Origin of the sequence: Staphylococcus sp. MB377 (assembly GCF_001922505.1) — a bacterium.
Lineage (GTDB): Bacteria > Bacillota > Bacilli > Staphylococcales > Staphylococcaceae > Staphylococcus > Staphylococcus haemolyticus.
In genome coordinates this window covers 1-57,671 of sequence record NZ_MAON01000002.1, presented here as the reverse complement: position 1 = coordinate 57,671, position 57,671 = coordinate 1, and the positions used below count along the sequence as shown (strand labels likewise).

At 32.0% G+C, this 57,671-nt stretch carries 50 protein-coding genes, 2 pseudogenes and 1 riboswitch (1 of these 53 running past the window's edge); of the genes and pseudogenes, 19 read left to right on the top strand and 33 right to left on the bottom strand.

What is annotated here, in order from left to right; translation table 11 throughout:
* The 3 genes from BB045_RS00635 to brnQ3 all read left to right on the top strand — a co-directional run.
* Positions 1-92, top strand: partial view of an ATP-binding protein gene (locus BB045_RS00635; RefSeq protein ID WP_037551425.1) — the final stretch only. The gene continues 700 nt to the left of window position 1, outside the view; only the last 92 of its 792 coding nucleotides appear in the window; its start codon lies off the left edge, out of view; its stop codon occupies positions 90-92.
* Positions 93-104: 12 nt separating this feature from the next.
* The gene (locus BB045_RS00630; protein ID WP_075140386.1) at positions 105-1,994 is read left to right on the top strand and encodes a vWA domain-containing protein; all 1,890 of its coding nucleotides are present in this window, start codon (positions 105-107) and stop codon (positions 1,992-1,994) included.
* Positions 1,995-2,122: 128 nt separating this feature from the next.
* Positions 2,123-3,466 (top strand): branched-chain amino acid-like transporter carrier protein BrnQ3, encoded by a 1,344-nt coding sequence (brnQ3, locus tag BB045_RS00625; protein WP_070581379.1) that lies wholly within the window; start codon positions 2,123-2,125, stop codon positions 3,464-3,466.
* Between the two features lie 76 nt (positions 3,467-3,542).
* Here the strand turns inward: brnQ3 and BB045_RS00620 are convergent, their stop codons facing one another.
* Genes BB045_RS00620 through BB045_RS00610 form a run of 3 tightly spaced genes read right to left on the bottom strand, consistent with a single transcriptional unit; the run spans position 3,543 to position 5,656 of the window.
* Positions 3,543-4,712 carry a toxic anion resistance protein gene (locus tag BB045_RS00620; RefSeq protein WP_075140385.1) on the bottom strand — a complete coding sequence of 390 codons (1,170 nt, stop codon included), beginning with the start codon at positions 4,710-4,712 and terminating at the stop codon, positions 3,543-3,545.
* A 26-nt stretch (positions 4,713-4,738) separates the two neighbouring features.
* Entirely contained in the window at positions 4,739-5,365 is a 627-nt protein-coding gene (locus BB045_RS00615) for a 5-bromo-4-chloroindolyl phosphate hydrolysis family protein (protein ID WP_070581381.1), read from the bottom strand.
* Positions 5,366-5,386: 21 nt separating this feature from the next.
* The gene (locus BB045_RS00610; RefSeq protein WP_037551418.1) at positions 5,387-5,656 is read right to left on the bottom strand and encodes an acylphosphatase; all 270 of its coding nucleotides are present in this window, start codon (positions 5,654-5,656) and stop codon (positions 5,387-5,389) included.
* Between the two features lie 163 nt (positions 5,657-5,819).
* Between BB045_RS00610 and msaA the strand changes: the two genes are divergently transcribed.
* From msaA to BB045_RS00595, 3 genes and pseudogenes are all read left to right on the top strand, one after another.
* Positions 5,820-6,128 carry a regulatory protein MsaA gene (msaA, locus tag BB045_RS00605; RefSeq protein WP_037551417.1) on the top strand — a complete coding sequence of 103 codons (309 nt, stop codon included), beginning with the start codon at positions 5,820-5,822 and terminating at the stop codon, positions 6,126-6,128.
* Positions 6,129-6,332: 204 nt separating this feature from the next.
* Positions 6,333-6,533, top strand: coding sequence for a cold shock protein CspA (gene cspA, locus BB045_RS00600; RefSeq protein WP_002433901.1), 201 nt, complete (start codon positions 6,333-6,335; stop codon positions 6,531-6,533).
* 249 nt (positions 6,534-6,782) lie between these two features.
* Positions 6,783-7,271, top strand: a pseudogene (locus BB045_RS00595) (IS30 family transposase); the annotation flags it as partial.
* Between the two features lie 304 nt (positions 7,272-7,575).
* Here the strand turns inward: BB045_RS00595 and lysA are convergent.
* The 9 genes from lysA to BB045_RS00550 form a co-directional block, all read right to left on the bottom strand.
* Entirely contained in the window at positions 7,576-8,841 is a 1,266-nt protein-coding gene (gene lysA / locus BB045_RS00590; RefSeq protein WP_070581382.1) for a diaminopimelate decarboxylase, read from the bottom strand.
* 2 nt (positions 8,842-8,843) lie between these two features.
* On the bottom strand, positions 8,844-9,920 hold the full coding sequence (locus BB045_RS00585; RefSeq protein WP_070581383.1) for an alanine racemase: 1,077 nt from the start codon (positions 9,918-9,920) through the stop codon (positions 8,844-8,846).
* A 6-nt stretch (positions 9,921-9,926) separates the two neighbouring features.
* Positions 9,927-11,078, bottom strand: a complete 1,152-nt coding sequence (locus tag BB045_RS00580; RefSeq protein ID WP_070581384.1) for a M20 metallopeptidase family protein — start codon at positions 11,076-11,078, stop codon at positions 9,927-9,929.
* A 318-nt stretch (positions 11,079-11,396) separates the two neighbouring features.
* A complete protein-coding gene (dapD, locus tag BB045_RS00575; RefSeq protein ID WP_075140384.1) occupies positions 11,397-12,116 on the bottom strand; it encodes a 2,3,4,5-tetrahydropyridine-2,6-dicarboxylate N-acetyltransferase in 720 nt (239 codons plus the stop codon).
* 39 nt (positions 12,117-12,155) lie between these two features.
* Positions 12,156-12,881 (bottom strand): 4-hydroxy-tetrahydrodipicolinate reductase, encoded by a 726-nt coding sequence (gene dapB / locus BB045_RS00570; RefSeq protein WP_070581385.1) that lies wholly within the window; start codon positions 12,879-12,881, stop codon positions 12,156-12,158.
* The gene (gene dapA / locus BB045_RS00565; protein WP_070581386.1) at positions 12,881-13,765 is read right to left on the bottom strand and encodes a 4-hydroxy-tetrahydrodipicolinate synthase; all 885 of its coding nucleotides are present in this window, start codon (positions 13,763-13,765) and stop codon (positions 12,881-12,883) included. Before dapA ends, dapB begins: the two co-directional genes overlap by 1 nt.
* Before the next feature lies 1 nt (position 13,766).
* Positions 13,767-14,756 (bottom strand): aspartate-semialdehyde dehydrogenase, encoded by a 990-nt coding sequence (locus tag BB045_RS00560; protein ID WP_011275809.1) that lies wholly within the window; start codon positions 14,754-14,756, stop codon positions 13,767-13,769.
* Positions 14,757-14,821: 65 nt separating this feature from the next.
* Complete coding sequence (locus tag BB045_RS00555) at positions 14,822-16,024, bottom strand: aspartate kinase (RefSeq protein ID WP_070440018.1); 1,203 nt, start codon at positions 16,022-16,024, stop codon at positions 14,822-14,824.
* Between the two features lie 81 nt (positions 16,025-16,105).
* Positions 16,106-16,282: riboswitch (Lysine riboswitch) on the bottom strand.
* A gap of 195 nt (positions 16,283-16,477) precedes the next feature.
* Positions 16,478-18,082, bottom strand: a complete 1,605-nt coding sequence (locus BB045_RS00550; protein ID WP_070440020.1) for an ABC-F family ATP-binding cassette domain-containing protein — start codon at positions 18,080-18,082, stop codon at positions 16,478-16,480.
* Between the two features lie 153 nt (positions 18,083-18,235).
* Here BB045_RS00550 and cvfB point away from each other — a divergent pair, with 153 nt between their 5' ends.
* From cvfB to phoU, 6 genes are all read left to right on the top strand, one after another.
* Positions 18,236-19,135: an RNA-binding virulence regulatory protein CvfB gene (cvfB, locus tag BB045_RS00545; protein WP_070440022.1), complete on the top strand. Its 900-nt coding sequence runs from the start codon at positions 18,236-18,238 to the stop codon at positions 19,133-19,135.
* 347 nt (positions 19,136-19,482) lie between these two features.
* Positions 19,483-20,433 (top strand): PstS family phosphate ABC transporter substrate-binding protein, encoded by a 951-nt coding sequence (locus BB045_RS00540; protein WP_037551398.1) that lies wholly within the window; start codon positions 19,483-19,485, stop codon positions 20,431-20,433.
* Positions 20,434-20,618: 185 nt separating this feature from the next.
* On the top strand, positions 20,619-21,545 hold the full coding sequence (pstC, locus tag BB045_RS00535; protein ID WP_011275815.1) for a phosphate ABC transporter permease subunit PstC: 927 nt from the start codon (positions 20,619-20,621) through the stop codon (positions 21,543-21,545).
* Between the two features lies 1 nt (position 21,546).
* Complete coding sequence (pstA, locus tag BB045_RS00530) at positions 21,547-22,467, top strand: phosphate ABC transporter permease PstA (protein WP_070581388.1); 921 nt, start codon at positions 21,547-21,549, stop codon at positions 22,465-22,467.
* 110 nt (positions 22,468-22,577) lie between these two features.
* Complete coding sequence (gene pstB, locus BB045_RS00525) at positions 22,578-23,453, top strand: phosphate ABC transporter ATP-binding protein PstB (RefSeq protein WP_070581389.1); 876 nt, start codon at positions 22,578-22,580, stop codon at positions 23,451-23,453.
* 12 nt (positions 23,454-23,465) lie between these two features.
* Complete coding sequence (gene phoU / locus BB045_RS00520; RefSeq protein ID WP_037551427.1) at positions 23,466-24,107, top strand: phosphate signaling complex protein PhoU; 642 nt, start codon at positions 23,466-23,468, stop codon at positions 24,105-24,107.
* 106 nt (positions 24,108-24,213) lie between these two features.
* Here the strand turns inward: phoU and pepF are convergent, their stop codons facing one another.
* The gene (gene pepF / locus BB045_RS00515; protein WP_075140383.1) at positions 24,214-26,028 is read right to left on the bottom strand and encodes an oligoendopeptidase F; all 1,815 of its coding nucleotides are present in this window, start codon (positions 26,026-26,028) and stop codon (positions 24,214-24,216) included.
* A gap of 170 nt (positions 26,029-26,198) precedes the next feature.
* On the opposite strand from pepF, the gene BB045_RS00510 reads away from it, so the two are divergent.
* On the top strand, positions 26,199-26,540 hold the full coding sequence (locus tag BB045_RS00510) for a hypothetical protein (protein WP_070581391.1): 342 nt from the start codon (positions 26,199-26,201) through the stop codon (positions 26,538-26,540).
* Between the two features lie 89 nt (positions 26,541-26,629).
* Here BB045_RS00510 and BB045_RS00505 read toward each other — a convergent pair.
* The 12 genes and pseudogenes from BB045_RS00505 to BB045_RS00450 all read right to left on the bottom strand — a co-directional run bounded on the left by BB045_RS00505 (position 26,630) and on the right by BB045_RS00450 (position 40,002).
* Positions 26,630-27,648: pseudogene (locus BB045_RS00505) on the bottom strand (siderophore ABC transporter substrate-binding protein).
* Positions 27,649-27,736: 88 nt separating this feature from the next.
* Positions 27,737-28,483, bottom strand: a complete 747-nt coding sequence (locus tag BB045_RS00500; protein ID WP_305954504.1) for an HAD-IIB family hydrolase — start codon at positions 28,481-28,483, stop codon at positions 27,737-27,739.
* Positions 28,484-29,325: 842 nt separating this feature from the next.
* Entirely contained in the window at positions 29,326-30,585 is a 1,260-nt protein-coding gene (locus BB045_RS00495) for an aminoacyltransferase (protein WP_070440030.1), read from the bottom strand.
* Between the two features lie 27 nt (positions 30,586-30,612).
* Complete coding sequence (locus BB045_RS00490) at positions 30,613-31,866, bottom strand: aminoacyltransferase (protein WP_070440031.1); 1,254 nt, start codon at positions 31,864-31,866, stop codon at positions 30,613-30,615.
* 272 nt (positions 31,867-32,138) lie between these two features.
* Complete coding sequence (gene trpA, locus BB045_RS00485; RefSeq protein ID WP_075140382.1) at positions 32,139-32,870, bottom strand: tryptophan synthase subunit alpha; 732 nt, start codon at positions 32,868-32,870, stop codon at positions 32,139-32,141.
* Positions 32,863-34,074, bottom strand: a complete 1,212-nt coding sequence (gene trpB / locus BB045_RS00480) for a tryptophan synthase subunit beta (RefSeq protein ID WP_070440035.1) — start codon at positions 34,072-34,074, stop codon at positions 32,863-32,865. Before trpB ends, trpA begins: the two co-directional genes overlap by 8 nt.
* Before the next feature lies 1 nt (position 34,075).
* A complete protein-coding gene (locus tag BB045_RS00475) occupies positions 34,076-34,702 on the bottom strand; it encodes a phosphoribosylanthranilate isomerase (RefSeq protein ID WP_075140381.1) in 627 nt (208 codons plus the stop codon).
* Entirely contained in the window at positions 34,699-35,481 is a 783-nt protein-coding gene (gene trpC / locus BB045_RS00470; protein WP_075140380.1) for an indole-3-glycerol phosphate synthase TrpC, read from the bottom strand. Before trpC ends, BB045_RS00475 begins: the two co-directional genes overlap by 4 nt.
* The gene (trpD, locus tag BB045_RS00465; RefSeq protein ID WP_070485392.1) at positions 35,465-36,481 is read right to left on the bottom strand and encodes an anthranilate phosphoribosyltransferase; all 1,017 of its coding nucleotides are present in this window, start codon (positions 36,479-36,481) and stop codon (positions 35,465-35,467) included. The genes trpC and trpD overlap by 17 nt, the downstream gene beginning before the upstream one ends.
* On the bottom strand, positions 36,456-37,055 hold the full coding sequence (locus BB045_RS00460) for an anthranilate synthase component II (protein ID WP_075140379.1): 600 nt from the start codon (positions 37,053-37,055) through the stop codon (positions 36,456-36,458). Before BB045_RS00460 ends, trpD begins: the two co-directional genes overlap by 26 nt.
* Positions 37,052-38,461, bottom strand: a complete 1,410-nt coding sequence (locus tag BB045_RS00455) for an anthranilate synthase component I (RefSeq protein WP_075140378.1) — start codon at positions 38,459-38,461, stop codon at positions 37,052-37,054. Before BB045_RS00455 ends, BB045_RS00460 begins: the two co-directional genes overlap by 4 nt.
* Positions 38,462-38,964: 503 nt before the next feature.
* On the bottom strand, positions 38,965-40,002 hold the full coding sequence (locus tag BB045_RS00450) for a M42 family metallopeptidase (RefSeq protein WP_070485391.1): 1,038 nt from the start codon (positions 40,000-40,002) through the stop codon (positions 38,965-38,967).
* A gap of 152 nt (positions 40,003-40,154) precedes the next feature.
* On the opposite strand from BB045_RS00450, the gene BB045_RS00445 reads away from it, so the two are divergent.
* Positions 40,155-41,246 carry a prephenate dehydrogenase gene (locus BB045_RS00445; protein WP_070485389.1) on the top strand — a complete coding sequence of 364 codons (1,092 nt, stop codon included), beginning with the start codon at positions 40,155-40,157 and terminating at the stop codon, positions 41,244-41,246.
* A gap of 73 nt (positions 41,247-41,319) precedes the next feature.
* Here BB045_RS00445 and BB045_RS00440 read toward each other — a convergent pair whose 3' ends face one another.
* On the bottom strand, positions 41,320-42,582 hold the full coding sequence (locus BB045_RS00440) for a Y-family DNA polymerase (RefSeq protein ID WP_075140377.1): 1,263 nt from the start codon (positions 42,580-42,582) through the stop codon (positions 41,320-41,322).
* Positions 42,583-42,734: 152 nt separating this feature from the next.
* Here BB045_RS00440 and BB045_RS00435 point away from each other — a divergent pair, with 152 nt between their 5' ends.
* Positions 42,735-42,923 carry a 2-hydroxymuconate tautomerase gene (locus tag BB045_RS00435; protein ID WP_011275837.1) on the top strand — a complete coding sequence of 63 codons (189 nt, stop codon included), beginning with the start codon at positions 42,735-42,737 and terminating at the stop codon, positions 42,921-42,923.
* 88 nt (positions 42,924-43,011) lie between these two features.
* Here BB045_RS00435 and BB045_RS00430 read toward each other — a convergent pair whose 3' ends face one another.
* Complete coding sequence (locus BB045_RS00430; RefSeq protein ID WP_070440051.1) at positions 43,012-43,989, bottom strand: LCP family protein; 978 nt, start codon at positions 43,987-43,989, stop codon at positions 43,012-43,014.
* Positions 43,990-44,135: 146 nt separating this feature from the next.
* Here BB045_RS00430 and msrA point away from each other — a divergent pair, with 146 nt between their 5' ends.
* Positions 44,136-44,642, top strand: a complete 507-nt coding sequence (gene msrA, locus BB045_RS00425; RefSeq protein ID WP_070440053.1) for a peptide-methionine (S)-S-oxide reductase MsrA — start codon at positions 44,136-44,138, stop codon at positions 44,640-44,642.
* A 72-nt stretch (positions 44,643-44,714) separates the two neighbouring features.
* Here the strand turns inward: msrA and mprF are convergent, their stop codons facing one another.
* The 6 genes from mprF to parE all read right to left on the bottom strand — a co-directional run bounded on the left by mprF (position 44,715) and on the right by parE (position 55,872).
* Positions 44,715-47,237, bottom strand: coding sequence for a bifunctional lysylphosphatidylglycerol flippase/synthetase MprF (gene mprF, locus BB045_RS00420; RefSeq protein ID WP_070440055.1), 2,523 nt, complete (start codon positions 47,235-47,237; stop codon positions 44,715-44,717).
* A gap of 241 nt (positions 47,238-47,478) precedes the next feature.
* Positions 47,479-48,708 carry an AI-2E family transporter gene (locus BB045_RS00415; RefSeq protein ID WP_075140376.1) on the bottom strand — a complete coding sequence of 410 codons (1,230 nt, stop codon included), beginning with the start codon at positions 48,706-48,708 and terminating at the stop codon, positions 47,479-47,481.
* Between the two features lie 77 nt (positions 48,709-48,785).
* The gene (gene glcT, locus BB045_RS00410) at positions 48,786-49,640 is read right to left on the bottom strand and encodes a glucose PTS transporter transcription antiterminator GlcT (RefSeq protein WP_070440059.1); all 855 of its coding nucleotides are present in this window, start codon (positions 49,638-49,640) and stop codon (positions 48,786-48,788) included.
* A gap of 161 nt (positions 49,641-49,801) precedes the next feature.
* Positions 49,802-51,259, bottom strand: a complete 1,458-nt coding sequence (gene alsT / locus BB045_RS00405) for a glutamine transporter AlsT (protein WP_037558069.1) — start codon at positions 51,257-51,259, stop codon at positions 49,802-49,804.
* A gap of 216 nt (positions 51,260-51,475) precedes the next feature.
* Positions 51,476-53,875 (bottom strand): DNA topoisomerase IV subunit A, encoded by a 2,400-nt coding sequence (parC, locus tag BB045_RS00400; protein WP_070440062.1) that lies wholly within the window; start codon positions 53,873-53,875, stop codon positions 51,476-51,478.
* Positions 53,872-55,872, bottom strand: a complete 2,001-nt coding sequence (parE, locus tag BB045_RS00395) for a DNA topoisomerase IV subunit B (protein ID WP_037558066.1) — start codon at positions 55,870-55,872, stop codon at positions 53,872-53,874. The genes parC and parE overlap by 4 nt, the downstream gene beginning before the upstream one ends.
* Positions 55,873-56,073: 201 nt before the next feature.
* Here parE and plsY point away from each other — a divergent pair, with 201 nt between their 5' ends.
* From plsY to BB045_RS00380, 3 genes are all read left to right on the top strand, one after another.
* Complete coding sequence (plsY, locus tag BB045_RS00390; protein WP_011275846.1) at positions 56,074-56,682, top strand: glycerol-3-phosphate 1-O-acyltransferase PlsY; 609 nt, start codon at positions 56,074-56,076, stop codon at positions 56,680-56,682.
* Positions 56,683-56,851: 169 nt separating this feature from the next.
* Positions 56,852-57,151 carry a HesB/YadR/YfhF family protein gene (locus BB045_RS00385; RefSeq protein ID WP_011275847.1) on the top strand — a complete coding sequence of 100 codons (300 nt, stop codon included), beginning with the start codon at positions 56,852-56,854 and terminating at the stop codon, positions 57,149-57,151.
* A gap of 222 nt (positions 57,152-57,373) precedes the next feature.
* The coding region (locus BB045_RS00380; RefSeq protein ID WP_142236910.1) for a transposase family protein at positions 57,374-57,671 on the top strand (298 nt) is incomplete at its 3' end.

The following is a 57,671-nucleotide window of genomic DNA, read 5'->3' as shown; positions in this document are numbered from 1 at the left end:
TTGAGCGTGCTATTCAACGCACAATTATCGATAAATTAGAAGATGAGCGTGAACAACAAGCAATAAAAAATGCGATTGAATTAAACTTTTAGAGAGGGATTATTATGAGCGATCGTTTTATCAAATTTAATGATGAGCAATTAGATGCTAAGCAAGTTATGATGCTACAGGACTTAGCGCGCTTACTTCTTAAAAATGAGCAAACACAAGTTAAAATTCAAAAATTCCCTTACTATGATCCAATTAATAACATATTGATCACAAGTTGGTTCTGGTCGCACCGTCCCGAGCATATAGAGAAAGCCGGACTTAAAACTGACGTGATGCTCGCAGCTTATGGGTATCAAATGATGGATGAATCTATTGTGAATGAAGTATTACATGATAATGAGTTTGAACACCCTAAGTTTTATCAGCAAATTTTTAGATTACTAGAAGATATGCGCGTGTTTAATCATATTCGTAATGAACGCCCAAGTACTTCTAAATTAATAGATTTACGTTTACAAACGAGATTGTCTTATACTGAATCTCAAATTAAATTCTATAAAACTAAAACTGTGTATACTGATTTACTATTTTTATATTTAGAAAAAGCATTTCTTAGTCAGAATTTCTTTGATATTCCAATGATGCATTCACAATTAGACGATATTTTGAATTCTATGTTTCAATATCTGCCTAACTTTTTCCAAAATGAAACATCAGAAGATAATATGTACTTAGCTCAACGTATCATGTTCCAAATTGATGATATGTTAACCAAAGATATGTTAAATGAATATTATCATCTCCCTCGTCGTGTATATGAGGCAATCCATGAAATGACGTTTGATGAGTTAAAACGTACAGATGCGAGTAATGTAGATGGAAAAGACAATACCTCTGAGGATACTGACTCTGAGACTGCTGAAGCTGAAACGAATGCCCAAGATAGTAAATCAGAAGGCGGTGCTTACCTTGAAATGGAACTTCATGAGGGCGAGAATAGTGAGGTAATAAGTGATAATGATACTGCTCGTGAAGGTGATTCTACAGACGATATGACAGACATGATGACCAAAAAGGGTCGCGGTTCTGACAATACATTAAATAATGATGAAGGTGGCTCTATAGGAGAGAATGCATCATTCGCACTTAAAGGGATTAATGAAAATGTAGAAGTTAAATGGAATGTTCCCGATATCGAACCGGATTACTTATTAGAGTATCAAAATGTTAAAAACGATGTTCAATTTGAAACTAAGGATTTAATTCAAATTATCAAGAAAACTATTGATCACGAACATGTTGATGAGCGACATAACCTTACTAAAGGTCGTTTGCAAAGAGATTTAACAAATTGGTTTATCGATGATCAATATAAATTATTTTATAAAAAACAAGATTTAAGTAAAACGTTTGATGCCACTTTTACTTTATTAATTGATGCATCTGCAAGTATGTTCGATAAGATGGAAGAGACAATCAAAGGGGTTGTTCTTTTCCACGAAACATTGAAAGCATTAAATGTTAAACATGAAATACTTGCGTTCAATGAAGATGCATTTGATTCTGATGATCGTAAACAGCCTAACATCATTGATGAAATTGTTCATTATGATTATTCAACCATGGAAAAAAGTGGCCCTCGAATCATGTCTTTACACCCACAAGATGATAACCGTGATGGCGTAGCTATACGTATTGCTAGCGAACGCTTGCTAAGAAGAAGTCATAATCAACGTTTCTTGATAGTATTTTCCGATGGTGAGCCTTCAGCCTACAATTATGCACAAGATGGTATTTTAGACACTTATGAAGGTGTAGAAATGGCCCGCAAATATGGTATTGAAGTATTTAATGTGTTTTTGAGTCAAGATGTTATAACAGAAGATATTGAACAAACCATTCATAACATTTATGGTCAATACGCATTATTTGTAGAAGGTGTAGAAAATTTGCCGAGTCATTTATCGCCATTACTAAAAAAATTACTTCTAAAATCATTTTAATAGATATATGATTTCTATTTTAAATATTTATCAACTTTTCAAATTTTCTGAAATCACATAGACTTGTAAATCCTTTTTATGCTAGAATGTTTAATATTGCAAACATACACATAAAAAGGAGCAATTCTATGAATAAGAATACTTGGATAGTAGGATTTACATTATTCGCTATGTTTTTTGGCGCAGGTAATCTTATTTTCCCACCAAATTTAGGCCAAGATAGTGGTCATTTCTTTTGGCCAGCAGTTATCGCATTTTGTTTAACAGGAATCGGCTTACCATTGTTAGGCGTTATCGTTGGCGCATTAGATAAGCAAGGCTATGTTGGTTCATTAAATAAAATATCACCTAAATTTTCTGTAATATTTTTAATTATTATATATTTAACAATAGGGCCTCTGTTTGCAATTCCGCGTACAGCTTCGACTTCATTTGAGATGACTGTGACACCAATTGCTCATACGAATAGTAATTTAGTGTTATTTATATTCACTCTTATCTATTTCCTAGTCGTTCTTTACCTATGTATAAATCCAGGTAAAATTGTAGATCGTATAGGATCTTTATTAACACCATTATTATTAATAACAATTTTAGCAATGATTATTAAAGGATTTGTTGATTATAATGGTAATGCACCATCTCATGGAAACAAGGTTGATTACAATTCAGCTATTGGAAGTTTCTCAAAAGGCTTTACAGAAGGGTATTTAACTATGGATGCAATCGCAGCAATTGCTTTTTCAATGATAGTAGTTAACGCGATAAAAGCTACAGGGGTTAAACATGCAAATCAAATATTTAAACAAACAGTTATGTCAGGCTTAATTGCAGCCATAGCGCTTGTATTTATATATGTTTCATTAGGATTTATAGGCAATCATATGAACATTGACAGTGCGACACTTAAAAATCTGACAGCTAAAGATCAAAATGTTGGTGCTTATTTATTAACAACAATGGCGGCGAATGGTTTTGGTGTCTTCGGTAAATATTTATTGGGTATTATCGTTGCACTCGCTTGTTTAACAACTGCTTGTGGCTTAATTGTATCTGTAAGTCAATATTTTAATAGAATATTCCCTAAAGTTTCATACAAAGCTTATGCAATATTCTTTACTTTGATTAGTTTCATACTGGCAAATTTAGGTTTAAATGCTGTAATTTCTATGTCAGTACCAGTATTGAGCGTTATTTATCCTATAGCAATAACTGTTGTATTACTAATTTTACTTGCACGATTCATTCCAACTAAACCAGTTGCACAGCAAGTACCAATTGCAGTTATTAGTATTGTTTCAATATTAAGTGTTATAAGTACTAATGGTTGGGTGAAGATGTCATTTATAGATGCTTTACCGTTAAAGCAATATTCTTTAGAATGGTTTCCAATAGCAGTAGTCGCAACTATTATTGGATATGTCGTTGCTAAATTCGTAAACCAAGACCATATTGTTTATCAAAAAGAATAGCTATCTAAACGAATTAATTATAATAAAAAAGCACATCATACTCATTTTGAGTTGTGATGTGCTTTAATCATTTTAGCTATTCCTTCTTCATCGAAAGTAAGTGTTGTTTTAATTCATCTTCTAAGCCAACAAGTTCTTTCTCAGCTTCTTTACGCTTTTGACGACCATTTTGTTGGATTTGAAGTGTTTGTTCAATTGTTTCAATAATATCACTTTGTGTTGTTTTAAGTGTTTCAATGTCTACAATGCCACGCTCATTTTCCGTAGCAGTTTCAATGGCATTTTGTTTTAACATAGCCGCATTCTGAGTAAGTAAATCATTGGTTGTATCTGTTACGGCACGTTGGGCAGACACTGCATTACGCTGTCTCATTAACGTAAGGGCAATTGCCATTTGATTTTTCCAAAGTGGAATACTTGTAAGAATAGAACTTTGAATTTTCTCAGCCAATGCTTGATTAACGTTTTGAATCATGCGAATTTGTGGTGCAGTTTGTATTGCAATTTGACGAGATAATTGTAAATCATAAATACGCTTATCTAAGCGATCAACAAATTGCTCCATATTCGCTACGGCTTGTATATCCATTTGATTACCAGTTTGATTGGCAAGTTCTTGTAGTTTCGGAATGTCGTTCGTTTGTATTTCATGTTTTTTTCTTTTAGCGGCGACGATATATAAATTAACATCATCAAAGTAATCTTTATTTTGTTGATATAATCCATCTAATAATTTGATATCTTTTGATAGATTATTTTTGTGTTTATCAAGCTGAATTGTAATTCTATCAATTTGGGAACTTACTGATTGCATCCTAGAAAACACTTCATTAATTGAAGCTTTGGTACGTTTAAAAAAGCGCTTAAGTTTGGATTGTTTCTCTGGATTTAACTCATCAGGATTTACAGCTTTTAACTTAGTCATTAATTGATTAAGTGAATCTCCAACAGGTCCAATATCTTTAGTCTGCACTTCATCCAGCATTTTATGTGAGAATTGAGACATATTTTCTTGCAAATGTGAGCCATATGATAATAGACCATCATTGTCTAAAGGTTTAATTTGTTGACTAATACTTTCAATTTTTTGCATTTCTTTATCATTGAATTGTTGCTGAAAATCATCTAAAACTGTATTTTGATTCGCTAGACTGACATTGCTATTATTATCTAGGTTTTTTAGTTGTTGTTGTACTATATAATCATCTAATGGATGTGAGTTGTTAAATTGATCATTTCGAGGCATTTAAAAAATCGCTCCATTTCTTTATTCTAGTTATCTTTATGACGTTTTTGTTCTAATTTGTTAATTTCCATTTCAACATCTAGACGCTCGTAATCATCTTCATTGATTCTCTTCAGATCAGCAATCAACGTACGTTTAACTTCATCTAAAGTTATACGAGTATGTTCTAATTTTTGTTTTTCTTCAATAGTTTTTTTCGGCATTTTTGCTAATCGAGTATATGACTCTATTAAATTTAGCGCATTATCTATATGCGAATAAAAGAAACTCTCTACTTTAAAAAACATTGCTGGCCTTTGTTTAACAGCAAAATGAATTGATTTTGAAATCCTATATATATCATTGATTTGTCTGAAATCTTGAATAGATCTTACATTAACAAATGATTTTAATATTGTTCGTATCTTATCTTGTGTTTGCTTTAAATGGTTGCTTACGTAATGATAGTCTCTTCGTGAAAGACCAATTTTTGTTAAATACTTCCTAGACGTGAGTCGTTGAGTAGGGAAGTAGGACACAAAAAACATCCCAATACCAACCAAAGCGTCAATAATAAATGAAAGATCAAAGCTAAATACGCTGACCATCCAAGATACCATAGCTACTGGAATTCCTACAATTACGCCTAAAAGTCGAGAAATATTATATCTCAAATTACATCTTCCTTTTTATATTTAAATCGATTTAAAATCAGAAAAATCTTCACTCACATTAGTATCTTCAAGCTCATAGTGTGTAACATGTGAAGCAGGTGATGCACCCTCAGTTACAGCATTAATAAACTGTTGGATGTCATCGTCATTACCTATTGCATATATTTCAACATAATCATCTACATTCTGAACAGTGCCTAGAATATGATACTTATTCGCTAATCTTTGTGTATAATATCGAAAGCCTACACCTTGAACCGTCCCAAACACTTGTAAATGCTTTTGCTTCATAGTATCACTCCTTATACTTATTATACGAAGTTTTATACTAAAAAACTAATAATTACTATGGAATAAATAGGCTATCGGACAAAAGTATGAGACATTATATTTTTAATTCAGATATAAAATAGTTAAAATAATTATTATAGGCTAATTGAAAGGGGAAATATATATGTGGACAGTTGCCAAAATTAGAGCTGACTATGAGGGATGGTGGTTATTTAGTGACTGGACAGATAAAATTATAGAGCAATATCAATTTACTTCATATGATGAAATGCTAAACTACTACATTAACATAATTTCAAAAAGTAAAGATTATTACGATAATTATGTTGTTGGAAAATACAATATTCATGCGTTTTATAACAATTGCGATTTAAACTTTTGTGAAGATTGTGAAGAAGATTTACAAATATTTTATAGTTTTATTGTATTAAATAATAAAGAAGTATATTATAATCTACCAAAAATTAATTAAAAGATAATTTTCTATAATTGTATTGCAATTTGGTAAGAACTAACATATAATTATTATTAAGCAATGGTTTTATTCCATATTGCAAAGAATATCTGTAAGAGTTATATATAGCGTTTTGTTATTAATACATAATTGTCACATGTATTTTTTGTAATATGCGAATAATGCATATTGAAAGAATTTAGTCTTGGAGGTTTCAGAATTATGAAACAAGGTACAGTTAAATGGTTTAACGCTGAAAAAGGTTTTGGTTTTATCGAAGTTGAAGGTGAAAACGACGTATTCGTACACTTTTCAGCAATTAACCAAGATGGTTACAAATCATTAGAAGAAGGTCAATCAGTTGAATTTGAAGTAGTTGAAGGCGATCGCGGTCCTCAAGCTGCAAACGTTGTTAAACTATAATAAATAGATTGTAAAATATTGACTTTAGTAACACCTTACCAAGATGTAGGGTGTTTTTTTATTTTTAAGTTAAAATTGCTTAAGAAAAAAGTTCTACGAAAAATGAGATTAATGAAACTATCAATTTGTTTCATTAATCTCATTTTTTATAAAGAAAGTTTGTTTTTAATTCAATAGTACAAAATACAATATCATTTTTATTATATATATTATTATGCTGATAAGTAGGAGAAAGGAGAAGTGATTATGCAAGAATTTGGTCATCTTGAAGGTGACACTATCATTGGCCGTAATCATGGGAGTGCTGTCATAACCTTAGTAGAAAGAATCACTAAGATGATTATCACTATACGACCTCAAAGCCGTAAGGCAGATGATATTGAAGATGCTCTTCACTCTATGTTTTCAGCTTTACCTCCTCATATATTTAAATCGATTACTTTCGATTGTGGTAAGGAGCTCTCCAACTGGAAAACAATCTGTAACCGATACGATATCTCGATATTCTTTGCTGACCCCGACACTCCTTCGCAATGTGGATTGAATGAACATTCTAACGGGATACTTAGACGCAATGGATTAGATAAAGAATTAGACTTTAATTCAGTCACTGATGATCTTATCATTAGTGTTGCTCAAAATATAAATCATCGTCCCAGAAAATCGCTGGGCTATAAAACACCATTGGAAGTATTTATGAGTTTCATCGAAGATGAGAAATTGTCTAGTTTATTTTGACAAACGAAATTATTAAAAGATACTAAATATAATCATTATTTAATGACAAATTTGATAGTAATATTAGCTTTCCAAAAAATTTATTAATAATGAGTGTTATTACTTTATTATACATAGTAGTTATATATCTTGTATCAAAACTTATTTTTAAAAAATTACAATATTAGTAATCATATATCTTAATAATAAAATTAATTATTAAGATATTAAAAACCTACGTAGCAAAATTTATAAAGTCTACGTAGGTTTTAAGTTTAAACTTCTCTTTTAACATTCTTAAGAATTATTTTTTTATTGTTAATTTTTATTTAGTGTCGTTAATAATCAATTGACGTAATGATTGGCGTTTAATAACTTCACGTGCTTTACCATCTTTTATGAAAAATACAGGTGGTTTCTGCATTTGGTTGTAATTAGAAGCCATTGAGTAATGATATGCTCCTGTAGAAAGAATCGCTAGGTAATCACCACGTTGAACAGAAGAAGGGAGTTTTGCATCACGAATAATGATGTCACCTGATTCACATAATTTACCAGCAATTGTTACTGTTTCATCAGCTTCTTCATGACGGTTTACTAATAATGCTTGATATTTGGCACCATATAATGCAGTTCTAATGTGATCGCTCATGCCACCATCAATTGAAACATATTTGTTTACTTCAGGAATTTCTTTAATTGTACCTACTTCGTATAAAGTAATTCCAGCTTCTCCAACAATAGAACGGCCTGGTTCAATACCAATTTCCGGTACTTCATAATTTAGACGTTCAGTTTCAGCTTTGATTGCATCTGTAATTTCTGCAATACCTTCTTCAATAGGGAAGCTTACGTCTCCTTCAACGTATTTGATACCGAAACCTCCACCTAGATTAAGTAATTCAACTTTGATATCATTTTCAGAAAGCCAGTTAAGCACAATCTTAGCAGTTTCAATCATCGCTTCAGTTCCTTCGATTTGAGAACCAATATGGAAGTGAATACCTTTTAGATGTAAACGTTTAGAGTCGCTCACTTTATTAACCGCTTCAATCGCTAAGCCATGGCGAATTGATAAACCGAATTTACTATCTTCTTGGCCAGTTTGAATAAACTCATGCGTATGTGCTTCAACACCAGGATTTACGCGTAATACTACATTTACAGTGTCGCTCGCATATCTGTCGATTAAATCAATTTCCTCAAGTGAATCGATAACAAAATAACCAACGCCACTTTCTAAAGCGTATTGTATTTCACGTTTAGTTTTGTTATTTCCATGAAAGTGGATCTTACTTGGGTCAAACTTTGCTTCTAATGCAGTATATAATTCACCTTCAGAAACTACATCTAATTGTAAGTCTTCTTCTTGTACTAATTTGACCATTTGGATACATGTAAATGCTTTCGAAGCATATGAAATATTATATTTCAAACCGCTTTTTTGAAAAGCTTTATGGTATCTACGCATTTGATTGCGAATTTCATCTTCGTCATAAACAATAGTAGGGGTACCAAAACTTTGAGCAAGTGTTTTTAAACTTGTACCTGCCATAGTTAATTCACCATATTCATTATATTTTAATGCCATTTTTATCTATACTCCTTTATGAGAGAATCATGATTCATCGCACTAAGTTGTTCTGAGTTAGCGCCTACACCTTTGAATGTATATTCATCAATGCGTATATCGTTATTATATAATATCACTTCATCTTGTGCATGGACTTCATCATCAACTTCTACAAACATGTGACTCATCATTAATGCGCGAATAGGGTAGCGTTTACCTTTAATTAAAGCTTCATGTTTAGCTCTCGATTTAAGAATACCATCTCCATAGCCTACATCTACAACTGCTAATCGCGTATGATCTCTTGTAGCTTCAAATGCAAAACTATACCCACAATTATCTCCATCATTCACTTCACGCACTTGTATCACATTACCTTTTACAGTAAGAGATTGTTTAATACTATACTCATCTAAATCACTATATGGTCGAGAACCATACAATGCAATGCCTACACGCGCATGTGTATGATAGGGTAAAAGTTTCTGACCTTCACGATAGTAACTTGCACTATTTTGCGCATGAATTAAATCAAATTGATAACCCTCATCTAATAAGGTATCGACTATATTTAACCATGCTTCACGTTCTATACTATACTCAGGCACATCAAATTCATCTGCATAACCAAAGTGCGTCCACAATCCACTAATAATCATTTTGTCTTCATTTGAGTTAATATAATGATCATTGAGTACTTCTCTAATTTCTTCTAATGTTTTAAATCCTGAACGATGAAGTAAATTTTCAAATTCTAAGTGCACTTTGATACCATTCAAATCATTCTTATATTTGTAATAATAGGCTAATGACGGTAAAGTCATTTGTATTTGATATTTTCTTACTTTTTCAAAATCATAAACAGCGTTCATTAAGAATATAGTGGCATCAGGTGCTATTTCTCGTACTTTAATGGCTTCTTTTAAAGAGGTAGTGCTGAATGTATTAATTCTAGCTTTTAAAAAAGTAGTAACAGCAAACTCCAAACCATAATGATAAGCGTTGTTCTTCACCACAGCCATAATTGAATTATCATTTTTAACTTTAATAGCATTTTGTAAAAACGCTTCTTTATCGACGGACCATATTGCTGTCAATGTGAATTACTCCTCTCCATAATGCATTAATAATTGTTCATAATAATTTGCTACATAGATTAATACTTTCTCATCAAAATTAAAATGAGACGTATGAAGTCCAGTCACATAACCTTTGTCTTCATTACGCGTACCAACGAATGCAAAGTAGGCAGGGGCTAACTGTTGACCATAGAAGCTAAAGTCTTCACCAAATAAAAATGGTAGGGGTTTATCTATAACTTCTAGATTTGCAGCATTAATTGCTTGTTCTACACTCGCACGCAATTTAGGGCTGTTCATAGTAGGTGGGTAGCCTTCTTCAAATTTCACTTCACAATCCACATTAAATAATAAGCTTACACTCTCAGCAATTTTATGCATTTGTGTTTTTACTACATTTAAATCATTTGGATCATAAGTTCGAATCGTTCCTTCTAAATATCCATGGCTAGCTACAGTGTTAATAGCTTCTCCAGCTTCAAAATGACCCATATGAACAATATTTCGTTTTAAGCCATTAAGATGATACTGTTGTATTTGTCCTACTTGATTTAGAACGTGTAGAAGGGCTTCACCACAGGAATGACCTTGCTCTTTATCTGCAACATGACTTGATAATCCTTTTAAGAAGAAGCGATATTCAGTTGCACTTGCTGTAATTTCTTCATCACGGATAACAACTTGTCCTTCATCGGCAAATGGATTAACATGGATGCCAAAAACAGCTTCTATTGGATAGTTATTAAACGCACCTGCTTTAATTAGACGATTCGCTCCGCCACCAGTTTCTTCGGCAGGTTGGAAGATGAATACAACGTTGTGTGGAAGCGTTCCTTTATCGAACATTTCTTTGCAGCGTTTAACAAATAACATTAATGCCGTTGTATGTCCGTCGTGACCACATGCATGCATTACATTATCCGTTTGACTTCGATAATCGACATCATTTTCTTCAAAAATTGGTAACGCATCGATATCCGCACGAAATGCAATGGTATGATCACTATTACCGTTTAAGTATGCTATTGCACCAGTTTCAAGAGGGCGCTCATATGACACTCCTAATTCGTCTAAAAACTGTGTGATGTATTTTGTCGTCTCGAATTCATGTAAACTTAATTCTGGATGTTGATGTAAATGTCTTCTATGTTTAGTTACAAACTCTAATTCACTCATCATATCATTCCTTTATTAACTTAATTTGTCTTATTAATATTGTAACTTATTTCATCTTTTTATGTATGAGGTGATATTAATTTAAAATAGTCTTAATTTTGAAATAGAGTCGCATGGATTATTTGTCCACTGCTTGGGTCTATTGGTAAAAATTCTAAATAAATACGCTTTATTATGCCAAATCCACTCTTCATAAGAATAACTAAAACTGAGAAGGGCTCAGTTAAGCGCCTTCTCAGTTCAATAAGGCCATTGTGATTATGCAATACAGCTATAAAATAGTCTTTTGTCATTACCACTCATCAAATACTCATATCATTAGTCATTTAATTTTCTTAATGCTGAAACAATTTCACGTTTAGAGTCTTCTACTTCCGAAGTTTGTTTAATCACTTTAGCAGGGGTACCAGCTACGACTGCACCAGCTGGAACATCTTGAGTAACAATAGCACCTGCAGCGACAATCGCGCCTTCGCCAACATGAACACCTTCTAAAATGACTGCATTAGCACCAATTAATACATTATCATCTATGACTACTGGTGAAGCACTAGGAGGCTCAATTACGCCAGCTAGAACTGCGCCAGCACCTACATGCACATTCTTACCAGTTGTCGCACGACCGCCTAATGTAGCATTCATATCAATCATAGTTCCTTCACCAACTACAGCACCAATGTTGATTGTTGCGCCCATCATAACGACAGCACCGTCTTCAATAATAGCTTGTTCACGTATAAATGCACCTGGTTCAATACGCGCATTTGTGTTTGTTAAGTCTTTAAGTGGAATTGCTGAATTACGACGATCCATTTCAATTTCTAACTCAGTAATTGTATTTTGATTTGATTCATAGAATGGTTTCCAATCATCGGCTTCACAAAAGATTACTTTAGAATTGTCGGAACCAAATACTTTAAAAGAATCAGGGAAGGTAACACCATCAAAATTACCATTAACATATACTTTTAATGGTGTAGATTTTTGGGCGTCACTAATATATTGAATAATTTCCTCAGCTGATAAATGTTGTACCATAATTTAAGTCTCTCCTTAATATTTTCTAGATTTTATATCTTATAAGTTGTCAAACGTGTAATAACCGCTAGATTGGTTTATTAATTTTTCAGCAGCAGTGATTGCTCCATTTGCAAAAATATCTTTAGACTGTGCTTTATGTGAGATTGTAATGGTTTCATCTGTTCCTGCAAATAATACATCATGTTCACCTACAATAGTCCCACCACGAATAGAGTGAATGCCAACTTCATCTTTAGTGCGTTGTTCTGTATGTTCATGTCGATCATAAACTGGTGTGATATTTTGGCGTAAGTCTTTAATAACATCATATATTTTTACTAATGTACCACTAGGAGCATCTACTTTTTTATTATGATGTGCTTCAGTCAACTCGATATCATAATCTTGAAGAAGTGGTACAGCTGCTTCTAATATTTTAGTTAAAGCATGTACACCATAACTCATATTTGCACTAAAGAATATGGGCATGTTATGGCTTAATTCATTTAACTTTTCAACTAATTTTTCTTTTTCACCTGTAGTAGCTATAACTAAAGGTAATTGAAACTCTTCTTCAAGAAGTGGTAACAATAGATTAGGATTTGAAAAATCAATCGCTACATCCGCTTCATTTTGTGCATCAGCAATGTGATCATAGTGTGTATATGGTGTTGTCTCATTTTTTCGAGGTTCAATAACACCTATAATTTCATGACCTTTTTCCTCTGCTAAGCGAGCTACTCTTTGATTCATTGCACCGTAACCAATAAGTAAAATTTTCATTAAAGTTCACCTGCTTTAAACTGTTCAAATGCATTGATTAAGACTTTGGCATCTGCATCTTCTAACGGAAGAAGTGGTAAACGCAATTCATAATTACCAAAACCTAAATGACTTGTTAACGCTTTAATTGGAATAGGATTAACATCTACAGAAAGGGCATCTAATAATTTACTAATTGGTTCGAAATCGTTTGAAATATCTTGTCCACTTTGTTTAGCATCATATAAAGCTTGGAATTCTTTAGGAATTGCATTTGCAATAACTGAGATAACACCATTGCCACCTCTTTGATAAAATTCGACAACATTATCATCATTACCACTATATAAAGCGAATTCTTCTTGATTGATACGACTTTTAACGTCTTCATAATATTCAAAGTCATTTGTGGCATCTTTGATTGCAACAATATATTGGTTATGACTTAATGTTTCAACTGTCTCTGGTTCAATTGTCATATTTGTACGAGAAGGTACATTATATAGTACAACTGGCAATTCAACTTCATTCGCAATCGTTTCGAAGTGTTTAACTAAGCCACGTTGATTTGTTTTATTGTAGTAGGGGGTAATTAACATAATTGCATCTGCACCAAGTGCTTTAGCGCGTTGAGATGCTTGAATTGATTTGGCAGTATTATTCGTACCTGTACCTGCAATAATAGTCACACGATGATTAACTTGCTTTATAACTGACTCCAATACTTGTTCTTTTTCTTCTTCAGTTAAAGTAGAGCTCTCAGCTGTAGTTCCATTAACAATAATTGCTTTTACACCATTGTTTAATAGGAAATCTACATGTCTCTCTAATGCATTATAATCAACTTCATTATTTGTGAATGGGGTAGCAAGTGCTACTCCCACACCTTCGAATAAATGTGGCATATTATCTAGCTCCTTTTAAATTGATTACTTGCTCTAATACTTGTACTGCATTCAATGCTGCACCTTTCAATAAATTGTCAGATGTGCACCAAACGTGGAATGTATTATCTAATGAGTCATCTCTACGGATACGGCCTACAAATACTTCATCTCTACCAGTAGAGTTAAGTGCCTGAGGATATTCATTTTTTTCAGGATTATCAACTAATACAACACGTTCGTCTTTATCAAATAAATCTTTAATTTCCTGTACAGTTGCTTCCTTATCTAAAGTAACGTCAATTTCAACACTATGACTATCTTGTACTGGAACACGTGCACATGTTGCAGTTACTTTTAATTCAGGCTCATGTAAAATCTTGCGTGTTTCATCAATCATTTTTTGTTCTTCTTTTGTATATCCATCCTCTAAGAATACATCAATATGTGGTAATACATTATTATAAATAGGGTGAGGATACGCTTCTGGTTCTTTACCATTTGCACCTTCAGCTAAATCTCTTTTACCTTTAATACCTGAACCTGAAACAGCTTGATAAGTTGTATATGCAACACGTTTTAAACCAAATTGATCTTGTAATACTTTTAATGGTACTACTGATTGAATTGTAGAACAGTTAGGGTTGGCAATAATGCCGCGCTTAAATTCAGGTTGATTTACTTCAGGTACAATTAAGTCAATATCTTCAGTCATGCGCCATTGACTAGAGTTATCGATGACAATTGCACCTGCCTTTTCAAAGATTGGGGCGAATTGTGCACTTGTGCCACCACCGGCACTCATTAGAACGTAGTCAAATTTTTCACTTGCTGCTTCTTCTGTTAATTCTTGTACAACATACGTTTGGCCTTGAAATTGAACTTCTTTTCCTGCTGATCTAGCTGATGAGAATAATACTAACTCATCGAACTTGATGTTTTTGCGATCAATTGTTTCTAACATTTTTGTTCCAACTAAACCTGTTGCTCCGACTACTGCTAATCTTGTCATAAAAGTCACTCCAATATCATTTGTTTGAATTTTAAAAAAATTATTTATAAGTAGCATGTTGATGTTTAAATATCAAATGCATTGTATAATACTTCAACCGCTTTTTCCCCATTATCAGCATCTATCACATAAGAAATACTAATTTCAGATGTTGTAGTTTGATAGAATGGGATATTTGCATTAATTAAAGTAATGAAAGCCTTTGATGCAACGCCCGATATATCTCTCATACCCGAACCAATAAGCGAAATTTTAACGTATTCTTCATTAATTTTATAATCCAATGCGTTAAATGAAGAAGAAAGGTTACTCAAAATAGTTGAAATTTGTTGTACATCACTATCTTTAATAGAAAATGATAGCTGCAATCCTTCAACGTTAACTATTTGGGATATCATATCCACATTTACTGAACCTTCTTCTAATGCTGTGAACAATTGCGTTAAAAGACGATTATCAGGTAGGGGATAACTAATTGTAACGTGCATCATATGCTTATCTAATGCTACACCTGTTACAGCTTTTTTCTCTAATAAGTCTGTTCTTGACATAATCCATGTTCCTTTCTCATTTGATAAAGTTCTACCGAGATACAATGGGATATCATAGTTCTTAGCAAGTTCTACGCTTCGAGTTTCAAGAACGCCTGCACCTAATGCACTCATTTCCATCATTTCTTCATAAGAAACATAATCTAAACGTTTTGCCTTACTTAATATTCGAGGGTCAGTGGCATAAACGCCATCAACGTCAGTATATATTTCACATGGAATTTGATTACTTGCAGCAATTGCAACTGCCGTTGTATCTGATCCTCCACGTCCTAACGTTGTAAGTTCAAATGCATCATTAATACCTTGGAAACCAGCAACGACTAACACATCTTTGTCGGTGAATGCTTTATCAAATGTTTCTGGATTGATTTCAGCAATTCTGCTTTTTAAATGATGGCCAATCGTTTTAATACCTGCTTGATAACCAGTCATTGCTCTAGCATTAACACCGATATCATTTAACACCATGGATAAATATGATACCGTCTGTTGTTCACCGGTCGTTAAAAGTAGGGCGAGTTCCTCATCTTTAGGTGTAGCAGTAAGATTTGATACATTATCCATTAATTGATCTGTTGTTTTACCCATAGCACTAACAACTACAATTAATTGTTCACCGTCATCCACACGGTTCTTAAGCATTTCTGCAATATTTTTTATCTTTATAAAATCAGCGACGGATGAACCACCGAACTTCAAAACACTTCGCTTCAAAACTTTACCTCCTAAAATATAGGGAGGCACACGCTATAAAAAAGAACAAGTTCGGAAGTGCGAACTTGTTCGTGATTTATATACAAGTGATGCACTCCATTATTAAATAATAATGACAAACTTTCAGCTCTTAACCACAAAGTCCAACAAATCATAGCTGCGATTATGATTCATTTCGGCATCGCACCCTTTCTATATTAGCTGTTGCAGACAGTTTATCTAATATATACTGATGATTGATGCGCCTCATCAATTTCTTATTCAATTGCTATGTTTTATATTATACATATGGCAATTGTGTCTGTAAACCGATAATTGTGATTTTTTGAAATAGACTGAAAAATCAGAAAGTATTTTTACCATATGTAAGTAAAGGTTTATGAAATGGGTAATAAGATAGTAAAATACGCACTCCCCAATTTAGTAATAGGGAAGTGCGTATGTATTTATAGATTATTTTTGTAATACGCCAATCTCTTGTAAATATTCTTCATAAGGAACTTCTTTAGATAAACCACCTGATTGATTTAGATCAATCACACGATTTGCAATAGTATTGATAAATTCAAAGTCATAAGATGTAAAGATGATTGATCCTTTGAAAGAAGCTAATCCATCATTTACTGCTGTAATACTTTCTAAGTCAAGATGGTTAGTAGGTTCGTCTAATAGTAAAACATTGGCACTTGATAGCATCATTTTACTTAACATACAGCGAACTTTTTCACCACCAGAAAGTACACTAGCTTTCTTTTTAACTTCTTCACCACTAAATAACATTCGTCCTAAGAAACCACGTAAGAAAGTTTCTGTTTGTTCATCTTCAGGTGCATATTGACGTAACCAATCTACTAAATTCATGTCTACGCCTTCAAAGAACTCTGAGTTATCTTTAGGGAAGTAACTTAATGAAGTCGTTACACCCCATTTAAATGTACCTTCATCAGGCTCCATTTCACCAGATAAAATTTTCAATAATGTAGTTTTTGCAATTTCACTATCTCCAATCAAAATTGCTTTATCATTAGGATTCATAGTGAATGAAATGTTATCAAGTACTTTTTCACCATCAATTGTTTTAGAAAGTCCTTGAACAGTCAATAAATCATTACCGATTTCACGTTCTGGTGTGAATTTAACATATGGATATCGTCTTGAAGATGGTTGTATATCATCTAATTCAATTTTTTCTAATTGTTTCTTACGACTTGTTGCCTGTTTAGATTTAGAGGCATTAGCTGAGAAACGTGCAATAAAGTCTTGTAACTCTTTAATTTTTTCTTCTTTTTTCTTATTTTGTTCTTGAGCCATTTTTTGAGCTAATTGACTAGATTGATACCAGAAATCATAGTTACCTACATATAATTTAATCTTACCGAAATCTAAATCAGCAATATGTGTACATACGTTGTTTAAAAAGTGACGGTCATGAGATACCACGATGACAGTATTATCGAAGTTAATTAAGAAATCCTCTAACCAACTAATGGCAGGAATATCTAAACCATTGGTAGGCTCATCGAGTAAAAGTACATCAGGCTCACCAAATAAACTTTGAGCTAATAAGACTTTCACTTTTTGATTATTTTCCAATTCTGACATTTGCTTATCATGTAAATCAGCAGATATGCCTAAACCTGAGAGTAAAGAAGCAGCGTCAGCCTCTGCGTTCCAACCATTCATTTCGGCGAATTCACCTTCTAGTTCAGCGGCACGTATACCATCCTCATCACTGAAATCAGGTTTCATATAAATTTCATCTTTTTCTTTCATGACTTCATATAAGCGTTCGTGTCCTTTGATAACAACATCTAATACTCGTTCTTCTTCATAGGCGAAGTGATCTTGTTTCAAAACAGCTAAACGTTCATCTTTACCCATTGAAACATGTCCTGTTTGAGAATCAATTTCTCCTGATAAAATTTTTAAAAACGTTGATTTACCAGCACCATTAGCCCCGATAAGCCCATAACAATTTCCTTCAGTAAACTTAATATTTACATCTTCAAATAGTTTACGATCGCCAAAACGTAAACTTACATCAGTTACTTGTAGCATGCTTTTACTCCTTTATTTATCGTTTATCTAACGGAAAAATTATATCATATTCTTTATATAGTTTCGACCTAATGCAAATCTAAACACGTGAATGATAGTTTTTAGTATGCATGTTATAATAATGAAGAATACAAACCCTCGAAGGAGAATATTATGGCATTAGATAAAGATATTGTTGGTTCAATTGAATTTTTAGAAGTCATTGGCTTAGAAGGTTCTACATACCTTTTAAAAGGTCCTAATGGTGAACAAGTAAAATTAAATCAATCAGAAATCAATGATGAAGATGAATTAGAAACAGGTGAAGAATATAGTTTCTTCATATATCCAAATCGCTCAGGCGAATTATTTGCTACTCAAAACATGCCTGACATTACAAAAGATAAATATGATTTTGCAAAAGTGTTAAAAACAGACCGAGATGGTGCACGTGTAGATGTAGGTTTACCAAGAGAAGTGCTAATCCCATGGGAAGATTTACCAAAAGTAAAATCACTATGGCCACAAACTGGAGATTATGTATTAGTAACATTACGTATAGATAGAGAAAATCAAATGTTTGCTCGTCTTGCTAGTGAAACAATTGTAGAAAAAATGTTTACACCTGTATATGATGATGAAAAACAGAATGAACTGATTAAAGCTAGACCATATCGACTATTAAGAATTGGTAGTTTCTTATTATCGAAGGAAGGCCATAAAATCTTTGTGCATGAATCAGAGCGTAAAGAAGAACCCCGATTAGGTGAAGAAGTAGAAGTACGTGTTATTGGTCATAATGACAAAGGGGAACTCAATGGTTCATTTTTACCTTTAGCTCATGAACGTCTTGATGATGATGGTCAAGTAATATTTGATTTATTAGTAGAATATGAAGGTGAATTACCTTTTTGGGATAAATCAAGCCCAGAAGCAATTAAAGAGGTGTTCAATATGAGTAAAGGCTCTTTTAAACGCGCAATAGGTCATTTATACAAACATAAAATTATTAATATTGAAACAGGCAAGATCTCTTTAACCAAAAAGGGTTGGAGTCGAGTAGAAGATAAATAATCATAAATATAAACATTTTCCTTCTATTAAAATAGTTGTTTTATTAGTACAAAATAATAACGTTAAAAATTAATTTAAAGTCATATTACTTATTCAAAGTAAAATACAACACTAACAATATATTTTACACTTTCAGTCACCTTTACGGGAGTGATACAGCATTTCATTATGAATGCTGTATCACTCCCGTCTTTTTTATAGATAATTTTTATGAAAAATATTGTTTTTCCTGCAATCTTAACGAAAACTTTACATTTAAACTATTTTATATTAATAAAAGGCATGTATCATAAGCATTGTAAGAAATACATATAACATTTTGGGTTATCTATTAGGAGGATATTTTAATGAAAAAATGGCAATTAGTTGGTACAACTGTTTTAGGCGCTTCAGTATTATTAGGCGCATGTGGCGGTGGAGATAGCAGTGGAAGTGGTTCTGGAGATGGCAAAGACCTTAAAGGTGAAGCAAAAGGTGAAGGTTCATCAACAGTAGCTCCTATCGTTGAGAAATTAAACGAAAAATGGGCTAAAGATCATCCAAACGCTACTATTTCATCTGGTCAAGCAGGTACTGGTGCTGGTTTTGAAAAATTCATCGCTGGCGAAACTGATTTCTCACAAGCTTCTAGACCTATTAAAGATGAAGAAAAACAAAAATTAGAAGACAAAGACATTAAATATAAAGAATTAAAAATTGCACAAGATGGTGTAACTGTTGCAGTTAACAAAGACAACGACTTTGTTAAAGAATTATCTAAAGATCAATTGAAAAAAATCTACAACGGCGAAGCTAAAACTTGGAAAGATGTAAACTCTAGCTGGCCTGACAAAAAAATCAAAGCTTTCTCTCCAAACTCAAGTCACGGTACTTATGATTTCTTTGAAGAAGAAGTAATGAATAAAGAAGATATCAAAGCAGAGAAAAACGGAGACACTAACGTAATTGTTCAATCAGTAGAGAAAAACAAAGAGGGTATCGGTTACTTCGGTTATAACTTCTACGAACAAAACAAAGATAAATTAAAAGAAGTTAAAATCAAAGACGATAAAGGTAAAACAACTGAACCAACTAAGAAAACAATCAAAGACGGTTCATATGCTTTAAGTAGACCATTATTCTTATATGTTAAAGAAAAATCATTAAAAGATAATGATGTTATGAAAGAATTCATCAAATTCACATTAGAAGACAAAGGTAAATCTGCTGAAGATGCTGGTTATGTAGCTTCTCCAGAAAAAACTTACAAAGATGAACTTAAAGAATTAAAAAAATACGATAAAAAATCAGATAAATAATAATCATTATTAATATCAAAGGGCTGGGAATTATTCAAGGGGTATTACAAGGTAGCAACTCTGCTACCTTGTTCTCGAATATATGGGTGATTGTTAAAATGTTTTAGGTTAATTTGAACTCATTGTTTACCTGATAATTTCTAGCGCTTTTTTAAATTTATTGGGAGAAAAAGAGAGGGTTATATATGGCATCGGAAACTAATGTTAGAGACTTGATAGCTAAAAATAACGCTAAAAAGGGCGGTTTCAGTGATAAAATCGTACCTATTATTTTAGGAATTATAGCTGCAATCTCAATTTTAACTACAATTGGTATTCTTTTCACTTTGATAACTGAGACAATAACATTCTTCACACGCGTATCTATTGTTGAATTTTTATTCACTAAAGACTGGAACCCAACTGGTTCTGATCCTAAATATGGTATTTGGGCTTTAGTTATTGGTACGTTGAAAATTACAGTAATTGCAACTATCGTCGCAGTTCCAATTGGATTAGGTGCTGCAATTTACTTAAGTGAATACGCAAGTGACAAAGCAAGACGTATTATTAAACCAATTCTTGAAATTTTAGCAGGTATTCCAACAATTGTATTTGGTTTCTTTGCTTTAACTTTTGTAACACCTGTACTAAGAACAATAATTCCAGCACTTGATAGTTTCAACTCTGTCAGTCCAGGAATTGTAGTAGGTATCATGATTGTTCCAGTAATTACAAGTATGAGTGAAGATGCAATGGCATCTGTTCCAAACAAAATTCGTGAGGGTGCTTATGGTTTAGGTTCAACAAAATTTGAAGTTGCTACTAAAGTAGTATTACCAGCCGCAGCTTCAGGTGTTGTAGCTTCAATCGTATTAGGTATTTCAAGAGCGATCGGTGAAACTATGATTGTTTCATTAGCTGCAGGTAGTTCACCAACAGCTTCATTAAACTTAACGAATTCAATTCAAACTATGACTGGTTATATTGTTGAAGTTGCAACTGGAGATGCTACATTCGGTTCTGATATGTACTACAGTATTTATGCAGTAGGTTTCACATTATTTATTTTCACATTGATAATGAACTTAATTTCTTATTGGATTTCGAAACGCTTCAGAGAGGAGTATTAATATGACAGCTACTACAAATCCTAAAGCTAAAACACTAATTGACCAAAACAAAGTAGAAAAAAATATCTCAAGTCGTGATAAAACAAATAAATTAAATAAATGGTTATTCTTTACATGTATTGTAATAGCTTTATTAGTACTTGCAGCATTATTGATACAAACATTTGTTAAAGGTGTTGGCTATCTTACACCAGATTTCTTTACAAATTTCTCTTCTTCTACACCTTCACAAGCAGGTATTAAAGGTGCGTTAGCAGGGACAATTTGGTTAATGATAAGTATTATTCCAATCTCTATCGTTCTTGGTGTAGGTACAGCGATTTATTTAGAAGAATACGCTAAAGACAATTTCTTTACTAGTTTCGTTAAAATTAGTATTTCTAACTTAGCTGGTGTACCTTCTATCGTATTCGGTTTACTTGGATTAACATTATTCGTTCGTGGTGGCGGTATTCAAGCATTAGCATTAGGAAATAGCGTTATTGCTGCCGCTTTAACAATGTCATTGTTAATTCTACCGATTATTATCGTATCAAGTCAGGAGGCAATCAGAGCAGTTCCTAATTCTGTTCGCGAAGCTTCTTATGGCTTAGGTGCAAATAAATGGCAAACTATTCGTCGTGTCGTATTACCGGCTGCTTTACCTGGTATTTTGACTGGATTCATCTTATCACTATCACGCGCATTAGGAGAAACAGCACCATTAATCTTAATTGGTATACCAACTATTCTATTAGCAACACCAACAAGCATTATGTCTATGTTCACAGCATTACCAACTCAAATTTACACTTGGGCTAAAATGCCTCAAGCTGAATTCCAAAATGTTGCATCAGCAGCAATTATTATATTACTTGTAATCTTATTACTAATGAACGCAATAGCCATTTTCTTACGTAACAAGTTCTCTAGAAAATATTAATCCAATCAAATACAACATAATTTAGGGAGTGAAGGTTGAATCGATAATATCATGTTTTTAATAGAGCATAACTATCGTTTCAATCTTACAGATATAAAGGAGTTTTAATTATGGCAAATACAAATATTAAAGATAAAGAGTTAGCAAAACATACTGATCAATCTCAAGAATCAATTTCAACAGTAGTTTCATCTAATGAAGTTAAACACAATAAAGAATCAGATAGCAATAAAAAAGTAGTTTATTCAACACAAAACTTAGATTTATGGTACGGAGATACACATGCGCTACAAAACATTAATTTAGATATTTTAGAAAATAATGTAACTGCTATTATTGGACCATCTGGTTGTGGTAAATCAACTTATATTAAAACATTAAATCGTATGGTAGAATTAGTACCTTCAGTAAAAACTGCTGGTAAAATTCTATACCGTGACCAAAATATTTTTGATGAAAACTATTCTAAAGAAAAATTAAGAACAAATGTAGGTATGGTATTCCAACAACCAAACCCATTCCCAAAATCAATTTACGATAATATCACTTATGGTCCTAAAACTCACGGTATTAAAGATAAAAAATTATTAGATGAAATCGTAGAAAAATCATTACGTGGCGCGGCAATTTGGGATGAATTAAAAGATAGATTACACACAAACGCTTACGGTTTATCTGGTGGGCAACAACAACGTGTTTGTATTGCTAGATGTTTAGCTATTGAACCAGATGTTATTTTAATGGACGAGCCTACATCAGCTTTAGACCCAATCTCTACATTAAGAGTTGAAGAACTTGTTCAAGAATTAAAAGAAAATTACTCTATTATTATGGTTACACACAACATGCAACAAGCTGCACGTGTATCTGATAAAACAGCATTCTTCCTTAATGGTTATGTTAACGAATACGACGACACTGATAAAATCTTCTCTAATCCTTCTGATAAACAAACAGAAGACTACATCTCAGGACGTTTTGGTTAATATTCTATAATGATGACCATTATTAGACATAAATACGAAGGTCAATTAGGTGAATTAATTAAGGATATTCGTCACCTTGGTCTTCGTGTTTATTTTAATCTCGAACATGCATTAGTGTCGTTAAGTGAAGAGGATAAAAATTTTGCAAGACAAGTCATTGAGAATGATAAAATAATCAATAACTTAGATTATGATATTAATGAAAAAGTTATTATGTTAATTACAAAGCAACAGCCAATTGCTACGGATTTAAGAATGATGATGGCAGCTTTAAAAATTTCCACAGACTTTGAACGCATGGGAGATAACGCAGCACATATAGCGCATATTCGTCTTCGAGTAAAGATTACAGATCACTATGTATTGACTCGATTAAAAACGATGGGGAAATTAGCAATGCTAATGTTGCAAGATCTTAATACAGCTACGAAACAAGAGGATATAACGTTAATCAAAGAAATTATTGAGCGTGATAAAGATATTGATGATCTTTATGCAAATATAGTTAACACAACATATTTAATAGATAATGACCCTTTTGTTGCTGGCCAAGCACATTTAGCTGCACGAAATCTTGAAAGAGTCGGAGACCATGTTAGAAATATTGCAGAGAGCGTTTATTATTTCTATACTGGTGAACATTATGAAAAATAATATAGTATCAAATCCTAAATAACCCAAAATCAAACAATTAAACCCTGATAAGACTGATTAAATCAGTTATTATCAGGGTTTTACTATTAATCAAAATATATATAATTTAATTAGCCTTGTTGTCAATTTCATTTGTTAATTGTTCAGCTTCATTAACTAAATCAGAGATATATTTAATAGTAGCTTTAAGTGGTGCATCTGTAGTGATATCAACACCTGCAATTTTTGCTAATTCAATAGGAGATAGACTTCCACCCGCTTTTAATGTCTCAAGCCATGCATCTACAGCTGGTTGGCCTTCTTGTTTAATTTTTTGTGAAACAACCGTACCAATTGTTAATCCAGCAGAGTAAGTGTATGAGTATAATCCCATATAGTAGTGAGGTTGACGCATCCAAGTTAATTCAGTTCCATCTGTTAATTCAACAGCATCACCAAAGAATTGTTCATAAACGTCTCTCATAATCTTATTAAGCACAGGTGCTGTGAGTGACTCACCATTATCAACTTTGCGATATACTTCACGTTGGTAAGCAGCTTCTAACAAGTGTGTTACCATATTATGATAATATGTGCGTGATAAAATAGATCCAATTACCCAACGTTTAAATTTAGGATCTTCACTGTTACTGAATAGATAATTTGCCATTAACATTTCATTCATGGTAGATGGTGCTTCTACAAAGTACATTGAAGCTTCAGAATCTAATAAATTTTGATGTTGTTGTGCCAATGTAAAATGACCTGCATGTCCCAATTCGTGTGCTAGTACAAACGTTTCAGTCATCTTTCCAGTCCATGAAATAAATACATATGAATGTGTATAATAAGGGCTAGCACAGTAAGCACCTGTGTCTTTTCCTTTATTTTGTGCAAAATCTATCCAACGATCACTATATGCTTGCTCAACCATTTGTATATAATCTTCGCCCAGTACATTTAAAGCACCATGAATATATTGTTTAGAATCTTCGATTGATATTTCAGGTTCATAGCTTGGATCAACAGAAACCTTTAAATCCTCAAAGCGCATTTTATCTAAACCGTGTATACGTTGTAATAATTTAGCGTATTTTTGCATTACAGGTGCTAAATTACTCATAATTACGTCGATTTGTCTGTCATACATTTCTCGTGTAACTTCTTGATCGTGTAATAAATAGTCTATGACAGAATCATATCCTCTTAAGTCAGCCTCAATTTTTTCTTGTTGCACATGTTGATTGTAAGTCGCAGCAGTAGTATGTTGATATTTTTTCAGAGCATCACTAAAGCTTTTAAAACTTTTTTGTCTAAATTCTGGATCAGCATTATCCTCGTATTCATTTTCAAATGTTGCGTAATCCATAGGGTATGTCACATTGTTATGTTCAAATGATTCGAAGGCAATATCAAGCATTTTCGTTGTGCCGTATAATTCATATGCACTTTGAAAAGTAGGCGATAAACTCGCCATTACTTGTTCCACTTCAGGTGACAATTGATATGGCTTACTTTCAATTAATTTCTCTAAGTAGTGAGGCACATCAGATTCTTCTATTGCTTCTTTAATAATCTCTTCAGGTAACATTAATATTTCAGATTCTACAAAGGATAACTGACTTGAAATCTTACCATAATTTGTCGATAACTTTGCGCTTAATGTTTGTGCATCAGTATTAGCAGTATCAACGCTTAGTCTTAGTTCCGCATAATTACCAAGACGATCAAGTTGAATAAGAATATTTTCAAATTCTGATAATACTTTTTTTATCATCCTAGCATCTGAAATTTTCCCTTTATATTGTTGATTAAACGACTTCGATTGATTTAGTACATTATCTAAAGCGTCATAAAATTGTTCATCACTATCAAACAAATCATTTAAATTCCATTTTTCTAGTTCTGGAACATCTTTTCTAAATGGTAAACCTGACGTCATAAATTCCACTCCCTTAAAAATCATTTCACAATCATTATACACAATATCATTTTCAAACTCATTATTAAGCCTCAAGACCGAGTTATGCTTATAGGCAAAGGGGTATAATTTAATTTCATATTATTGTATAGTATTTAAAAGAAAGATTTTTATTATGATAGGAGATATACATGACTATTTTTGATATGCCCAACTATTTATGGATTACAATAGTTGCAACGATAATTTTAACTGTCTTCTGTGCTTTAGTACTTAAGAAATGGTTTGTATCCGCAGTAATTACATTTGTTGCGTTAGCTATCTTAGCATTTTTTATTCCTAATTTTTATGATATCTCATTTCAACCATTACTAGGATATGCTGCTTTTCTAGCCATTATCAGTTTAATTATCAGCTTTTTATTATGGTATTTCACTAGAAATTGGCGTCGTGAACGTAAAAAGAAACAACTAGAAAAAGAAATTCGTAAATATGAAGATGATGACGAAACAATCCGTCGTCGTAGAAGATAATAAAAAAGCGTTTGAAACATATATGCATACTTGCATATTAAAATGTTTCAAACGCTTTTTTCTAAAGTAAGGGGATTAAAAGCATTTCACTAATTATTTTTAAAAGCTTTTTCAATTTTGTCTAATTGCTCAATGGTAGTTTCAATTCCACCCTCAGAAAAATACCATGCGTTAGATTCAAATTGATATACTTGTTTGTTCTTAATAACTTTTAAAATTTTTATAAGGTCGTTATTTAATGCAGAAGGTAACGACTTATCATTTCCTTTTTGAGTACGATCAATTACAAATAGTTTATCTGGGTTTACTTTGTTTAAATACTCATAAGTAATAGAATTCCCAGCAGAATTGGCTTTCATGGCTGTGTCAGCATGTTTTAATCCTAAATCTTTATTTAAGAACCCTCCGAAACGACCAGTAGGTCCAAATGCTTTAACACCTTTATCATCCACATTTAAAAACAAGACCGTATCGTCATTAATAACTTTTTAGTTTCAGCAACTTTTTTACTTAGTTTCTCATTAAGCATTTTAGCTTTGTTTTGTTGTTTGAATATTTTCCCAAACAATGTCGTATTTTCTTTAATGGAATCAATATAACGATCATTATCAAGACTTACAAATAATATTTTAGCGTTAGGGTCAGCTTTTTTTATTTCATCTAGCGTTTTAGTATGTGCTTGTCTAAATGATGTGAAGATAACTTCGGGTTTAGCTTTAGCTAAATTATCATAATTAGGTTGTCCAGGGTTACCTAAATTAGTATACTTATCATTTTAAAATTCTGAAAGGGAAGAAGGTAAGAAAGTAGCACCTTTACCTTTCGCAATTGCCACAATCCTATCTTCCAATCCCATCTGTTTCATAATTTCTAATGCACTATAATCTATTACAGCCACTCTATCTGGATTTACTGGTACCTTAACTTTCTCAGTTTTCATTTTTCCTTTAGTATGTGTATTATTCTTATCTTTAAACTCATATGTATTCTCAACTGTAATCGTATCCTTTAAAGATGACGACGATTTAGAAGTTGAATCCTTACCGCACGCAGATAATAATAAAACTATTGTGAAAAGTATAGCTATAAATTTAAATGAATTTTTCATAATTAACCTCCTATGAAATTATTATATTTGCAATTGATAATCATTTTCGATAAGAAGTTGTTTATATTTCATTATAAATGTAGCTATTTTAGTAATGTTTGCTTAATTCATCTAAAGATACACATAGCGCTTCCGTATTTGCATAAATACAACGGATATTTTTATTATTTTTTAAAATAGATGCATCCATTGATTCATTATTTACAAAATAACCAACTTTAGCATGTTGCAACATTTCAATATCATTATGATCGTTACCGAATGCAACATACGTAGGATATTTACCGAGTATATGCTCAATAGCAGTAAATTTATTAATATATTTAGCTGTAATATCAATATTAAGTTCATTTGAATGATTAATTAGTGAAAGACTAGGTGCATTGGTAGCTATATATGTTACAACTTCGTCAAAGCCTTTTTCATCTATGTTCAATAAAATCGTCTTAATAGGTGAAGTAATCTCATTAATAGTTAATTTTTGTGCTAATAGTTGAGGATCTAGGCGTTGATAAATTGTATTTGTAGCATCAACACGTGCTGCATAATTCCATTCATCATCAACAATGTAATTCAAGTTATATTGATTAATGACATGTTTTATCACATTAAATGTTTCAAACTGATTAGTTGCAAGTGTATTTATACGACCATTAATAGAGATAATGGAACCATTACCACCAATAAGTGCAAATTTATGAAATTTATTAGGTAGTACAGGTAATAAATCACGAATTGGTCTAGCTGAAGCAAAAATAATTTTATGTCTTATATTATGTAAACTAAAAAGTTGGTCGGTAATTTTACAGTCAATTTGACGACCATCAAAGCAAATTGTTCAATCAATATCCAACACGATATTGATATATTTCCTTTATATATTAGTATATTTAGAGTTAAGCATAAATAACTATATATAACCAGATATTTAAATGAATTGTTGCTGAATAGATAGTAAATGTATATATAAAATCAGACATAGTAGGTAGCAAGATAGGTCCCCTGAGTTACTATTTATAACTTCCTATAATATATATTATGTAAACTAAAATGGAGCACAAATAATTATCTACATAAAACCTTTAAATTAATACGCTGTCAAGACGATTTTTGAACATGTTTTATTATTGTTACGTATGATTGATTGTTATCTTACAATATTTAGCTTAAATAATTTGTTCATTCTAAGCTAATTAATTTAATACTTAAAAATACACATGGTTATATAAATGTGTTTAATCTTTGTCAAAGCTAATTGTTAACTAATTAAGTACTACAACAGTTATTAATATCATCTACATAAAGCGAGTCATCGAGAACTCTTATTATATAGACTTAAGTAAATGTAATAATCTCAATTTTAGATATTAGGTTTAGTTATTACATTTGAATGAATCGTAACTTTTTCGTATTAATCTTGGTATCTATTTATATAAATTGTTAGTCTTAACTAAATTTGCTAAAGAATAATAATGTAAATATTTTAAATTTAGCAAAATAAATTTGTTTTGTAATATTATTGCTAAAAATCAGACGTGTGGTAATATTAAATTGTAGGGGGCAACATGAAAATCAACTTAGAATTTACCTACACTGTATTGTAACTTGTCTCTATCACGAGTTACGATAAAAAAAGGCTGTGACATCCACCATGTCACAGCCTTTAATAACATCAATTTATTTTTTTACTTTTTTGCGAATTGTATTAAGTGTATTAAACAACCAATATTTAACCTTGTTTATAGGTTTATAGAAGTCCCCGATTAGCTCTTCAATGTAAACATTAAATCCTCTTTTAAAGCGATAAACACCATAATCTTCACTGTTCTCTGTAAAATCACCAGATAAACCATAAAAATTATATCGATCATATCCATGTTCGAAGCAATAGTTCATCATATGCCAATGCATCATATATGGTCCCATATAATTATTATATTTTTCAGATGAACCTCCAGAGAAGTAATTCACTTCATATGAATTTGCAAAGAAAATTCCTGATGCCAAATTCAAGATTTGGCCATCTGTCTGACGTAATTCGCTTGCTTGTAAGAGTTCTTTTTTATCGTGTTCAATTTGCTTATCTAATTCTGCAATTTTTCTAAGTTGTTTATCATTTTTATTTTCTTTTGCCATCATTTGATCACGACGGTTTTCTTTATCATTTAAAGCGTCTTGCAATGATTTTATGTATTCATCTAAATCAATATATGCGAGTGGAACAAGCACTTTATCTCCATAAGTATCAAAGAAGTTATAGAAATATTCGTCTGTTTTTGATACGAAACCTGTTCTTGCTTCTGTTTCACGGTATAAATCTAAGAATATATGAAACTCATCTCTACCAAGGAATCTTACTTTCACCCCGTAGTTTATCGCTTTATTAATATTTCTTTTACGTTGGCTATCAAATTGTTTTCTTAATGATGCAGGTGTTTCACCTTTTAGAAAGCTAACACCCATCCATCTTGCTTGACTTGATGTGTCATATTTAGTAGTGAATCCATGGTGTTCATATCCATGTGATTTAAATAAATTAACTACAGCATCATTTTTCTCTCTATCTTCAAGTGGATTAATATCTTTATCATAAATTTGATAAATCCAATATGGATCAATTTTAACGTATAAGCATTGGTGTTGATGTAAATACTTTTCTAATTCACGTAAATAAAAATCAACTAAGCCTAAATCAGAATAATCCATTACTGGGCCTCGATTTGAGTAATATACATAGCTTCCCATGGTCGGAATTTTAGAGAAAAGACTAGCAGCTAGTACTTTATTGCTTTCATCTTTTACACCTAGTAACACTACTTCAAAGCCATCATTTTCACGTGTTTGAATATTCTCTTTCATTTGGAAGTAATGGCTTTCTAATGATGGGTTTTGTACAAAGTTTTCGAATTCTTTAACTGTTAACTCTGTAAATTTCATATTCGTCTATTCCCCTCTTAATTAAATCTATTTTTTAATCTTTTTGAGTGTCTTATACACTGAATACATAGGTTTGTTAATAGGTTTCACAAAGTCTCCAACATACTCAATTACGTCTGCATTGAAACCTTTTTTAAATTTAATGACTCCAACATCTTCAGCGTCTTCACTGAAATCACCGCTAATACCATAGAAATTGTATCTATCAATACCATGATCAATTGCATAGTTAATCATTGTCCATTGAACAGCATAACTGCCTGCAAAATGTCTATATTTATTAGAAGTTCCACCTGCATAATAAACAACTTCAAATGGATTAATAAAGAAGAAACCTGCTGAAATTGGTAATTCATTACCATGTTTGGCTTGTAATTTTTTAGCCTCGTCTAATTTTTGTTGATTGGCATCTAATTGTTTTTCAAGATTTTCTTTTTTATTAAATGCCTTTTTATTGTCTGGTCGTTTTTTAATATCTTTTAAAGCTTTATTAACATCTTTATTTAAAGTTTCACGTTCATTTTGTAATTCTTCGATGTACTCATCAAACTTAATATAAGCTAGCGGTACAAGCACGCGATCTTTGAAATGTCTATAACGGTTATAATAGAAACTATCATCTCTATCTTGGAATTCTTTCGTTTCGGTTGTATCTTCCATAAATGAACGGAAGATTGGAAGTTCTTCTTCTGATAAGAACTTAACTTTCACACCATTTTTTTGAACTTTTTTAGTATTACGTTTACGTAGACTATCCATTCCATTTAATATATCTTTAGATGTTTTATTTTTTAAATCTAAAACAGAATGATATCGGATTTGTTTAATCGGATCAAAACCTTTATTAAAGCCTTCATGTTTAAATCCGAGATGCTTCATCTTATCAAAGAACCAATCATTACCAGCATTACCTGTAATTTCACCATCATGATTTAAGTATTGGTATGGTAAATAAGGGTCAACTCGAACATAAAGACAATTATGCTGTTTTAAATACTTTGTTAACTCATTAAAGAAAAAGTGAACAAGCTCTCTATTATCATAATCAATTACAGGTCCTCGGTTAGAATAAAAGTACTTGAAAAATTTCATGACTGGTACTGCTGTCAACATGCAGGCTGCAATGACCTCATTTTCATTGTTTTTTATACCAACTAAGTGAGTTTCTGTTTTATTTGCAACTTTCATCTCATAGTTTTCAGTCATTTGTGTGAAATGACTATATGGCATCTTATCTGTATAATTGCCAAACTCTGCAGCTGTTAAATTTGTAAACTTCATTATTTATTGCTCCTACTTCAAAGAATCTTTATCTACTTTTTAGTTCAAAATTTAAATTATAATTTTCAATAATATCTTTATCTTCAACCAAAAATTTATTTATCCAGTTTCATTAAGTATACAATAGATATTAACAAAACTAAAATACAAACCATTTATTAGTTTGAAATATTTTGCAAAATAAATAAATAGAGATTAAGACATCAAACATCGTCTTAATCTCTAGTGAACTTCCTTTATAAATTACATATCCACCAAGGTACTTCTTATACCTAAAGCGTATCTAGCGTTTCTCTTACTTGTTTTAAATAGTGAATCGTATCCTCGTTATTATCTTGACAAAAGCGTTTTACAATTTCACTACCAATTACTACACCGTCAGCAAAAGTAGCTAAATCCTTTATATGTTCTTTAGTTCTGATGCCAAAACCTGCAACTACAGGTATATCCGTATGTGCTTTTAGATGTTTTAATTTATCTTTTAATTGAGGATGAAACGTTCCATTTTTGCCTGTTGTTGCATTCATAGTTACAGTGTATATAAACCCTTCAGCATGCTTAACGATTTCTTTTATACGGTCATCATTTGCAGTCATTGATATGAGAGATATTACTTTAACATCAAATTTGGATATTTTTTGCTTTAATTTTTGAGTTAATTCGTTAGGCAAATCCGGAATAATTACGCCGTAAACACCTACTTTTTCACATTCTTTAAAGAAAGCTTCTTCTCCATAAGAAACAATGATATTGAAATAAGTCATTAGTACATATTTGCAATTAATTTCATCTTTATTTTTGGATAATTCATTAAAAATGTAATTAATGGTCACGCCTTGCTTGATAGCTCGGTTGCCTGCTTCCATTATTATGGAACCATCAGCTACTGGGTCAGAGAATGGTATACCAATTTCTATTATATCAGCACCATTCTCATCTAAGATTTTCATATTTTTAATAAATGACTTATCCCCCATAATGTATGGAATAAATAATTTAGTCATGTGATTCACCTCTTGTTTGCATATAGTGTCTAATTGTTTCCATATCCTTGTCACCGCGACCTGAAATAGTAACTACTAAAATTTCATCTTTATTCATTTTAGGTGCTATCTTTTCAACATAACTAAGTGCATGTGCACTTTCAATGGCAGGTATGATTCCTTCCATTTTGCTGAAGCGGATGAGCACCTCCATTGCTTCTGTATCAGTGGCACGTTTATATTGCACACGTCCAATATCGTGATAATATGAATGTTCAGGACCTATACCTGGATAATCTAAACCTGCAGATATAGAGTGTGCTAATTCTACTTGTCCATATTCATCTTGAATTAAATACATTTTTGAACCATGAAGTACGCCCGGACGTCCTTTTCCAATTGCAAGTGCATGCTTAGCAGTATCAATCCCTTGTCCTGCAGCCTCTACACCATATAATTTGACCTTATCTTTAATAAAAGGATAAAAAGTCCCTATTGCATTAGACCCTCCGCCTATACATGCAACAACTGCATCTGGTAATCGACCAGTTTTTTGAAGTAATTGTTCTTTAATTTCTTGACCTATAACACTTTGAAAATCTCTGACCATCGTTGGAAAAGGATCAGGTCCTAATGCCGAACCTAGTAAATAGTGTGTATCTGCAACATGACTTACCCAATACTGTAATGCCTTGTTTACCGCATTAGAAAGTGTTCCTTGACCTTCATCCACTGCTTCAACTTTAGCTCCTAATAATTCCATACGAAATACATTAAGCTGTTGACGTTTGATATCTTCTCTTCCCATAAATACGATTAATTCCATATCAAATAACGCAGCTACTGTGGCACTTGCTACACCATGCTGACCCGCGCCCGTTTCAGCAACTAGTTTATTTTTGCCCATACGTTTTGCCAATAAAGCTTGCCCTATCGCATTATTAATTTTATGTGCGCCGGTATGATTCAAATCCTCACGTTTTAAATATATTTGAGCTCCACCCAACGCTTCACTATATGATTTTGCATAAGTCAATGGGGTTTCTCTACCTACATATTCTTTCAAATAATAAGTTAATTCATCTTGAAATGATTGATCTTGTTTAGCCTTCTTATACGCTTGTTTTAATTCAATAATTGCTGGCATTAATGTCTCTGGAACATATTTCCCACCATATTCTCCGAAAAAACCTAATTCATCTGCTTCAGTTTGTATATTATACATATTATAATTCTCCCTTCACTTGTTGTATCACAGTTAACATTTTATTTTTGTCTTTTATACCATCCGTTTCAATGCCGCTTGAAATGTCATAACCTAAATGATTCAACTTCATCATTTCAATTTGTTTTATCTTTTCAACGTCAATACCTCCAGCAATTAAAAACGGTATAGATTGATCTAAGCCCTTAAGCAATGTCCAATCAAAAGATTGTCCAGTCCCACCATATTGCTCTGATGGCGTATCTATAATAAATAAGTCAACATGCTCTTTGAATTGATCGATATCATTTATTATATTTTGAGTAGCTGGTAAAGCTTTAATTATCTTAATATTCTTAAAATTTAAACGACATTGTTTGATAAAATCAATCGTCTCTTCACCATGGAGTTGGATAGCATTAATATTAGTAGCATTAATAATTTTCTTTATTAATTGCAATGTTGGATTAACTAATACGACTAATCTATCTATTTCGTCTGGCAACAATCTTGATAGTTTATTTATTTGCTCAATATCCAAATGTCGTTTACTTTTGGGATAGTGTATAAATCCCACCATGTTTATATTGAGTGGTCGAATGCTTAATGCTTCTACTTTAGTTTTTATACCGCAAAATTTTAAAATCATTGTTTCACCTTTTTTAATTTGAGTGAGGGTATAAAATGTTCTAACTCATTACAATTCATTAAGGCTCCACCAACTAATAAGCCATCGATCCCACTTTTTACTATTTGCTTAACCTCTTGTTGTGAATGAATTCCACTTTCAGATATATATAAATAGTTCTCTTTCTTACACTTAAGTATTTGATTAGTATGTTTAACATCGGTGTTGAATGATTTTAAATCACGATTGTTTACCCCAATGATTTGTGGATTTAATTGATAGGCACGTTGTAATTCAATACCATCATGTACCTCTACTAACACTTCTAGTCCCTTAGAACTTGCATATTGATAGAGTTGTCGTAACTTTTCATCGGTAAGTATATTTACAATGAGTAAAATAATTGAAGCACCTGCTTTTTGTGCAACATCAATTTGAAGCGAATCAATGATGAAATCTTTACATAAAACAGGTAATTGTGTTGTTTCGGATATTTGCTGTAATCTTTCAAAGCTACCACCGAAACAACGTTCGTCTGTTAATACGGAGATCGCATTTGCTCCATAACGTTCATAATCAATTACTTGTTTAATTATATTCGTTTGTTGAAAAGCTTGTACAGATGGACTCTTCGATTTGATTTCAGCAATTAATGTTAAATTGTCATTATTAATTAAAGCATCCGTTAATCGTGATTTATTTTTATGTTTAACCTCTTTCAAATTTTGTAATTTATCATGATAATAGCCGTCTTTTAATAATTGCTCTTTATAATCCACTATTTCACTTAATATCGTCACAGATATCACCTCTCATTCTCATAAATTGTTCCATCGCTCTACCACTATCAATTAAGAACGTAGCTAAACTTATTCCAGATGCTATCGTATCTACTTTTTCAGAAACATATAACGCAAGTGCAGCATTTAACAAAACAACATCCCTTCTACAAGTTTTATCATCTCCACTTATAATATCTAATGTAATCATTTTGTTTTCTCTTGGACTGCCTCCTTCTAAATCTTGATTACTTGCAATCTTTAAACCATAATCTTTAGCATTTACAAAATAATGCGTTATGTCTCCATTTTCATTTAATTCATAAACTTCATTGTCTCCTGAAAGCGTAGCTTCATCCATACCATTTGCTCCATGTAACACTATTGCTCTCCGTCGCCCTAAATCTTTCAATGTTTGTGCTATCATGTACAATCGACTTGGGTCGTACACTCCTAACACTTGATAGGTCAATTTAAATGGATTGATAAGTGGCCCAACTATATTAAAAATAGTCGGTATAGAAATCATTTTTCTAACAGGTTGGATATATTTCATTATTGGATAAGACTCAATTGCACTAATAAATGCCAATCCCTGTTCTTCAATTTGTAATGGGACTTCTGAAACTTTTGTCGTCTTTATTCCCAGTTGATTTAACAAATCAGTACTTCCTGAATGGGATGTTATACTTCTATTTCCGTGTTTAATGACTGGAATACCAGCGCTTGCTACTACAAAAGACACTGTTGTAGAAATATTGAAACTGTTTGACTTATCCCCTCCTGTACCGCATACACACATACTTCCTTCATATGTTGGTTGATTAGGATACATGGTTTGAATTAAACTATTGACGACATAGGTTAATTCTTGTTGTTTAATTTCCTTTTTCGTAAATCGCGTTAATAAGTCGACCTTGTCTTCCACATCAATTTCAGGATTAGTTAGATAGGTTATGAATTGTGTTGTCTCTGATTGCGTTAAAGTTATGTCATTATCCAATTGTTTTAGTAATCCCACTCAAATTCACCCTTTCTTTTACAATACGAATGAAGTTTTTAATAATTTGTGAACCAAACTCAGTAGCAAATGATTCTGGATGATACTGTATACCGAAATGAAGATGTTGTTTGTCCTCGAAGGATTGTATTGAATCTGATGTACTTCCCGTAATGATTAAATTCTTAGGAAAAGATTTTATCTCACTTACAAGTGAATGATATCTCATAATTTTGAATTGGTGCGGTATCGTCAAATAGAGTTCTGACTCGTTTTTAACTTCAAGTGTAGCTACCTTTCCATGCATGACTTTCTCTCCTTGAATAACTTTGCCACCGTAGTAGCACGTTAATGCTTGAGCACCTAAACAAATACCTAAAATTGGTAAAGTATGATATTTATCGATAATTTTTACCAATTCATCGCCATCTAAAGGATGACCAGGACCTGGAGAAATGATTACCCCATCAATTTTCTCTAAATAGTTCAATACATCTTTATCATCTGGATATTTAATAATCACTTCATCAATTTGACTAACTATATCAACCAAGTTATACGTAAACGAATCGTAATTATCTATAATTAATATCATGGTGTTACCTCCAATAAGCTTTTTGCTTTAAGTCGTGTTTCTTCAAGTTCCTTTTCAGGTATAGAATCGTACACAACACCACAGCCTGCCTCGACATTAACAGTGTCGTCATCAATCAACATGGTTCGTATTGCCAATGCAAAATCTAAATTTTGATTACAATTGATATAACCAACGCCACCGCTATATACGCCTCTTTTATATTGATAGGATTCATATATGCGTTGAATAGCTCTTAGTTTAGGTGCTCCCGATACTGTCCCAGTTGGTAAAAGACTTGCTATAGTAGTCATTGGAGATATATCTTTTCTAATTTTTCCTTTTACTTCACTAACGATATGCATGACATGTTCATATCTTTCAATCACCATTAGTTTTGATATTTCAGATGTCCCCGTAATACTTACTCTATGAATATCATTTCTACCTAAATCCACAAGCATACTATGTTCACTTATTTCTTTCTCATCTGTAATTAATTGGTGTGCATTGCGTTCATCTACCTCTGAGGTAGTGCCACGTCTAATCGTTCCTGCAATTGGATTAGTTATTACTTCGCCGTTATGCACTGCTACAAAGCTTTCTGGTGAACTTCCAACTATAATCTCATTTTCCATGTTCATGTAATACATATATGGACTAGGGTTCTTACGTTTTAAATTTTGATAAAGCTGATAACTCAATTGGTTTTTATTTTTTCCGAAATGATGTTGGTAGCTATATATTCTAGAGGGCACAACTTGAAACATATCTCCCTCAGTAATCCGTTGTTTCATTTGAGTAACAATATCGATAAATTGTTTATCAGAAATATTTACTTTTATCTCTGATCTCTTAGGCACCATTTTATTATTCTCTTGGTAAACTTTAATTTGAGACAATGCTTGAATTCTATGCTTCACTCTTAATTTTAATTCTGCATTACTTGCTTTTGAAAATTGATTAGAAGCAATCACGTATAATTCATCCTTGTAATGATCAAATACAAATACATCCTCTATCATGTAGAAAGACACGTCTGATATTGTTTTCATACTCTTAATAGCTACTCGTTTTAAAATTGGAAATTCATGTCGCACTAAATCAAAACCACATGTTCCCATAAAGCTAGAAATAAATGGCAGTTGCTTTAATTTTTCATCATTTATGACACAATCAAATTGATTGATGAATGTTTTTAAATAATTATATGGCTCAGTAGTTATAACTTTATCTTCTTTCAAAGTCTTAATAATTAATTCATTATCATTTAATTTGACGGTGCCATAATAATCGAATGCTACGATAGAGTATCTGCCTTTTAATTGTTGTTGACTTGCGCTTTCAAATATAATTTTATGTTCATTCAACTGTCCTAAAGCTTCAGGTGTTATGTGAGCTTTTAATACTTCATAATAAAATTCCATTTTCTCATCCCTTTCACTAAAAAAACGTCAGCCTCCTTATGTAAAGGACGCTGACGCGCGGTACCACCTTAATTAACGAAATATTCCGATTAATCGAAATATTAAGCGTTCACTCAGTCTTATTGATTTGTCTTTCAACATAAACCCAAATTCATGATAAGGGGTGTTGATTTGCATCTACCATCAACTTTCTGTCACTACCTTACTCACCACTACTTCATTTATGCCTATTTAATTGTACATAAAAACACCACAGCATACGCGCTTTACTCTATAAGGACGCGTTACCGTGGTGCCACCTTAGTTAACAATACTTTGCTCACTCATACTTTATTAAAATTTAAAATTCTAGACCCAATTCGATTAATATGTTGTGCCAATTTACATCACCCATTGGCTTTCTATTTGCTACAAATCATATTATCTACTTCATTCATAGAATTGTTTGATATTTCTTATAATTCAGTATAATACAAAACTCTATTTTATTTGTCAACAATCAATTATAAATTTATTGGCGATAAACAATATGCGTATAAAAGATTTTGAGTTGCATCAATAGACTCAATATGAGTTCTTTCAAGCGCGTGAGATGATTCTATACCAGCACCAAATAAACCATGACGAATGTCTGCACCTGCTTTTAGTGCTGCTGATGCATCAGAGCTATAATAAGGATAAATATCAACTTTATAAGGTATGTCATTAATTTTACATAAATTTATTAAATGTGATTTTAATTCTTTATGATAAGGACCTGATCCATCTTTAGCACAAATCGATACAGTATATTCATCTGAGGTTTGACCATCGCCTAGCGCTCCCATATCAAATGCAATAAACTCTACTATCTTATCGGATATTGATGCATTTGCACCATATCCTATTTCTTCGTTATTAGAAATATAAAACTGAGTCGTATGTGGTAATTGCGTTTCTTCTTGTTTAAGTTTCTCAAGCAGTTCTAGTATCATTGCTACACTTGCTTTATCATCTAAGTGTCTTGATTTAATAAATCCTGATGATGTAATTTCAGTTCTGGGATCAAAACTTACAAAATCTCCCACTTCAATCCCTAAATCTCTTGTCTCTTGATCAGACGTTGTTTTTTCATCGATACGAATTTCCATATGTTCGCCATCTCTAGGTATTTCATGATTATTTCTGTAAACATGGACACTTGTTTCATGCAAACAAATCGTTCCTGTATATACTTGTCCTGAATCAGTTTGTATCTCACAATACTCTCCTTCAATCGCGTTATATGTAAATCCACCTATTAAACTAATAGATAATCGACCATTTTCTTTAATTTCTTTGACCATCGCGCCTAGTGTATCTACATGGGCAGTAATGCATCTTTGTTGTTCATCATTTTCACCTTGTACTTCGATAATTAAGGCACCTTTATTGGTTGTCTTAGTATCATAACCTAACGCTTCAACTTTGTTCTTAACATAATTAATTGCTTCCGTAGCATTACCAGATGGGCTATTAATTTCTGTAAGTTCTTTTATTGTTTTCAATACTTTTTGCGTCATCATTATCTCCCCTTTTTTAAAATAATTATTGATAACATTTTATCGTATTTATAGAACTATCACTATTAATTCATTCATTTTACTATTGTTTATCTGCACACTCTACCTTACAATGTACATATTCTGAAAATTTTGAAATAAGGTGATTCATCATGAAAAATATTTTATTTATAGGACTCGGTTTGATTGGTGGCAGTTTAGCAAGTAATTTAAAATATTATCAACCTAATCTAACAATATCAGCATTCGACGCTGATAAAGATCAACTTGAAAAAGCATTATCAATAGGAATAATTGATAAAAAAATTGAAGACTATAGTGAAGGCGTAAAAAATGCAGATATCATCATTTACGCTACCCCCGTACAACAAACTGAATTATACTTAAAAGAATTACCTAATTATCAAACACAATCTCATTTAATTGTAACTGATACTGGTAGCACTAAATCTAATATTCAAAGCTATGAAAAGTTTCTCTTAAACAACAACATTCATCTTGTAGGTGGCCATCCTATGGCTGGAAGTCATAAATCTGGTGTTCTTAATTCAAAAAAGCATTTATTCGAAAATGCTTATTACATTCTCGTTTATGATGATGCATGTAATGCTGAATCGGCTAAAAAACTACAAACATTGTTATCAACTACATCGGCAAAATTTATAACAACATCGGCACAAGAGCATGATTATGTTACTGGAGTTGTGAGTCATATTCCACATATCATCGCTTCAAGCTTAGTTCATTTGAGTGAAACAAACTCAAAGAACCATACTCTAGTAACACAATTAGCAGCTGGTGGCTTTAGAGATGTCACACGTATAGCTAGTAGTAACGCAGATATGTGGAGAGATATTACGTTTAGTAATCAAGAAAATATATTACACCTATTAGAAATGTTGCAACAACAGTTAGATTCAATTTCATCCCATATTCGTTTAAATGATACTAACGAAGTCCATAATTTCTTTTCAGGTGCTAAAAAGTTTAGGGATCAACTTCCTGTTAAACAACAAGGTGCACTAAGTATTGCGTATGATCTCTATGTAGATATTCCAGATAAATCAGGTATGATTAGCAAAGTAACTTCTATTTTGAGTTTACATAATATTTCTATAAGTAACTTAAAAATCCTTGAAATTCGTGAAGATATTTTAGGTGCTTTACAAATTAGCTTTAAAACTCCTGAAGATCGTGAACGAGGTATTAAGGCGCTCAATGATTTTGAAACATACATTTTATAATAATGTCCTCCTAATACAATGAAATGCGCTCGATTTCTTTTAAATGCTCATTTCATTGATAGAAGGATATATTTTACATTTTATGCCCTGCCATTAAGCCCAAGCGACCATGCTTTGTTCCAGCATCAGTGTAAGATATCGCTTTAGATACGATTCCCTTACCATATTTGTTTTGTAAGTAATCAATGGTTTTAGCTAGCTTTTCATCTCTTCTTCTTTCATATTCGTCTATAAATAAGTTAAGCTGGCGGTCTTCCTCATTAATAAGTTGAGTCAATGATACGCTCAATGTTCGATACAGTGCATTCTTATCACACAATTGATTCGCATAATAATTGACTACTTTATAGATGTCTCTTTCTAAGTTTGTCGCATCTGTTAGTGTATATTGCTTATGAACACCACCGCCTTCTGTATAACCAAATGAAAAGTGAATTGTTCTTGCCAGTTGTTTACGTTCTCTTATTCTACTAGCAACGTCTTCAATTAATTCTTGCATTACAATTTTCGACTCCTCAAACCGATAATCTCTCATCAGTATTTGGCTTTTACATATGGATGGATTAGTAACATTATATTTTTCTCTCAATTTACTTTGATCAATACCATTAGCATGTAAATGCATATCTATCCCTAATACACCAAAATCTCTTTTAAGAAATCTGTATGGATATTGAGCTAAATCTCCAACAGTTACAATCCCTTTCTTATTGAGCTTTGCTTCTGTTTTCTTGTTAATGCCCCAAAAATCACGTAACGGCGTAATTTTCCACATCTTTTGTGGGACATCATGATATCTCCATTCTGTAATACCATTGGATGTATGTTTTGCTTCAATATCCATTGCGACCTTACTTAATAACATGTTTGATCCTATACCAATAGTGCAATATATCCCTGTTTTATCTTCTATTTCCTTTTGTAATCTTTCTGCAAATGATTGTACAGTAGAGTTAAATCGATGATAGCTATCAGTCACATCTAAAAAGAATTCATCTATACTATATTGATGTAAATCTTCTCCCGGTACATATTTAAGCGCAATTTTAGAAATTGCTATTGAAACTTCTAAATATTTTCTCATGCTAGGATTGATAATATAAATATCATTACGATGCGGAATCTCGAATAGTCTTGACCCTGTTTTGATACCGATTTCTTTTAATTTAGGTGTGGCTGCTAAAACAACCGATCCTTGTCTTTTAGTGTCTGCAACTACTGCTAACTTTGTTTCTAGAGGATCCAATCCCTTTTGGATACATGACACACTAGCAAAAAAACTCCTTTGATCGATACATAATATGTCTCTTTCTTCCAATAAATTATAATCATACATGCCAAGATACCTCCCTTAGTCATTTTTATTATATACGAACACTTGTTCTATTTCAATAAAAATAAGAACTAATGTTCTCAATTTTCTTTTGGAGTACTGCCCTAAAACATGCTATACTATGGATGAAATTACTAATTCAAGGAGGAAATAAGATGCCAATCATCAATGTTAAATTGTTAGAAGGACGCTCAGATGAACAATTAAAAAATTTAGTAACAGAAGTAACAAATGCAGTTGAAAAAACTACTGGAGCTAATAGAGAGGCAATTCATGTGATTATTGAAGAAATGCAAAAAAATCACTATGGCGTTGCAGGAGTTAGAAAATCAGACGCAGAATAAAACTTTGATTAGTTTACATAATAATATTATGATATTTATTAAAGGCGTAAAAAAAGAGTGCACCCAATCGAGTGCGCTCTTTTACGTTTTAGTTATTTAGAAATTCTTTGACAGCTTTTTTATTTTTCTTCTTATCAATCTCTAAGGCACTGCCATCGTTATTTGTATTAATATTCTGGTACGAATTATTAATTGGAACCGTAAGAGATTCTACGTTCTTATCTCCTCTTAAACCGTAACTAATACCTGTTTGGAAGATAGCTGAATTTGGCATACTTGTATTAATATAACCCCTTAATATACCAGCTACTTTAGGCAATTTTATTACTGAACTAGGTGTAACTAACTCTTTTTTCAACGTCTGCATAACTTGTTGTTGACGTCTAACTCGCCCAAAATCTCCTTCCTCGTCATGTCTAAATCTCGCATATCCAAGTAATTCTTTACCGTTTAAACGATGATGACCTTTTTTAAGAGATACGCCAATATTTTCAGACATATCTTTTTCTACGTCCATAGGAACGCCATTAGGTTCTAATTCATCAATCATTTTTTCAAAACCCGTAAAATCAATGACTGCATAATATTCAGGATTAATACCTAAATTCTTATTTAAAGTCTTTCTAAGAAGTTCAGGTCCACCAAGTGAATAGGCTGCATTAATTTTATAATTCTGATATCCAGGTATTTCCGCATAAATATCACGCATCACTGACATCATTTTCATTTTTTTATGGATATAATCATATTGAACTACCATGATGGAATCTGAACGCGACTTACCACCGCTAGCTTTGTCAGCACCTAACACGAGTACAGAAATCTTACCGTCATTTTTTACTGGTCCATTAAACTTATGTACTTTGATATCTTTTGCATGTTTCTCAGCGTAATTAACACCACTACGATAACCATGGACAATATAGATAATAGCTGCGATTAGCAATATCGATATAATCAAAATGATAAAAGGTAATTTACGTAGTTTTTTCTTATTCCGTCGTTTAGAAGGTGTCTGTGCGTCTGCTTGTCGCCTGTATACTGTCTTATCCTTCTCTTCTGTCATATTTACCTACCTTACGTCTAGTAAAAATCTTCAAAATTATATATCTATGTACTATAATTATATATAATTAAATTATAGAAGTTGCTTTGAAAAATCAAGTAATTTTTAAATAAATGGTACTAAGGTCCAATGAAAGGATGGCATAAATGAATATTAATACAGCATATTTTGCTGGTGGGTGTTTCTGGTGTATGACCAAACCTTTCGATCAATTCGATGGTATAGAAACAGTAACATCTGGCTATATGGGTGGTTCAACTCACAACCCTACTTATGAAGATGTGAAAAGTGGGACCACAGGACATTATGAAACTGTAAAAATTGAATATGATGTTGCATTGTTTTCTTATAACAAATTATTAGAAGTATTTTTCTCGGTTATTGATCCCATTGATGATGGTGGCCAGTTTCAAGATAGAGGTTCACAATATAGAACAGCTATATTCTACACGAATAAGGATCAAAAAAGACTTGCTGAGCAATACGTTCACCAACTCGAGCAAACAATTCATTCAGAAAAAGCAATAGTGACTAAAATATTACCCGCTTCAACTTTTTACAAAGCAGAAGAATATCATCAAGATTTTTACAAAAAGAACCCTGAGCGTTATGCTCAAGAACAACAAGACCGAGCAAACTATAAATCCAATTAAAGTTTTAAATAATCAAAGGCACCCTTCAAGGTGATTATCACCCATTCACTTGTTGGATGCCTTTTTTAACAATTATTTATGACGAATAACTCTCATTACTTTTAACATGCTATACCATAGTGAACTATCTTTTCTATAAACCAAAAATCTTGGTTCCCAATTTGGACTATATTTTTCTTTATACTTACGTAGTCCTTGAAAGCGATATAGACCATTGAAGTGTTCAAATACACGCCCAGCTACACGCTCTCGAGGGTAAGAGTAATTTAATTGACCTACATTTGATAAAGTTGCCATACCCATGTTAAATGCTTTATAGCCTTTATCTTTACCCCAAAGTAACATATGTAGATATAGGCCATCCATTAAAGGTAAATCTAAATCAGGTAACCAACGAATTAAATCTACTGAAATAGCTTCATTATAATAAGTAGGCATTAAAGTGCAAAACGCAATGACTTTACCTTCTTCATTCTTCATTATTCCAATAGGTGCTTGTTGTAAATACTCTTCTGTAAATTGACCTACTGAAAAATGCATTTCATTACGTCCATCTAGCCACTGATCACTAACTTGTTTTAATTGAAAAATGAGATCTTTCGAAAAAGGTGGCTCTAAAATTTCAAATTGAATATTTAAATCATCGAATTTATTAAGTGTTGCTCGGAAACCACGACGTTTCTTTCCTGATGTCGTAAATTGAGTTAAATTTATAATTGCCTCTTCACCAAGTTTGAAAAACTGATTACCAAAATTATGATATAGCGGCATAAAGCGATCTGAAACTTGATAGAATATAATATCATAGCCTAACTTTTCACCGTAGTTATAAAAATCAATAAGTAAAGACTGAAACGCCTTCGTATCACCGATTGGATCTCCTAACACAACAAGAGCGTTACCTTTGTAGCGATACATTAAAAAAGCTTGTTGCGCTTCATGCATAAAGACATCTTTATCTCCACTATAGATTAAATGACTTAAATAATTGCCACCATACGTTTCAATAATTGATTTACATCTCGATAAATCTTCTAATTGGTGTGGTCTAGTGTATCTAGACTCCAATAACCATGCGACGATACCTACAAGTATGACTACGACAAGAACCGTTAACCAGAAATAATATTTCAATAAAGAAGTATCCATTTCAATGTGGTAAATATCAAGTGCATATAAAGTTTCTGAAATTATAAAATGATTAACATACAATACCAGCATACTTAAAATAATTGTAAAAATTAAACGTTTTAATCTGAATGGTCGTTTCATCACTTTAGAACGACGATAAGCGAGAACAAGTAATACAAATATTAATAAAATCCATGATAAAAGAATTAAAGATGCATAAGTATATACTGTTGCACTAAATATTAAAACAAGTGAAATCATTACAAACAAAATAGCACGTCGGCTTTGTTTAAATACACCTCTAACATTGATAAGTAATAATAAGCAAGCACTTGTATGCACAGATAACATAATATAATATGCGAAATGATGATCATCGTATAAACCATCATAAACAATTGTAATGTTATTAATAAAGAAAACAAAACTTGTTATTAGTACTAACATAGCTAAGGCAAATGACGGAATCTTAGCAATAATATCTTTTTGATAAGAGAATAAAAAAGATGTTACATCTCTTGCAGGTACAAAATATTTAGATTCTTCGAAGTATTTTCGCGCAGATGATCCAAACTCAAATGTAGATAAAACAAGTGCAATAACAACTGGTACAAAGTAATAAGCGAAACGATATAATAATAACGCTAATAGTACTTTTTCTTCAGGAACGCCTAAAGACTTAAGACCTAATAATACAACTAAATCGAAAGCACCGAAGCCACCTGGTATGAAACTAACCAATCCAGAAAGAGCAGCAATGATGAATATACCGATAACAGTAGTGAATGCTATGTTAATATCTACAATAACTGTTGATAAATAGAGTACTGTGGCAGCTGCCAGCCACTCAAAACTTGATACTAGTGTGCAATAAACACCTAAATATTTATTGTTACGATCAATAGGATTAATCATGGTATAGGAAATAAATAAAGGTAAAAATAATGCAACAACATATAAAATCCATCGAACCCAACTTACTTTATTTATTATATGAGAAGCATCAAAGATATGTAACACGACAAGGATTGATAAAAGACTCAAACCCGTTAACATAGAAATCAGTATGATTGAAATAGCATGAACTAATTTTTTTCTATCAGTTGTATAATTTTTATAAATAAATGCTCTAAATCCAGCCCCTATAAATCCACCAAAGCCAACAATGGCATTAAGTGCATTAATGATATAGCTGATTTTAAAAACCCTAATAAGTGGTATATCCAGTTTTAACCCTTTTACTAAGATAAGATCATACAAACTTAGTAAAATCATAGCTGAACCACCGCAAATGAATAAGCCAACTAGATACCAACGATTAATTTTGCTAAATGCTTCAAGTGTTTGTTTAAAATTAATGTGTGCTAATTCATGATATAGCGTTGCAACAACTGCTATAAATAAAACTGCAGCAAAAACAAATTTGAGTAATGATAATAATCTATTCTTAAGTTCTTCAGTCATGTCATACCTCTACCTTCACCTACGATTATTTAAAAATATATCATACCTTCATTTGAATGAACATATGAATATGTATAACTCATACTAACATTATTGTAATGTGTGTAAGATTAAATACTTTCTAAAAAAAGGCGGGAATGATACAGAATCCAAAATGAATTCATTATCTCATTCCCGCTTAGGTAACTAAAACTGAGAAAGCTAGATAAACTGGCTTTTACACTTAATACTCGTTTAGAGCTTATTCAGCTTTAGTATATTCTTTAGTTTCTTCTTTTTTAATTTCATATTCTCCTGAATCATCACCATAATACTTGTTATAACGACGTTTAAATAATAAGAATAGGTGTGAGACTAATACTTTAAGTATTGTATATCCAGGAATACCTAAAATAACACCAACAATACCTAATAAATTACCAGCACTCAATAAGATGAAAATAATCGTTAAAGGATGAATTTTCAATGTTTTTCCCATAACATTAGGTGAAATGAAATGTCCTTCAATAAATTGAACAAGCGTCCATACTACAATTAATTTCAATAACATGAATGGCGATGTAATAATCGCTATAATGATGGCTGGTGAAATAGCAATCGTTGGTCCTAGATAAGGTACAACACTTGTAACAGCAGCTATACAAGCAAGTACAAGACCGTAATCAAGACCAATAATTGAATAGCCTATAAAGAGTAAGATACCAATACAAAATGAAACAATAATTTGACCTTGGATATATGATCCAACTTGTACACTCATTTTTTCCATTAAATCATGGTAATCTTTTCTAAATTTAGGTGGCATAATCTTCGTTGAATACTCTTTAAATTTGTGACCATCTTTTAACATGAAGAATAATACAAAAGGTGTTGTGACAAGAACTACACCTACGTTAACAATAGCTTCTGCAAAACTTCTAATTTTAGTTCCAAATCCATCAAAATAACTTGAAACCATAGAAGGTATCTTATTGGAAACTGAGTCTAACCAATCTTGTATTTGAGTATAAAATGATGATAAGAAAGAAAAATGTGTGACTTGATCTATTGCGTTATTAAATTTATCTACATATTTAGGGAAGTTGTTAGCTAAACGTGTGATTTGATCTCCAATAAGCGGAATTAATAAATTAATAATTAATGTCGCTCCACCAACAATAGCTAAAAATACAATAATGATTCCTAGTAATCTTGGAATATTATATCTCTCCATCAAATTAATCACTGGATTAATAAGATAGAATAAAATAAGCGATAAAATAATTGGTGCTACAATTGTATTAAATATGATGATAAATGGTTCAAAAACATAAGAAACTTTATCAAATATAAATATTACAATACCTATGAGCACTAATGAAAGCAAAGCAAATAATAAATCTTTACCGCCTAAGAATTTCATAAAACGCGTTTCTGTAAAACTAAATTTTTTTGCGCTTTTTTCTTCAACTTGCTTATTTTCAATTGCCATGTTTTTCACCATACCTTAACTAACTATTAAAACTAAAGCTATTTTACATCATAACACAAAAAATAACTAAGTGTTCCTTAGTTATGCGATGAACTTATTTGAGTTTCAAAATGATAAATATGTAATGCAAGATACACAATTTCGGAATCATCGATAGGAATATTCAAGTGCTTTTGAATCATTTTTGAGATTTTAAAAGCAGTATTATATGCATTTGGATAATGATTTTTAACCATATCTATAAAAAAATCTTGAGCATATATGTATTCTTTTTTATTAAGTCGTCGAATTAAAAATTGAATATGTCTTATAAAACGTTGATATTGAACCGTATGATTATCGATTTCATGATTTAAATCATTTTCAATAATAAGTATACTTTTACTAATCAATTTATTAATCAAAGACATCTCATGTATCGTTAAATCCTCTGTGTTTGAAGCAATGTGTAATGCAATAAATCCAATTTCATCAGCTGGGAACTTAACATCTAGTCGTTGATTCAATTTATCAATAACTTGACTTGCAATAGCATACGCACCACTATATAAATGTTTGGTTTCGATAGCAAATGGATTACTAATAATTTGATTTTGTTTTAATCTTTTATATGCAAATATAATATGATCAGTCAATGCAACAACAAGGTTTTTATCATCTGTAGTATGAGTTGTACTTGTAATAAAATTGACTGCTTCAATAATCGCTTGTAGAACATCTTCATCGGCAATTTCAACTAAAGATTTGTAATATTCTTGCTGTTGTTTTTGCTCTAATTTATAAACCTTTTCTATTGAAGCACTTTCATCTAAGGTCATTCCAGCCTTTTTATTAAAGCCAATACCTTTTCCAACGAGAATGACCTCTTGATTATTATAAGTGCATATGATGACGTTATTATTTAAAGCTTTAGAAATGGTATACTCACTCATCATAATCACCTTTCTCTGTAATATATGAATTATAAATCTATTTATTAAAAATGAAAAGATTTCTAACTTAATGTAAAAACTCCTTTCAAAGTTTTGAATGAAAGTTTCAACACATTGAAAGGAGTATGAATAAATTCTATTTTAATCAATCACTTAAGTGATTATTTTTTAGGTAGTTGATTTTCTCTACCCCAAGTTTCAATACCAAATAAGTTAATTTCAAGATTCTCTGGTTTAAACACAGGTTTCATACCAGCTTTACGTTGTTTTTGGTAATCTTTCATTACAGCTATCGCTATATTTGAAAGACCAATTATAGAAATCAAGTTAACAATTGCCATTAATCCCATGAATAAATCGGCAGTACTCCATACAGTTTCAGTTTTTACTACTGATCCAACAAATACTAATAAGACAACTAAGCATCTAAAAATAAACATAACTACTTTGTTTTTAGATAAGAACTCTATGTTTGATTGACCATAATAATAGTTACCAACAACAGAAGAAAATGCAAATAGCGTAATTGCGATTGTTAAGAAGATACCTCCAGCTGAACCTAAATGTTCATTTAATGCTGATTGTGTAACTTGAACACCTTGAGGTGCATTTTCTCCAAATTTTAATCCTGAATATAAAAGAATCATAATCGCTGTGGCTGTACAAACTAACATTGTATCGAAAAATACACCAAGTGATTGAATTAAACCTTGTTTAACTGGATGTGGCACTGACGCTGTTGCTGCTGCGTTCGGCGCAGAACCCATACCAGCCTCGTTAGAGAATAGACCACGTTTAATACCTTGAAGTATCGCTGCACCTACAGCGCCTCCTGTAACTTGCTCGAAACCAAATGCACTCTTAATGATTGTGCCAATCATCGGAACAATTTGATCGATATTTAATAATAAGATAACTAAAACCATACCGATATAAATAATAGCCATGGTTGGAACAATCAATGAAGATAATGTCGCGATACTGCGGACACCACCAAAGATAATTGCTGCAGTAATAACAGCTAAAATAATTCCTGTTACAACTGGACTTACGTTGTACTGAGTATTTAATGATTCAGCAATCGTATTAGATTGAACAGTATTAAATACAAACGCAAATGTTATTGTAATTAATATTGAGAATAAGATACCTAACCATTTTTGGTTCAAACCTTTAGTTATGTAATATGCGGGACCCCCTCGGAATCCACCTTCTTTGTCATGAACTTTATAAATTTGAGCTAAAGTTGCCTCCATAAATGCACTTGCAGCACCGATAAAAGCAATTACCCACATCCAAAATACTGCACCAGGACCACCTAGTACAATTGCCGTAGCTACACCTGCAATATTACCAGTACCTACACGTGAACCAGCACTAATTGCAAATGCTTGGAATGGCGATATACCTTTTTCACCACTATTCAATGTTTCAGGTTTTTCAGTTAAAGCTCTAAACATTTCCGGCAACATACGTAATTGCACGAATTTAGAACTAATAGTAAAGAAGAACCCTACAGTTAATAGCAATCCAATTAAATATTGCGACCAAATTAAATCATTACCTACCTGAACAATTGTTTTAAACCATCCAGGTATTAAATTATCAAAATCACTCATTAAATCCCTCTCATCTACAATAAATTAATATCCAAAGATATACTACAAGAGATTTATACTGTATTGAATAAACCCAATAAAATAATACTAGTACATATTACGTTTGAGTGTTATACAATATCAATATAAATCTCTTGAGAGATTAAAATTGGTTAAAATAACAAGTTCAATTTTATCATTTTCTTTTAAAATTGAAAATATAATTTTTATAATCCATTAGTCGATTGTCATATTTAAGACGTCTCCAAACTCTTTAACATCAACAACAAATGACCCATTTGTGTATTGTTCAGATAAATGAATATCAGTGATTTGTCCTTCTTCAGAGTGACTTTCAGAATATAAAGTATACATACTTTCATCTTTAACAACATAACCTGCAACAACACGATGTGGATTTTTCTTCAACTCTTTAAGTAATGTAATACCTCTTTGTGCTCTTTTAGCTTGTTGTAAAATCTTATAGCTAATTCGTTTTACAGCACCTCTTTGAGTAGCCATTATAATTGAGCTGTCATTATCTACAACATCCGTCATAACGACAAAATCTTCATCTTTTAAGTTGATAGATTTCACCCCAGCTGCTCGTAATCCCGTATCAGATAGTTCTTCACTTGAATACGTTAATGACATACCTTTATGTGTTAATACATTGATGAGTTGATCTTCATTTAATCGAATGACGTTTATTAATTCATCATTATCTTTAACTTTCATAGCAACTAATGGTTTATTGTAACGAGTCGTTTTAAATAAGCTAACGTTACTTTTTTTAATCATTCCATTTCGAGTCGCTAGTACATAAAATGCGTCATCTTTAAAACTTTGTTCATTGTAAACATCAACTACAGTTTCATAATCATCTAAGGGAACAATTTGAGATACATGCTGTCCAAGTTCTTTCCATCTGATATCTGCTAATTTATGAACCGGAATGAATATATACCTTCCTTTGTTTGTAAAAACAAGTACCGTATCTTGCGTGTTAACTGTTTGATATTTGAGTAAACTGTCTCCATCTTTAAGCCCTATTTCAGTGACACCACTGGCATTGAAACTACGTGTAGATGTCCGTTTAATATATCCTTGACGTGTAATACTTAAAACAACATCTTCACTTGGAACCATAACTTCTTTATCAATTTTAATTTCTGCGATTTCCGCTTCAATTGATGATAAACGCTCAGATTTAAATCGTTTTCTAATATCAGTCAATTCACTTTTAATTACTTGTAACAATGCATCATGATTATCAAGTATATGACGATATTCTTTAATCAATTTAGCTAACTCATTATGTTCATTTTCCAATGCAACGATATCTGTATTAGTTAAACGATAAAGTTGAAGCATGACAATAGCCTCTGCTTGAGCTTCCGTAAATTCAAATTCAGCAACTAAATTGTCTTTAGCATCTTTTTTATTTTTAGAGTTACGAATTAACGTGATAACCTCATCCAATATTGATAGTGCTTTCATTAAACCTTCCACAATATGCATGCGTTTTTCGGCGTGATCTAAATCATATTTCGTACGATTTGCCACAACTTCAATTTGATGATTTAAGTAACTATCAATAATTTGGCGAATACCCATTAGTTTTGGACGACCGTCACTAATTGCAACCATATTAAAGTTATAAGTAATTTGTAAATCAGAGTTTTTGAATAAATAGTTTTTTATAGCTTCTGCATTTACATCCTTTTTCAGTTCGATCGCTATTCGTAATCCAGTGCGATCAGTTTCATCACGGACTTCGATAATACCATCTACTTTTTTATCTGCTCTTAACTCATCGATTCTTTTGACTAGTGAACTTTTATTCACTTCGTAAGGAATCTCAGTAACGATAAGTTGTTGACGACCATTACGAAGGGTTTCTTCATCCACTTTAGAACGTACAACAATTTTACCTTTACCAGTCTCATAAGCTTTCTTAATGCCATCCACACCTTGAATAATACCGCCAGTAGGGAAATCTGGACCTTTTATATATTTCATTAGTTGAGTAACAGTAATATCAGGATTATCGATGTATTTCAATGTTGATTGAATTACCTCTGCTAAATTATGCGGTGGGATGTCAGTCGCATAACCTGAAGAAATCCCTGTTGAACCATTAACTAATAAATTAGGAAACCTTGCTGGTAAAACCATTGGTTCTAAAGCTGTATCATCATAGTTTGGAACAAATGCAACAGTTTCCTTATTAATATCTCTGACAAGTTCTTCCGATAATTGGCTTAACTTCGCTTCAGTATAACGCATTGCTGCAGGAGGATCATTATCGATACTACCGTTATTACCATGCATTTCAATTAAAACATGACGTAATTTCCAATCTTGACTTAAGCGCACCATTGCATCATATACTGATGAGTCGCCATGAGGATGATACTGACCAATAACGTCTCCGACTGTCTTCGCACTCTTACGGAAATTCTTATCATACGTATTCCCACTACTATGCATTGCGAAAAGAATTCTTCGTTGTACTGGCTTCAAGCCATCACGAACATCCGGTAATGCACGTTCTTGAATAATATATTTACTATATCTTCCAAAACGATCACCTATCACATCTTCAAGTGATAAATCTTGAATTATCTCACTCAATTTGTTTCCTCCTCAGTATATTCTTCAGTTTCTAGTACTTGTACTTCAGTATTATCTAATATACTTTGATCTTCTTGCATGCCAAATTCAACGTGACTTTCAATCCATTCACGACGTGGCGCAACTTTATCACCCATTAAAGTTGTAACTCGTTTAGACGAACGCATTTCATCTTCAATTTGAACACGAATTAATGTTCTAGTTTCAGGATTCATAGTTGTTTCCCATAACTGTTCAGGGTTCATTTCACCTAGACCTTTATAACGTTGCAACATAAATCCTTTTCCTAATTTCTTCTGAAGTTTTTCAAGTTCATCATCAGTCCATGCGTATTCAACTTGCTTAGATTTACCTTTTCCTTTTTCCAGTTTATATAGTGGCGGCAATGCGATAAATACTCTTCCAGCTTGTACAAGCGGTTTCATGTACTTAAAGAAGAAGGTTAATAATAATACTTGAATATGTGCACCATCTGTGTCGGCATCAGTCATGATAATAATTCTATTATAATTACTGTCTTCTATTTTAAAGTCGTTTCCAACACCAGCACCAATTGTATGAATGATAGTATTAATTTCTTCATTTTTAAAAATATCTTCAAGTCTTGCTTTTTCAGTATTAATAACTTTACCTCTTAAAGGTAAAATCGCTTGGAATTTTCTATCTCTTCCAAGTTTAGCTGAACCACCTGCTGAGTCACCTTCGACTAAATATAATTCATTTTTCTCAGTATTTTTACTTTGAGCAGGTGTTAACTTTCCTGATAATAAAGTGTCTTTACGTTTATTCTTCTTACCTGAACGTGCATCTTCACGTGCTTTACGCGCAGCTTCCCTAGCTTGTTGTGCTTTAATTGCTTTCTTCACTAGAGATTTAGAAAGTTGACCTTTTTCTTCTAAATAATATGGCAATTTATCAGAAACTACTGAATCAACAGCACTACGAGCTTCTGAAGTACCCAATTTAGATTTAGTTTGCCCTTCAAATTGTAACAATTCTTCAGGTATGCGAACTGATATAACTGCAGTTAAACCTTCACGAATATCATTACCGTCTAAATTCTTGTCTTTTTCTTTTAATTCATTGATTCTTCTTGCGTAATCGTTGAACACACGTGTCATTGCAGTTTTAAATCCTACTTCATGTGTTCCGCCATCTTTGGTACGCACGTTATTTACGAAGCTTAATATACTCTCTGAATATTGATCATTATATTGAAAAGCGACATCTACTTCTATACCATTTGAAGCACCTGTAAACATAGTTACGTCGTGAAGAACCTCTTTGCCTTCATTTACATAACTGACAAACTCTTTAATCCCCTCTTCATAATGATAAACATCTTCACGTTCTTTGCCACTACGTAAATCTTTCAATGTTATTTTAAGATTCTTTAATAGGAAGGCAGATTCTTGTAACCTCTCACTTAAGGTTTCAAAATTAAATGTAGTTGTAGCTTTAAATATTTCGGGATCTGGTTTAAATGTAACTTTAGTTCCCGTTTTTTTTGTTTTACCTGATTTAACTAATCCAGATGCTGGCACTCCACCATTTTTAAAGCTTTGCTTGTAAATATTCCCGTCTCTATGTATTTCTACTTCTAACCATTCGCTTAATGCGTTAACTACAGATGCACCAACCCCATGCAATCCACCTGATGTTTTATATCCGCCTTGGCCGAATTTACCACCGGCGTGCAATACAGTGAAAATAACTTCAACAGTAGGTTTACCTGATGCATGCATTCCTGAAGGCATACCACGACCATTATCTTCAATAGAAATACTATTATCTTGGTTTATTGTTACATTTATTTCGTTACCATATCCGTTTAAAACTTCATCTACGGAGTTATCTACTACTTCATACACTAAATGATGTAGTCCTCGTTTATCAGTAGATCCTATATACATACCTGGACGCTTTCTTACAGCTTCCAATCCCTCTAATACTTGAATAGAATCATCTGAGTAATGATTTGAATTTTTTGTTGCCAATGCGTTCGCCTCCTACAAACGTACGTTCGTTTTAAAAACTATACAATAGTTATTCTTATATAAATCGGTCTAAATTGCAAGCGTGAGTTAAAACTAATCTATTTAAAGTTCCTGTTAAGAACAAATTTTTAAAATTGGTCGTTGTTATCTATTAGATTATGGTAAAATATAGCTACGTTATTAAAGGATGTGTAAAGTTATATGATGATAGTAGTCATGCTCATATTAAGCTATCTCATCGGTGCTATTCCTAATGGATATGTTATAGGAAAGCTGTTTTTCAAAAAAGATATTAGACAATATGGCAGTGGTAATACTGGCGCAACTAATAGTTTCCGAGTTCTAGGTAAACCAGCAGGATTTATTGTAACCTTTTTAGATATATTTAAAGGATTTATTACTGTGTTCTTTCCTATTTGGTTTCCAGTGCATGCAGATGGACCGCTTAGCACGTTCTTCACACATGGGTTAATTGTAGGTTTATTCGCAATACTTGGCCATGTATATCCAATATATCTTAGATTTAAGGGTGGAAAAGCTGTAGCTACAAGTGCTGGTGTTGTCTTAGGCGTAAATCCTATCTTACTACTTATATTGGCAATTATATTCTTTGGAGTATTATATATATTTAAATATGTTTCACTCTCAAGTATTATTGCAGCAATTTGTTGCGTTATTGGCTCTCTCATCATACAAGATTACATATTATTTGGGATGAGCTTACTCGTTTCCATAATTTTAATAGTAAGACATCGCACCAATATTGTAAGAATTTTTAAAGGCGAAGAACCAAAAATAAAATGGATGTAAATCTAATACCGATAATAATGCATTAAGCGTATCAATTCGCTTAATGCTTTTTTATATCTTCATTGAAACCTTATGGATTATCTCAAAATATGAATATGTTATAATTCTAAGAGTTCCATTTAAAAAATAAAATCCAAGTAATAGATAAATAAGGTAGGAGGATAATGTAATGAAAATTAAACTAACAGATCAAGCTGTAGAATGGTTTAAAGATGAACTAGACTTACCTGAAAATAACAAAGTTTTACAGTTTTACGTTCGCTATGGTGGTGAATTTCAACTTAAACAAGGTTTCAGTCCTGCCTTTCGCGTTGAACCAAGAGAAGATGTAGAAATTGGTTACGAAGAAAATTATAATGATTTGATATTAGTCGTTTCAGAAGAAGATCTATGGTATTTTGAGGACAATGAAGTCCTCGTTGAAAAAGTAGATCATGATGATGAAATTGCCTATTCTAAATTGAAGTAAGTCATAAAAACCGTTGAATTTAACTAAACATAAATATATTAAGATAAAATAACTGAGAAGACGCTCCCATGTAGCATTTCTCAGTTTTTTTAGGCTCTATAATAAATTGGACTGATGACTAAAAATCATCAGTCCAATTTTTATGTTTGAATACAAAAATGGCGCAATTACCTCTATAATTATTAGCTACCAAACAAAATAAAAAAGAAAGGTAATGCGCCTATGTGTAAGTCTATATTAAATACATTAAGAATTAAAGATAAAAATCTAAATTTTTCAGATGAAGTGATTGAGAAAAAACATAAAGGACGAATGAGCTTATTTTACTATGCCGAGCTCACTTATCAACCTACACATTGTGAAAATTGTTCAACTAAAAATGAAAATTTCTCAATAGTAAAAAATGGTAAGAAAACCTCAACGATTACTTTACTTAAAATTATGGAAATGCCCGCTTATTTAGAACTTCAAAAACAAAGATTTTATTGTAAATCATGTGACAGTCATTTTACTGCTAAAT

Bases quoted from the DNA above. Each gene is read 5' to 3' on its own strand.
- BB045_RS00630 (WP_075140386.1), top strand. From the start codon at position 105: ATGAGCGATCGTTTTATCAAATTTAATGATGAGCAATTAGATGCTAAG.
- brnQ3 (WP_070581379.1), top strand. From the start codon at position 2,123: ATGAATAAGAATACTTGGATAGTAGGATTTACATTATTCGCTATGTTT.
- BB045_RS00620 (WP_075140385.1), bottom strand. From the start codon at position 4,712: ATGCCTCGAAATGATCAATTTAACAACTCACATCCATTAGATGATTAT.
- BB045_RS00610 (WP_037551418.1), bottom strand. From the start codon at position 5,656: ATGAAGCAAAAGCATTTACAAGTGTTTGGGACGGTTCAAGGTGTAGGC.
- msaA (WP_037551417.1), top strand. From the start codon at position 5,820: ATGTGGACAGTTGCCAAAATTAGAGCTGACTATGAGGGATGGTGGTTA.
- cspA (WP_002433901.1), top strand. From the start codon at position 6,333: ATGAAACAAGGTACAGTTAAATGGTTTAACGCTGAAAAAGGTTTTGGT.
- lysA (WP_070581382.1), bottom strand. From the start codon at position 8,841: ATGGCATTAAAATATAATGAATATGGTGAATTAACTATGGCAGGTACA.
- BB045_RS00580 (WP_070581384.1), bottom strand. From the start codon at position 11,078: ATGAGTGAATTAGAGTTTGTAACTAAACATAGAAGACATTTACATCAA.
- dapD (WP_075140384.1), bottom strand. From the start codon at position 12,116: ATGGTACAACATTTATCAGCTGAGGAAATTATTCAATATATTAGTGAC.
- dapB (WP_070581385.1), bottom strand. From the start codon at position 12,881: ATGAAAATTTTACTTATTGGTTACGGTGCAATGAATCAAAGAGTAGCT.
- dapA (WP_070581386.1), bottom strand. From the start codon at position 13,765: ATGCCACATTTATTCGAAGGTGTGGGAGTAGCACTTGCTACCCCATTC.
- BB045_RS00560 (WP_011275809.1), bottom strand. From the start codon at position 14,756: ATGACAAGATTAGCAGTAGTCGGAGCAACAGGTTTAGTTGGAACAAAA.
- BB045_RS00550 (WP_070440020.1), bottom strand. From the start codon at position 18,082: ATGCTACAAGTAACTGATGTAAGTTTACGTTTTGGCGATCGTAAACTA.
- cvfB (WP_070440022.1), top strand. From the start codon at position 18,236: ATGGCATTAGATAAAGATATTGTTGGTTCAATTGAATTTTTAGAAGTC.
- BB045_RS00540 (WP_037551398.1), top strand. From the start codon at position 19,483: ATGAAAAAATGGCAATTAGTTGGTACAACTGTTTTAGGCGCTTCAGTA.
- pstC (WP_011275815.1), top strand. From the start codon at position 20,619: ATGGCATCGGAAACTAATGTTAGAGACTTGATAGCTAAAAATAACGCT.
- pstA (WP_070581388.1), top strand. From the start codon at position 21,547: ATGACAGCTACTACAAATCCTAAAGCTAAAACACTAATTGACCAAAAC.
- pstB (WP_070581389.1), top strand. From the start codon at position 22,578: ATGGCAAATACAAATATTAAAGATAAAGAGTTAGCAAAACATACTGAT.
- phoU (WP_037551427.1), top strand. From the start codon at position 23,466: ATGACCATTATTAGACATAAATACGAAGGTCAATTAGGTGAATTAATT.
- pepF (WP_075140383.1), bottom strand. From the start codon at position 26,028: ATGACGTCAGGTTTACCATTTAGAAAAGATGTTCCAGAACTAGAAAAA.
- BB045_RS00510 (WP_070581391.1), top strand. From the start codon at position 26,199: ATGACTATTTTTGATATGCCCAACTATTTATGGATTACAATAGTTGCA.
- BB045_RS00495 (WP_070440030.1), bottom strand. From the start codon at position 30,585: ATGAAATTTACAGAGTTAACAGTTAAAGAATTCGAAAACTTTGTACAA.
- BB045_RS00490 (WP_070440031.1), bottom strand. From the start codon at position 31,866: ATGAAGTTTACAAATTTAACAGCTGCAGAGTTTGGCAATTATACAGAT.
- trpA (WP_075140382.1), bottom strand. From the start codon at position 32,870: ATGACTAAATTATTTATTCCATACATTATGGGGGATAAGTCATTTATT.
- trpB (WP_070440035.1), bottom strand. From the start codon at position 34,074: ATGTATAATATACAAACTGAAGCAGATGAATTAGGTTTTTTCGGAGAA.
- BB045_RS00475 (WP_075140381.1), bottom strand. From the start codon at position 34,702: ATGATTTTAAAATTTTGCGGTATAAAAACTAAAGTAGAAGCATTAAGC.
- BB045_RS00460 (WP_075140379.1), bottom strand. From the start codon at position 37,055: ATGATATTAATTATAGATAATTACGATTCGTTTACGTATAACTTGGTT.
- BB045_RS00455 (WP_075140378.1), bottom strand. From the start codon at position 38,461: ATGGAATTTTATTATGAAGTATTAAAAGCTCACATAACACCTGAAGCT.
- BB045_RS00450 (WP_070485391.1), bottom strand. From the start codon at position 40,002: ATGACGCAAAAAGTATTGAAAACAATAAAAGAACTTACAGAAATTAAT.
- BB045_RS00445 (WP_070485389.1), top strand. From the start codon at position 40,155: ATGAAAAATATTTTATTTATAGGACTCGGTTTGATTGGTGGCAGTTTA.
- BB045_RS00440 (WP_075140377.1), bottom strand. From the start codon at position 42,582: ATGTATGATTATAATTTATTGGAAGAAAGAGACATATTATGTATCGAT.
- BB045_RS00435 (WP_011275837.1), top strand. From the start codon at position 42,735: ATGCCAATCATCAATGTTAAATTGTTAGAAGGACGCTCAGATGAACAA.
- BB045_RS00430 (WP_070440051.1), bottom strand. From the start codon at position 43,989: ATGACAGAAGAGAAGGATAAGACAGTATACAGGCGACAAGCAGACGCA.
- msrA (WP_070440053.1), top strand. From the start codon at position 44,136: ATGAATATTAATACAGCATATTTTGCTGGTGGGTGTTTCTGGTGTATG.
- mprF (WP_070440055.1), bottom strand. From the start codon at position 47,237: ATGACTGAAGAACTTAAGAATAGATTATTATCATTACTCAAATTTGTT.
- BB045_RS00415 (WP_075140376.1), bottom strand. From the start codon at position 48,708: ATGGCAATTGAAAATAAGCAAGTTGAAGAAAAAAGCGCAAAAAAATTT.
- glcT (WP_070440059.1), bottom strand. From the start codon at position 49,640: ATGAGTGAGTATACCATTTCTAAAGCTTTAAATAATAACGTCATCATA.
- alsT (WP_037558069.1), bottom strand. From the start codon at position 51,259: ATGAGTGATTTTGATAATTTAATACCTGGATGGTTTAAAACAATTGTT.
- plsY (WP_011275846.1), top strand. From the start codon at position 56,074: ATGATGATAGTAGTCATGCTCATATTAAGCTATCTCATCGGTGCTATT.
- BB045_RS00385 (WP_011275847.1), top strand. From the start codon at position 56,852: ATGAAAATTAAACTAACAGATCAAGCTGTAGAATGGTTTAAAGATGAA.